Source organism: Kitasatospora sp. NPDC048365, from assembly GCF_043200835.1.
Taxonomy (GTDB): Bacteria; Actinomycetota; Actinomycetes; order Streptomycetales; family Streptomycetaceae; genus Kitasatospora; species Kitasatospora terrestris.
Map to the genome: position 1 here is coordinate 1 of NZ_JBICYJ010000014.1, position 57671 is coordinate 57671.

General features: G+C 72.3%; 46 protein-coding genes and 1 riboswitch (1 of these 47 running past the window's edge). Of the genes, 17 read left to right on the top strand and 29 right to left on the bottom strand.

Annotated features, from left to right (window positions below; all coding sequences use genetic code 11):
- Positions 1 to 167: 167 nt before the first annotated feature.
- The 16 genes from ACGFX4_RS16445 to rsmH form a co-directional block, all read right to left on the bottom strand.
- On the bottom strand, positions 168 to 1472 hold the full coding sequence (locus ACGFX4_RS16445; RefSeq protein ID WP_393074126.1) for a DivIVA domain-containing protein: 1305 nt from the start codon (positions 1470 to 1472) through the stop codon (positions 168 to 170).
- Between the two features lie 50 nt (positions 1473 to 1522).
- Positions 1523 to 1813 carry a YggT family protein gene (locus ACGFX4_RS16450; protein WP_253799182.1) on the bottom strand — a complete coding sequence of 97 codons (291 nt, stop codon included), beginning with the start codon at positions 1811 to 1813 and terminating at the stop codon, positions 1523 to 1525.
- 76 nt (positions 1814 to 1889) lie between these two features.
- On the bottom strand, positions 1890 to 2510 hold the full coding sequence (locus ACGFX4_RS16455; protein WP_345696612.1) for a cell division protein SepF: 621 nt from the start codon (positions 2508 to 2510) through the stop codon (positions 1890 to 1892).
- 143 nt (positions 2511 to 2653) lie between these two features.
- A complete protein-coding gene (locus ACGFX4_RS16460) occupies positions 2654 to 3442 on the bottom strand; it encodes a YggS family pyridoxal phosphate-dependent enzyme (RefSeq protein ID WP_393074130.1) in 789 nt (262 codons plus the stop codon).
- Positions 3439 to 4173 (bottom strand): peptidoglycan editing factor PgeF, encoded by a 735-nt coding sequence (pgeF, locus tag ACGFX4_RS16465; RefSeq protein WP_393074133.1) that lies wholly within the window; start codon positions 4171 to 4173, stop codon positions 3439 to 3441. Before pgeF ends, ACGFX4_RS16460 begins: the two co-directional genes overlap by 4 nt.
- Positions 4174 to 4185: 12 nt before the next feature.
- A complete protein-coding gene (gene ftsZ / locus ACGFX4_RS16470) occupies positions 4186 to 5394 on the bottom strand; it encodes a cell division protein FtsZ (RefSeq protein WP_393074136.1) in 1209 nt (402 codons plus the stop codon).
- A 235-nt stretch (positions 5395 to 5629) separates the two neighbouring features.
- Positions 5630 to 6406 (bottom strand): cell division protein FtsQ/DivIB, encoded by a 777-nt coding sequence (locus ACGFX4_RS16475; protein ID WP_393074139.1) that lies wholly within the window; start codon positions 6404 to 6406, stop codon positions 5630 to 5632.
- A complete protein-coding gene (gene murG, locus ACGFX4_RS16480; RefSeq protein WP_345696617.1) occupies positions 6399 to 7505 on the bottom strand; it encodes an undecaprenyldiphospho-muramoylpentapeptide beta-N-acetylglucosaminyltransferase in 1107 nt (368 codons plus the stop codon). The genes ACGFX4_RS16475 and murG overlap by 8 nt, the downstream gene beginning before the upstream one ends.
- A 5-nt stretch (positions 7506 to 7510) precedes the next feature.
- Positions 7511 to 8848 carry a putative lipid II flippase FtsW gene (gene ftsW / locus ACGFX4_RS16485; RefSeq protein ID WP_393074143.1) on the bottom strand — a complete coding sequence of 446 codons (1338 nt, stop codon included), beginning with the start codon at positions 8846 to 8848 and terminating at the stop codon, positions 7511 to 7513.
- Positions 8849 to 8875: 27 nt separating this feature from the next.
- Positions 8876 to 10309 carry a UDP-N-acetylmuramoyl-L-alanine--D-glutamate ligase gene (murD, locus tag ACGFX4_RS16490; RefSeq protein ID WP_393074145.1) on the bottom strand — a complete coding sequence of 478 codons (1434 nt, stop codon included), beginning with the start codon at positions 10307 to 10309 and terminating at the stop codon, positions 8876 to 8878.
- Positions 10306 to 11367 (bottom strand): phospho-N-acetylmuramoyl-pentapeptide-transferase, encoded by a 1062-nt coding sequence (gene mraY / locus ACGFX4_RS16495; RefSeq protein WP_345696619.1) that lies wholly within the window; start codon positions 11365 to 11367, stop codon positions 10306 to 10308. Before mraY ends, murD begins: the two co-directional genes overlap by 4 nt.
- Complete coding sequence (gene murF, locus ACGFX4_RS16500) at positions 11364 to 12767, bottom strand: UDP-N-acetylmuramoyl-tripeptide--D-alanyl-D-alanine ligase (RefSeq protein ID WP_393074148.1); 1404 nt, start codon at positions 12765 to 12767, stop codon at positions 11364 to 11366. The genes mraY and murF overlap by 4 nt, the downstream gene beginning before the upstream one ends.
- The gene (locus ACGFX4_RS16505; RefSeq protein WP_393074151.1) at positions 12764 to 14434 is read right to left on the bottom strand and encodes a UDP-N-acetylmuramoyl-L-alanyl-D-glutamate--2,6-diaminopimelate ligase; all 1671 of its coding nucleotides are present in this window, start codon (positions 14432 to 14434) and stop codon (positions 12764 to 12766) included. Before ACGFX4_RS16505 ends, murF begins: the two co-directional genes overlap by 4 nt.
- An 11-nt stretch (positions 14435 to 14445) precedes the next feature.
- Positions 14446 to 16563: a peptidoglycan D,D-transpeptidase FtsI family protein gene (locus tag ACGFX4_RS16510; RefSeq protein WP_393074154.1), complete on the bottom strand. Its 2118-nt coding sequence runs from the start codon at positions 16561 to 16563 to the stop codon at positions 14446 to 14448.
- Positions 16560 to 17150 carry a cell division protein FtsL gene (locus tag ACGFX4_RS16515; protein ID WP_393074157.1) on the bottom strand — a complete coding sequence of 197 codons (591 nt, stop codon included), beginning with the start codon at positions 17148 to 17150 and terminating at the stop codon, positions 16560 to 16562. The genes ACGFX4_RS16510 and ACGFX4_RS16515 overlap by 4 nt, the downstream gene beginning before the upstream one ends.
- A 38-nt stretch (positions 17151 to 17188) precedes the next feature.
- Positions 17189 to 18157: a 16S rRNA (cytosine(1402)-N(4))-methyltransferase RsmH gene (gene rsmH, locus ACGFX4_RS16520; protein ID WP_393074160.1), complete on the bottom strand. Its 969-nt coding sequence runs from the start codon at positions 18155 to 18157 to the stop codon at positions 17189 to 17191.
- Positions 18158 to 18524: 367 nt separating this feature from the next.
- Here rsmH and ACGFX4_RS16525 point away from each other — a divergent pair, with 367 nt between their 5' ends.
- The 4 genes from ACGFX4_RS16525 (at position 18525) to ACGFX4_RS16540 (ending at position 23979) form a co-directional block, all read left to right on the top strand.
- Entirely contained in the window at positions 18525 to 19064 is a 540-nt protein-coding gene (locus ACGFX4_RS16525) for a beta-class carbonic anhydrase (protein ID WP_393074163.1), read from the top strand.
- 151 nt (positions 19065 to 19215) lie between these two features.
- On the top strand, positions 19216 to 20223 hold the full coding sequence (locus ACGFX4_RS16530) for an AAA family ATPase (RefSeq protein ID WP_393074166.1): 1008 nt from the start codon (positions 19216 to 19218) through the stop codon (positions 20221 to 20223).
- Between the two features lies 1 nt (position 20224).
- Complete coding sequence (locus tag ACGFX4_RS16535; RefSeq protein WP_393074168.1) at positions 20225 to 21547, top strand: DUF58 domain-containing protein; 1323 nt, start codon at positions 20225 to 20227, stop codon at positions 21545 to 21547.
- Entirely contained in the window at positions 21544 to 23979 is a 2436-nt protein-coding gene (locus tag ACGFX4_RS16540; protein ID WP_393074171.1) for a transglutaminaseTgpA domain-containing protein, read from the top strand. Before ACGFX4_RS16535 ends, ACGFX4_RS16540 begins: the two co-directional genes overlap by 4 nt.
- A gap of 82 nt (positions 23980 to 24061) precedes the next feature.
- On the opposite strand, the gene ACGFX4_RS16545 is transcribed toward ACGFX4_RS16540, so the two are convergent.
- From ACGFX4_RS16545 to ACGFX4_RS16555, 3 genes are all read right to left on the bottom strand, one after another.
- Positions 24062 to 24445: a DUF3040 domain-containing protein gene (locus tag ACGFX4_RS16545; protein WP_345696628.1), complete on the bottom strand. Its 384-nt coding sequence runs from the start codon at positions 24443 to 24445 to the stop codon at positions 24062 to 24064.
- A 222-nt stretch (positions 24446 to 24667) separates the two neighbouring features.
- Positions 24668 to 25420, bottom strand: coding sequence for a methyltransferase domain-containing protein (locus ACGFX4_RS16550; RefSeq protein WP_393074174.1), 753 nt, complete (start codon positions 25418 to 25420; stop codon positions 24668 to 24670).
- Between the two features lie 72 nt (positions 25421 to 25492).
- Positions 25493 to 25948, bottom strand: coding sequence for an SAV_6107 family HEPN domain-containing protein (locus ACGFX4_RS16555; protein WP_393074485.1), 456 nt, complete (start codon positions 25946 to 25948; stop codon positions 25493 to 25495).
- Positions 25949 to 26582: 634 nt separating this feature from the next.
- On the opposite strand from ACGFX4_RS16555, the gene ACGFX4_RS16560 reads away from it, so the two are divergent.
- Positions 26583 to 27191, top strand: coding sequence for a DUF4126 domain-containing protein (locus ACGFX4_RS16560; protein ID WP_393074176.1), 609 nt, complete (start codon positions 26583 to 26585; stop codon positions 27189 to 27191).
- An 11-nt stretch (positions 27192 to 27202) separates the two neighbouring features.
- The gene (locus ACGFX4_RS16565; RefSeq protein ID WP_393074179.1) at positions 27203 to 28579 is read left to right on the top strand and encodes a phytoene desaturase family protein; all 1377 of its coding nucleotides are present in this window, start codon (positions 27203 to 27205) and stop codon (positions 28577 to 28579) included.
- Between the two features lies 1 nt (position 28580).
- Here the strand turns inward: ACGFX4_RS16565 and ACGFX4_RS16570 are convergent, their stop codons facing one another.
- Positions 28581 to 29375, bottom strand: a complete 795-nt coding sequence (locus tag ACGFX4_RS16570) for a hypothetical protein (RefSeq protein ID WP_393074181.1) — start codon at positions 29373 to 29375, stop codon at positions 28581 to 28583.
- 103 nt (positions 29376 to 29478) lie between these two features.
- Entirely contained in the window at positions 29479 to 30393 is a 915-nt protein-coding gene (metF, locus tag ACGFX4_RS16575; RefSeq protein ID WP_393074184.1) for a methylenetetrahydrofolate reductase [NAD(P)H], read from the bottom strand.
- Between the two features lie 158 nt (positions 30394 to 30551).
- Between metF and ACGFX4_RS16580 the strand changes: the two genes are divergently transcribed.
- Complete coding sequence (locus tag ACGFX4_RS16580; protein WP_393074187.1) at positions 30552 to 31646, top strand: polyprenyl synthetase family protein; 1095 nt, start codon at positions 30552 to 30554, stop codon at positions 31644 to 31646.
- Between the two features lie 34 nt (positions 31647 to 31680).
- Here ACGFX4_RS16580 and thiE read toward each other — a convergent pair whose 3' ends face one another.
- From thiE to ACGFX4_RS16595, 3 genes are read right to left on the bottom strand one after another with little or no spacing between them, the layout of a single operon-like run.
- The gene (gene thiE / locus ACGFX4_RS16585) at positions 31681 to 32325 is read right to left on the bottom strand and encodes a thiamine phosphate synthase (protein ID WP_393074190.1); all 645 of its coding nucleotides are present in this window, start codon (positions 32323 to 32325) and stop codon (positions 31681 to 31683) included.
- The gene (locus ACGFX4_RS16590) at positions 32322 to 32687 is read right to left on the bottom strand and encodes an Rv2175c family DNA-binding protein (protein WP_393074193.1); all 366 of its coding nucleotides are present in this window, start codon (positions 32685 to 32687) and stop codon (positions 32322 to 32324) included. Before ACGFX4_RS16590 ends, thiE begins: the two co-directional genes overlap by 4 nt.
- A gap of 28 nt (positions 32688 to 32715) precedes the next feature.
- On the bottom strand, positions 32716 to 33921 hold the full coding sequence (locus ACGFX4_RS16595; RefSeq protein WP_393074195.1) for an NAD(P)/FAD-dependent oxidoreductase: 1206 nt from the start codon (positions 33919 to 33921) through the stop codon (positions 32716 to 32718).
- Between the two features lie 69 nt (positions 33922 to 33990).
- A riboswitch (TPP riboswitch) is annotated at positions 33991 to 34103 on the top strand.
- On the opposite strand from ACGFX4_RS16595, the gene thiO reads away from it, so the two are divergent.
- The 4 genes from thiO to pknB all read left to right on the top strand — a co-directional run bounded on the left by thiO (position 34098) and on the right by pknB (position 38001).
- On the top strand, positions 34098 to 35246 hold the full coding sequence (gene thiO, locus ACGFX4_RS16600; RefSeq protein ID WP_393074197.1) for a glycine oxidase ThiO: 1149 nt from the start codon (positions 34098 to 34100) through the stop codon (positions 35244 to 35246). Its footprint overlaps the riboswitch before it by 6 nt.
- Positions 35243 to 35452: a sulfur carrier protein ThiS gene (gene thiS / locus ACGFX4_RS16605; RefSeq protein ID WP_345696639.1), complete on the top strand. Its 210-nt coding sequence runs from the start codon at positions 35243 to 35245 to the stop codon at positions 35450 to 35452. Before thiO ends, thiS begins: the two co-directional genes overlap by 4 nt.
- 5 nt (positions 35453 to 35457) lie before the next feature.
- A complete protein-coding gene (locus ACGFX4_RS16610; protein ID WP_393074201.1) occupies positions 35458 to 36255 on the top strand; it encodes a thiazole synthase in 798 nt (265 codons plus the stop codon).
- Positions 36256 to 36276: 21 nt separating this feature from the next.
- Positions 36277 to 38001 carry a Stk1 family PASTA domain-containing Ser/Thr kinase gene (pknB, locus tag ACGFX4_RS16615; protein WP_393074487.1) on the top strand — a complete coding sequence of 575 codons (1725 nt, stop codon included), beginning with the start codon at positions 36277 to 36279 and terminating at the stop codon, positions 37999 to 38001.
- A 5-nt stretch (positions 38002 to 38006) separates the two neighbouring features.
- On the opposite strand, the gene ACGFX4_RS16620 is transcribed toward pknB, so the two are convergent.
- Complete coding sequence (locus ACGFX4_RS16620; RefSeq protein WP_345696641.1) at positions 38007 to 38636, bottom strand: sulfite oxidase-like oxidoreductase; 630 nt, start codon at positions 38634 to 38636, stop codon at positions 38007 to 38009.
- Positions 38637 to 38821: 185 nt separating this feature from the next.
- On the opposite strand from ACGFX4_RS16620, the gene bfr reads away from it, so the two are divergent.
- On the top strand, positions 38822 to 39301 hold the full coding sequence (gene bfr / locus ACGFX4_RS16625) for a bacterioferritin (RefSeq protein ID WP_345696642.1): 480 nt from the start codon (positions 38822 to 38824) through the stop codon (positions 39299 to 39301).
- A 9-nt stretch (positions 39302 to 39310) separates the two neighbouring features.
- On the opposite strand, the gene ACGFX4_RS16630 is transcribed toward bfr, so the two are convergent.
- Complete coding sequence (locus ACGFX4_RS16630; protein WP_393074204.1) at positions 39311 to 39544, bottom strand: bacterioferritin-associated ferredoxin; 234 nt, start codon at positions 39542 to 39544, stop codon at positions 39311 to 39313.
- 127 nt (positions 39545 to 39671) lie between these two features.
- Entirely contained in the window at positions 39672 to 41003 is a 1332-nt protein-coding gene (locus tag ACGFX4_RS16635; RefSeq protein WP_393074207.1) for a class II 3-deoxy-7-phosphoheptulonate synthase, read from the bottom strand.
- A 304-nt stretch (positions 41004 to 41307) separates the two neighbouring features.
- Between ACGFX4_RS16635 and ACGFX4_RS16640 the strand changes: the two genes are divergently transcribed.
- From ACGFX4_RS16640 to ACGFX4_RS16660, 5 genes are all read left to right on the top strand, one after another.
- Positions 41308 to 43254, top strand: a complete 1947-nt coding sequence (locus ACGFX4_RS16640; RefSeq protein WP_393074210.1) for an anthranilate synthase family protein — start codon at positions 41308 to 41310, stop codon at positions 43252 to 43254.
- A gap of 328 nt (positions 43255 to 43582) precedes the next feature.
- Positions 43583 to 47941 carry a LamG-like jellyroll fold domain-containing protein gene (locus tag ACGFX4_RS16645; RefSeq protein WP_393074213.1) on the top strand — a complete coding sequence of 1453 codons (4359 nt, stop codon included), beginning with the start codon at positions 43583 to 43585 and terminating at the stop codon, positions 47939 to 47941.
- Positions 47942 to 48151: 210 nt separating this feature from the next.
- Positions 48152 to 54688 carry an RHS repeat domain-containing protein gene (locus tag ACGFX4_RS16650; RefSeq protein WP_393074216.1) on the top strand — a complete coding sequence of 2179 codons (6537 nt, stop codon included), beginning with the start codon at positions 48152 to 48154 and terminating at the stop codon, positions 54686 to 54688.
- A gap of 5 nt (positions 54689 to 54693) precedes the next feature.
- The gene (locus ACGFX4_RS16655; RefSeq protein WP_393074219.1) at positions 54694 to 55350 is read left to right on the top strand and encodes a hypothetical protein; all 657 of its coding nucleotides are present in this window, start codon (positions 54694 to 54696) and stop codon (positions 55348 to 55350) included.
- 477 nt (positions 55351 to 55827) lie between these two features.
- Complete coding sequence (locus ACGFX4_RS16660) at positions 55828 to 56055, top strand: helix-turn-helix domain-containing protein (protein ID WP_393074222.1); 228 nt, start codon at positions 55828 to 55830, stop codon at positions 56053 to 56055.
- 37 nt (positions 56056 to 56092) lie between these two features.
- Here ACGFX4_RS16660 and ACGFX4_RS16665 read toward each other — a convergent pair whose 3' ends face one another.
- Both ACGFX4_RS16665 and macS read right to left on the bottom strand, forming a co-directional pair.
- Entirely contained in the window at positions 56093 to 56767 is a 675-nt protein-coding gene (locus ACGFX4_RS16665; protein ID WP_393074225.1) for a response regulator, read from the bottom strand.
- Positions 56767 to 57671, bottom strand: partial view of a MacS family sensor histidine kinase gene (macS, locus tag ACGFX4_RS16670; RefSeq protein ID WP_393074490.1) — the 3' portion only. The gene runs 217 nt beyond the window's last position; 905 of the gene's 1122 nt are visible here — the last part of the coding sequence; the start codon falls outside the window, past its right edge; its stop codon occupies positions 56767 to 56769. Before macS ends, ACGFX4_RS16665 begins: the two co-directional genes overlap by 1 nt.

Sequence of the window (57671 nt, forward strand, 5' to 3'; positions counted from 1 at the left end):
GGCCGCCCCCCCCCCCCCGCGCCCCCCGCCCGCCCCCCCCCCGGCCCCCGGCCCGCCCGGGGGGGGGGGGGGGCCCCCCCCCCCCCACCCCTTGCCGGATGTCGACACAGACGACAGCGCCCCCGTTGTGACCGAAGTCACGACGGGGGCGCTGTCGTTGGCGGAGCCTAGTTGTCGCCGTCCTCGTCGATGAGGAAGCCCCGCATCGGCGCGGGCGCCTGCTGCATCGGCTGCGGCGGCTGCGGGCGGACCGCGGCCATCGGCTGGGTCATCCCGGCCGGGGCCATCTGCGGGGCACTGTTGCCGGGCTGGCCGCCGAAGCTCGGGGTCGCCCCACCGAAGTTGTTCTGGCCACCGAAGCTCGGGGCGCCGGAACCGAAGGAGTTCTGGCCGCCGAAGCTCGGCGTCGCGGACGACATCGCGCCGGCACCGGCGGGCGCCATCGACGACGCGGCCGGCGGCAGCGAAGCGGTGGCGGGGATCCGCGGCGGGGCGAGCGAGTCGTCGGCCTGCGACTCCAGCTGGCGCAGCTGGGTCTCCAGGTACGACTTCAGGCGCGTGCGGTACTCGCGCTCGAAGGCGCGCAGGTCCTCGACCTTGCGCTCCAGCGTGGCGCGGGCGGACTCCAGGGAGCCCATCGCGACGCGGTGCTTCTCCTGCGCGTCCCGCTCCAGGGCGTCGGCCTTGGCTCGGGCGTCGCGCTCCAGGCCCTCGGCGCGGCTGCGGGCCTCGCCGACGATCTTGTTGGCCTCGGAACGGGCCTCGGAGATCGCCTGGTCGGCGGTCTGCTGGGCGAGCGCGAGGACGCGGGCGGCGCTGTCGCCGCCGGGCTGCTGCTGCGGCTGCGGCTGGCCCATCGGGCCGCCGAGCGGGCCGCCCATCTGCTGCATCGGGGCGCCCATCGGAGCCAGCTGCTGCTGGCCGCCCATGGTCTGGCCCATCTGCGGCTGGCCCATCGGGCCGCCCATCGGCTGCAGCATCTGGCCGCCCATCGGCTGCACCAGCTGCTGCTGGCCGCCCATGGTCTGGCCCATCTGCTGCGGCTGACCGAGCTGCGGCTGGCCCATCTGCTGCGGCTGGCCCATCGGGCCGGCCGGGAGCTGCGGGGCACCGGACGGGAGGCCGAGCGGCTGGTTGCCCATGCCCTGCTGCGGGCCGACCATCTGCTGCGGACCGGGGCCCTGCTGCTGGCCGGGCACCGGGGGGCCGGATATGGCGGCGGGAACCGGCGCGCCGGGGCGCTGCTGGTCCTGCGGAGCCTGCTGCTCCTTGCGCATGTTGGCCTGGTTCTGCGCGGCGGCACGGGTGGCGGCGGCCAGCTTGGCCCGCAGGTCCTCGTTCTCGCGCAGCAGGCGGGTCAGCTCGGCTTCGACCTCGTCGAGGAAGGCATCGACCTCGTCCTCGTCATAGCCTTCGCGAAGCCGGACGGTCGTGAACTGCTTGTTCCGAACGTCCTCGGGGGTCAATGGCATCTCTTCACCTCAACGTGATCGTCGGCACACCGGGGATCCTGTCGTATCGCTCAGAACGACAGGGACCGCACGAGCGAGATCAGGACATACACAATGATCATCAGCACGAAAAAGGACAGGTCGAGCGCCACGCCCCCGAGACGCAACGGCGGAATGAAACGCCGAAGAAGCTTGAGCGGCGGATCCGTGACAGTGTACGTGGCCTCCAGCACCACGACCATGGCCTTGCCGGGCCGCCACGAGCGGGCGAACTGGAAGACCCAGTCCATGACGAGCCTGAAGAGCAGGATCAACAGGAACACGGTCAGTACCCAGTAGAGCACCGATCCGACGATCCCCATTCCGTCTCCCTCTCCCTGGCCGACGCCCCGTCAGTGACACGCTGTCAATGGATCCACACGTAAAGTCGTGGCCGGGTCAGCTCTGGTTGAAGAACCCACCCTCGGCGATCCGAGCCTTGTCCTCCGCCGTGACATCGACGTTAGCAGGCGACAGCAGGAACACCTTCTGTGTCACGCGCTCGATACTGCCGTGCAGACCGAAGACCAGTCCAGCGGCGAAGTCTACGAGTCGCTTGGCGTCCGTGTCGTCCATCTCGGTCAAATTCATGATCACAGGAGTCCCGCCGCGGAACTGTTCCCCGATGGTGCGGGCCTCGTTGTAGGTCCTGGGGTGCAGCGTGGTGATGCGGTAGGGCTCTCGTTCGTTCACTACCTTGGGCATGATCACCGGGGCGCTCTTCTCCACGTTGTGACGGCGGTCGGGTGTGATGGACGACACTGGTGCCATCCGCGGAGCCTCCTGCCGGATCGGCACGGCGGCGGGCACCGGCTGGGGCGCGATGTGCGCGACGGGCGCCGGCTGGGCCGGGGCGGGAGCGGCTGCCGCGGCGGCGCCCCGCAGGTCCTCGGTCCGACCGGTCCGGATCGGCTCGGGGTCCGCGTCGTAGTCGTCGTCGGGGTCGTACCCCTGGCCGTCGTACGTCTCGTCCTCCACGAGGCCGAGGTAGACCGCCATCTTGCGCATTGCGCCGGCCATGCCTTCTCCTCCGTTGCGCCGCCGCCCTCACGGCCCGATCGGCCGACGGCCCGTCAGGCCGGAAGGGTGGTTTACCGGTCAGCTGAAAGCTGCTAGGTTCTGTCCTATTTTGTCTTGCAGTCTGATCTACCTACTCGGTGAATTTACCCGAGCGGTGACCGCACACCGAGCACCGCCGTACCGACGCGTACGTGTGTCGCTCCGGCGGCGATCGCCTGCTCCAGATCCCCGCTCATGCCTGCCGAGACCATCGTGGCAGCCGGATGCGACGCGCGTACGGCGCTTGCGATTTCCGCGAAGCGGGCGAAGGCGGCGGCCGGGTCGCCGGCCAGCGGGCCGGCCAGTGGAGCGACCGTCATCACACCGTCCAGGCGCAGCCCGGGCGTGTCGGCGATCCGGTCGGCGAGCGCGGCGACCTCGGACGGCGCCACGCCCGCGCGGTGCTCGCCCTCCCCGTCCGCCTTGTCGAGCGCGACCTGCACCAGGCAGCCCAGCGGGGCGCGTTCGGCCTTCGCGACGGCGGCGGCAAGCGACTCGACCAGCCGCGCGCGGTCCACCGAGTGCACCAGGTCGGCGTAGCGGACCACCGAGCGCACCTTGTTGGTCTGCAGTTGACCGACGAAGTGCCAGGTCAAGGGGAGTTCAAGGCAGGTCTCGGCCTTGGGGGCGGCGTCCTGGTCGCGGTTCTCGGCGACGTCGGTGACGCCGAGGCCGGCCAGCAGCGCGGTGTCCTCGGCCGGGTAGGTCTTGGTGACCACGACCAGGGTCACGTCCTCCCGCTTCCGCCCGGCGGCGGCGCAGGCGTCGACGATCCGGCGCTCGACCACCTCCAGGTTGGTGCCGAGCTGTTCGTACCGGGAGCGCTGCCGGTCCGTCAGGGCGGCCAGCCAGTCGGGGCCGCCCGGGAACGGACCGTAGATGTCGTTCGTCATGAGTTATCGGAGCCCAACCAGACGTAGCTCGCGAGCCGCCCGGTCCGCTGCTCGCGGCGATAGGAGAAGTGGTCGGTCGACTCAAGGGTGCAGACAGATGATCGCACCAGCTCGGTGACGCCCGCTTCGGCGAGCTGCGCGGCGACGCCGGCGGCCACGTCCAGCGCGGGGGTGCCCCACGAGGTCTCGGCGTACGCGGCCGGGACGACGGCGGCGACCTCGGCGCGCAGTTCGGCCGGCACCTCGTAGCAGCGGCCGCAGACGGCGGGTCCGGTGGCGGCGGTGATCCGGCCCGGCTCGGCGCCGAGCCCGACCATCGCCCGGACCACGGCCGGGACGACCCCGGCGGCGAGGCCGGGCCTTCCGGCGTGCGCGGCGCCGACGATGCCGGCGACCGGGTCGGCCAGCAGCACCGGGGTGCAGTCGGCGGTCAGCACGGCCAGCGCCAGCGGGCGGTCGGTGACCGCGGCGTCCACGGTCGGCGCCTCGCCGTCGGGCTGCCGCGCCGTCACCACCGCGACGTCCGCGCCGTGCACCTGGTTCATCCAGACCACGTCGGCCGGGTCGAGCCCGAGCGAGCGGGCGGCGCGGGAGCGGTTCTCCCGGACGTGCGCCGGGTCGTCGCCGACGGCGCCACCGAGGTTGAGTTCCCCGTACGGCACGGTGCTCACCCCGCCCCACCGGTCGGTGAAGGCGAAGTGAGCACCGTGGGAAGAAAAGCGATCAGTCACTTCAGGCTGTGCTTACTTCAAGAAATCCGGGACGTCGAGCTCCTCGGCGGGGCTCTCCACGAACGGCTGGCGCACCGGCTGCACCTGCGGCGGCACCGGCGGCGCGGTGGTGGCGACCGGGGCCGGGGCGTCGGAGGCGCGGGACGGCTCCTCCGAGCGGGAGGTCACCGAGCCGATCGAGCCGTACGAGGGCCGGCCGGCCGGGCGCTCCGGGGTGGTGGCGGCCGGCGTGCTGCTGGCCTTCACCACCGGCTCGCGGACGATGGCCGGCGGCTGCCCGCCGTCGAAGCCGGCCGCGATCACGGTGACCCGGACCTCGTCGCCGAGGGCGTCGTCGATGACCGCGCCGAAGATGATGTTCGCCTCGGGGTGGGCCGCCTCGGAGACCAGCTGGGCCGCCTCGTTGATCTCGAACAGGCCGAGGTCCGAGCCGCCGGAGATGGAGAGCAGCACGCCGCGGGCGCCGTCGATGGACGCCTCCAGCAGCGGGGAGGAGATCGCCATCACGGCCGCGGCCTTGGCGCGGTCCTCGCCGCGCGCGGAGCCGATGCCCATCAGCGCGGAACCGGCGTCCGACATGACCGACTTCACGTCGGCGAAGTCCAGGTTGATCAGGCCGGGGGTGGTGATCAGGTCGGTGATGCCCTGGACACCGGAGAGCAGCACCTGGTCGGCGGAGCGGAACGCGTCCAGCACCGAGACCTGGCGGTCCGAGATGGAGAGCAGCCGGTCGTTGGGGATCACGATCAGGGTGTCGACCTGCTCGCGCAGCGCGGCGATGCCGTCCTCGGCCTGGTTGGCGCGGCGGCGGCCCTCGAAGGTGAACGGGCGGGTGACCACGCCGATGGTCAGCGCGCCGAGCGAGCGGGCGATGTTGGCCACGACGGGCGCGCCGCCGGTGCCGGTGCCGCCGCCCTCGCCGGCGGTGACGAAGACCATGTCGGCCCCCTTGAGGACCTCCTCGATCTCCTCGCGGTGGTCCTCGGCGGCCTTCCGGCCGACCTCGGGGTTGGCTCCGGCGCCGAGGCCGCGGGTGAGCTCACGGCCGACGTCCAGCTTCACGTCGGCGTCGCTCATCAGGAGGGCCTGCGCATCGGTGTTGATCGCAATGAACTCGACGCCCTTGAGCCCGACCTCGATCATCCGGTTGATGGCGTTGACACCACCGCCGCCGATGCCGACGACCTTGATGACCGCGAGGTAGTTCTGGGGTGCTGCCACGTCGAAGGCCTCTCGCCTCGGATTTCCGGAAAACCCGAACCCTAAACTTGACCTTTAGGGTTTGGGCTGTACGTGTGTCACTTCACTGTCGGACACAGCCTGGTGACACAGGACAGTAGGTCGCAAACGGCGCACGTTCAATGAACAACGCCGAGCTTCCCTTTTTCTTTTGAGCCTATGTGATCATCGCCCCCACGGGAAAACCGGGGGTGACGACCACACAGAACTTACCGGATCATCCCGACACAGCCGGTGCATCCGGCGCACTCACGTCATAATTGGCGGCCTTCCGCCCCAACAGGGCAGTCAGCACCACCGCTTTGCGCCCGGTCCGGTCGGCACTCCCCCAACGCACCGTCGCGCCGTTCGCCAACTGCAGCCGGATGTCGTCGTACGACAGGACCTTGAGCGACCCCGCCTGTTTGGCGACCTCCGGCGGAAGGCCCGCCGCCACCGTGATCGCCGCCCGCACCAGGGCCGGCCGGTCGATCACCGCCAGTGCATCGTTCGCAGGCTGACCGAGCTGCAGTTCCACCACCGGAACACCCTGCGGCGGCTCCGCCTCATTGGCGAACTCCACCCCGCCGGCGTCGACCTGGACGAATTTCCCGTCGGCGCCGCGGATCGCCGCGACCGGTTTGCGCTCGACCACCTTCACCCGCAACGTGTGCGGCCAGCCGCGCCACACCTCCACCTCGGCGACCCGGGGGACGGCGGCGATCCGCTTCTCGGCCTCCTCCAGGTCGACCCGGGCGAGCGGCCCCTCGCGCAGGCCGCCGAGCGCGGCGCTCACCTCGTCCTTCCCGAGCCGCCCGCTGTCCAGGCCCTGGACGGCGACGCCGCGGACGTCGAGCACCGAGGAGAGGAAGACCAGCCACCCGAGCACGCCGACCACCAACGCGGCGAACCCGCCGAGCACCAGCACCCCGCGCCGGGAGAGGCGGAGCCGGGGGGCCCGCTCCTCCCCGTACTCCTCCTCCAGCCGGTCCTCCAGCACCCGGGCCTCAGTCACGCCGGCGGCCGCCCCGGGACTGCTCCACGGCCTGGTACACCATCCGCACCAGCAGGTCGTCGGCGTCCCGGCGGCCGAACTCGGCGGCCGCGCGGGACATCTCCCACAGCCGGGCCGGGTCGGTCAGCACCGGGAGGACGTTCTTCAGCACCCAGTCCGGGGTCAGCTCGGCGTCGTCCACCAGCAGGCCGCCGCCCGCCTTCACCATCGGCTGGGCGTTCAGCCGCTGCTCGCCGTTGCCGATCGGCAGTGGCACGAACGCGGCCGGCAGGCCGACCGCCGCCAGCTCGGCGACGGTCATCGCGCCGGCCCGGCAGAGCATCATGTCGGCGGCGGCGTACGCCAGGTCCATCCGGTCCAGGTACGGCAGCGCCCGGTACGGCGGCATCCCCGGGATGTCGTCGATCTGCGGCAGTTCGTTCTTCGGGCCGACCGCGTGCAGGATCTGCACGCCGTACTGCTGCAGCCGCGGCGCGATCGCCTGCACGGTCTCGTTCAGCCGCCGGGCGCCCTGCGAGCCGCCGGACACCAGCAGGGTGGGTAGCCGCTGGTCGAGGCCGAAGTAGTGCCGGGCCTCCGGGCGGACGCCGCCGCGGTCCAGGGTCGCGATGGTGCGGCGCAACGGGATGCCGATGTACTGCGAGTCGCGCAGCTTGGAGTCGGGCGTGGAGACCGCGACGAAGTCGGTGTAGCGGGCGCCGATCTTGTTGGCCAGGCCCGGGCGGGCGTTCGCCTCGTGCACCACGATCGGGACGCCGGCCCGCTTGGCCGCCAGGTACGCCGGCATCGCCACGTAGCCGCCGAAGCCGACCACCACGTCGGCCTTGACCCGCTCGATGATGTCCTGCGCCGCGCGGACCGTGCCGCGCAGTCGGCCCGGGACGGTGATCAGCTCGGGGGTCGGCTTGCGGGGCAGCGGAACGGCCGGGATCAGGGCCAGTTCGTAGCCGCGCTCGGGCACCAGCCGGGTCTCCAGGCCGCGCTCGGTACCGAGGGCGGTGATCCCGCAGGTCGGATCGTGCCTGCGGAGCGCGTCCGCGAGGGCCATGGCCGGCTCGATGTGACCGGCGGTCCCGCCGCCGGCGAGTACGACATGCACCGAATTCACCGCTCCCTGCGCGTCGGCCGGGCGGCCTTGCGCACTGTGGTTTTACGTCGTGGCAGCACCCGGGCCAGGACGGGCCTGAGCCGGGAGGTCGAGCTCCGGGCAGCGAGCGCTGCCTTGGCCCCCGGGGAACTGCGCGCGAAGCAGAGCAGCACACCGACGGCGCACATGGCCGACAGCATGGCGGACCCGCCGTAGGAGAACAGCGGCAGGGGCACTCCCGCGATGGGGAGGAGCCCGAGCGCCGACCCCAGGTTGACCACGGCCTGGGCCATGATCCACGAGGTGGCGGCGCCCGCTGCGTACCTGACGAAGGGGTCCTTCGTACCGAGGGCCACACGGATACCCGCGTAGCCTAGTGCCGCGAAGAGGGCGAGCACCGACAGCGTCCCCACCAGACCGAGTTCCTCGCCCGTCGCGGCGAAGATGAAGTCGGTGTGCGCCTCCGGCAGCTGGCCCCACTTCTCCACCCCGGCGCCCAGGCCGGAGCCGAACGGGCCGCCCGCGGCGAAGGCGTACAGGCCGTGCAGCGCCTGGAAGCAGTTCAGGTTCGGGTCGGGTTTGGTGACGCCGACGCAGCCCAGCCGGTCGAGCCGGTGCGGCACGGTGATGATCAGTGCGGTGCACGCCACCACCGCGATGCCCAGCGTCGCGCCGAACAGCCGCAGCGGTGCGCCGACCATCCAGAGCAGGGCGAACAGCATCGCGATCAGCACCATGGTGGTGCCCATGTCGCCGCCGACCATGATCAGCATCATCAGCACCACCGTGCCCGGCACCAGCGGCACCAGCAGGTGCTTCCACTGGTCGAGCATGTGGTTCTTCTGCTTGCGGGCCAGCAGGTCGGCGCCCCACAGCAGCAGCGCGAGCTTGGCGAACTCGGACGGCTGGAGCTGGAAGAAGCCCAGGCTCAGCCAGTTCCGGTTGCCGTTGACCTTGTGACCGATCCCCGGGATCGCCACCAGCACCAGCGCCGCCACCACGCCGAACAGCAGCGGGTAGACGGCGGTGCGCAGCACTCTCACCGACATCCGGGCCAGCACCACGGCGATCGCCGCGCCGAGCAGGAACGCCACCAGCTGCTTGCGGAAGAAGAACGTGATCGACAGCCCGAAGTCGTTCACCACGCTCTGCGAGGCCGAGAACACCATCACCAGGCCCAGCACCACCAGCAGCAGGGTGGACCCGAGGATCAGGTAGTACGGCGTCAGCGGCCGGTCCAGCAGGAAGCCGACCCGCTCCCGGAACGCCCGCACCCGCGCGACCGGTCCCGCCGACTTGAACGTGGTCGTGGTCGCCGAGATCAGCCGCAGCTTCTCCCCCGTAGGTGCCGGCACCTTCTCCCCTTCAGCAAGCTGCGGTCGTCAGGGGCGGAGCGCCTGTACGGCCTCCGCGAAGAGGTCCCCTCGCTCGCCGTAGTTGGTGAACATGTCCATCGACGCGCAGGCCGGCGCCAGCAGGACGGTGTCGCCCGGCCGGGCGAGCTTCGCGGCCTCGCCGACCACCTCGGCCATCGCCACCGCGCCAGTCTGGCCCGTGGCGGCCTCGACCACCGGCACATCCGGCGCGTGTCGCGCCAGCGCGTCCTTGATCAGCTCCCGGTCCTGCCCGATCAGCACGGCGGCGCGCAGCCGCCCGGCCGCCCCGGTGACCAGCTCGTCGAAGGTCGCGCCCTTCGCCAGCCCGCCCGCGATCCACACCACCGGTTCGTACGCGGCCAGCGAGGCGGCCGCGGCGTGCGTGTTGGTGGCCTTGGAGTCGTCGATCCAGGTGACGTCGTCGACGACGGCGACCTCGGCGATCCGGTGGGCGTCCGGCCGGAAGGCCCGCAGGCCGTCCCGGACGGCCTTGGCGTCGACGCCGTACGCCCGGGCGAGGGCGGCCGCGGCCAGCGCGTTGGCGATGTTGTGCGGGGCCGGCGGGTTGACGTCGGCGACCGCGCCGATCTCGGCGGCGTTCTTGGCCCGGTCGGCGACGAACGCCCGGTCGACCAGGATCCCGTCGACCACGCCGAGGTTGGAGATGCTGGGCGCGCCGAGCCCGAAGCCGATCGCCCGGCAGCCCTCCTCGACGTCCGCGCCGCGGACCAGCTCCTCGGTCATCGGGTCGGCGAGGTTGTACACGCAGGCGACCTGGTTGCCCTGGAAGATCCGGCCCTTGTCGGCGGCGTACGCCTCCATCGAGCCGTGCCAGTCCAGGTGGTCGGGCGCCAGGTTGAGGACCGCGCCGGAGTGCGGCCGCAGCGAGGGCGCCCAGTGCAGCTGGTAGCTGGAGAGCTCCACCGCGAGGACGTCGTACGGCTCCTCGGCGAGCACCGCGTCGAGCACGGAGACGCCGACGTTGCCGACGGCGGCGGTGCGCTTGCCCGCCGCGGTCAGGATCGACGCCAGCATCTGCACGGTGGTGGTCTTGCCGTTGGTGCCGGTCACCGCCAGCCAGGGCGCCGGCTCGCCGGTGGCGGCGAGCGGCCGGCGCAGCCGCCAGGCGAGCTCGACGTCGCCCCAGATCGGCACGTCGGCGAGCGAGGCCTCGGTGAAGAGCGGGCTCTCGGGCGCCCAGCCGGGCGAGGTGACGACCAGTCGGGTGCCCTCGGGGAGGGTCTCGCCGTCGCCGAGCCGTACCCGTACCCCGACTGCCTCCAGCTCGGCGGCCTTGGCGCGCAGCCCGGGGCCGTCGCCGCCGTCGACCACGGTCACCTCGGCGCCGAGGTCGCGCAGCACGCGCGCGGCGCTGACGCCCGACAGGCCGAGGCCGGCCACCACGACCGGCAGGCCGGTCCAGTCGGGGTTCTCGGTCATCCGGTCACCCATCCCGCGTAGAAGAGTCCGAGTCCGACGGCGACGCACAGGCCCTGGATGATCCAGAAGCGGACCACGATCAGCACCTCGGTCCAGCCCTTGAGCTCGAAGTGGTGCTGCAGCGGCGCCATCTTGAAAACGCGCTTGCCGGTCATCCGGAACGATCCGACCTGGATGATCACCGAAAGGGTGATGATCACGTACAGGCCGCCGAGCAGGGCCAGCAGCAGCTCGGTCTGGGAGCAGATGGCGAGACCGGCCAGGGCGCCGCCGAGGGCGAGCGAACCGGTGTCACCCATGAAGATCTTGGCGGGCGAGGTGTTCCACCACAGGAAGCCGAAGCAGGAGCCCATCAGGGCGGCGGCGACCACGGCCAGGTCCAAGGGATCTCGGACGTCGTAGCAGCCCGCGGTGGCGCTGATGGTGTAGGCGCAGGACTGGCCGTACTCCCACACGCCGATGAAGGTGTAGGCGCCGAAGACCATCACCGAGGCGCCGGTGGCGAGGCCGTCGAGGCCGTCCGTGAGGTTCACGCCGTTCGACATCGCGGCGATCATGAAGTACGCGAAGAGGACGAACAGCACCGGCCCGATCGCCCACTTGAAGTCGCGGACGAAGGACAGGTGGTCGGAGGCCGGGGTGCGGCCCCGGCTGTCCTCGAACTGCAGGGCGAGCACCGCGAAGGCGAGCGCCACGAAGGACTGGCCGAACAGCTTGGCCTTGGCCCGCAGGCCGAGGGAGCGCCGCTTGACCACCTTGATGTAGTCGTCCAGGAAGCCGACCAGGCCCAGACCCACCGTCAGGAACAGCACGAGCAGGCCCGAGGCCGTGGGCGACTCGCCCGTTATCGCCTTGGTGGTGAAGTAGGCGATCAGCGTCGCCAGGATGAAGGCGATGCCGCCCATGGTGGGCGTGCCCTTCTTGCTGTGGTGCGCCTTGGGGCCGTCGTCCCGGATGTACTGGCCGTAGCCGTGCCGGGCGAGCAGCTTGATGAGCGCGGGGGTGCCCAGCAGGGAGAGCACCAGGCCGATCATGCCGGCGAACAGGATCTGCTTCACGAGGCAGCACCGTCCGCAAGCAGGGCCTCGGCGACCCTCTCGAGACCCACCGAACGGGAGGCCTTCACCAGGACCACGTCCCCCGGCCGCACCTGACTGCGCAGCAGCTCGATCGCCGCGTCCGCATCGGACACCAGCACCGACTCCTCACCCCACGAACCTTCGTTCCTCGCGCCCAGTTCCATGCAGGCCGCCTCGCGTCCGCCGACCGCCACCAGCTTGGTGACGTCCAGCCGCACCGCGAGCCGCCCGATGGCGTCGTGCTCGTCGAAGCTGTCCTCGCCGAGCTCCCGCATCTCGCCGAGCACCGCCCAGGTACGGCGGCGCTCCGGGCCGCGGCCGGCCATCGTCGCGAGCGCCCGCAGCGCGGCCCGCATCGAGTCCGGGTTCGCGTTGTAGGCGTCGTTGACGACGGTCACACCGTCGGCCCGTTCGACGACCTCCATGCGCCAGCGGGACAGCGCACCCGCCTCGCTGAGGGCTTCGGCGACGTCGTCGACGGGCATCCCGAGCTCCACCGCCACCGCGGCGGCGGCGAGGGCGTTCGAGACGTGGTGCTCACCGTACAGGCGCAGCTGTACGGCCGCGGAACCGGCTGGGGTGGTGAGCGTGAACGATGGCCGTCCGGTGTCGTCCAGGCGAACTCCGGTGGCCCGGATCCGGGCGTCCGGGCTCTCCCCGAACAGCACCACGCGGGCCTTGGTGCGGGACGCCATCGCCCGCACCAGCGGGTCGTCGGCGTTGAGCACGGCGATGCCGTCGGCGGGCAGCGCCTCGACCAGTTCGCCCTTGGCCTCGGCGATCGCCTCCTTGGAGCCGAACTCGCCGACGTGCGCGGTGCCGACGTTCAGCACCAGGCCGACGGTGGGCGGGGTGATGCCGCTCAGGTACTCGATGTCGCCCTTGTGCCGGGCGCCCATCTCCATCACCAGGTGACGGGTGGTCGGGGCGACCTTGAGCGCGGTCAGCGGGTGGCCGATCTCGTTGTTGAGCGAGCCGGGCGGGAAGACGGTCTCGCCGCGGCGCGTCAGCAGCTGGGCGACCAGGTCCTTGGTGGAGGTCTTGCCGGCCGAGCCGGTCATCGCGACCACCTCGACGCTCTCCGCCCTGGCGACCACCGCGCGGGCGAGCCGGCCGAGCGCGACGACGACGTCGTCGACCAGGATCGCGGGCACGCCGACCGGCCGCGTGGCGAGCACCGCGACGGCGCCGTCGGCGACCGCGCCGGCGGCGAAATCGTGCCCGTCCACCCGCTCGCCGCGGATGCACACGAACAGGCCGCCGGGCTCCAGCTGCCGGTTGTCGGTGACGACCGCGCCGGTGATCACCGCGTCCGGCTCGGCGCCGTCCAGCGTGCCGCCGACGGCGGCGGCGGCCTCGGCCAGGGTCAGTGCGATCACTGCTCCACCTCTCCGGTGCTCGGCGCGTGCGCGATCGCCTCGCGCAGGACCTCGCGGTCGTCGAACGGGCGGACCTCGCCCTTCACGTACTGGCCCAGCTCGTGGCCCTTGCCGGCCACCAGCACGGTGTCCCCGGCGTGCGCGCGGGCCACCGCCAGGGCGATCGCCTCGGCCCGGTCGGGCACCGCGAGCACCTCGCCGCGCTCCTCCTCGGGCACCCCGGCGGCGCCGGTCAGCATGGTGGCGAGGATCGCCAGCGGGTCCTCCGAGCGCGGGTTGTCGCTGGTCAGCACCGCGGTGTCGGCGAGCCGGGCGGCGATGGCGCCCATCGGCCCGCGCTTGTACGGGTCGCGGTCGCCGCCGCAGCCGACCACCACGTGCAGCCGGCCCTTGGTGACCTCGCGCAGCGACTCGCAGACCGCGGCCAGCGCGTCCGGCTTGTGCGCGTAGTCGACCACGGCGACGTACGGCTGCCCGGCGTCGACCTTCTCCAGCCGGCCCGGGACGCCCGGCACCGAGGCGACCCCGGCGACCGCGGCCGCCAGCGGGACGCCCGCGGTGACCAGGGCGGCGATCGCGCCGAGCGCGTTGGAGACGTTGAACGGGCCGGGCAGCGGCACCGCGGCGTCGGCCTCGGCACCGTCCGGGCCGACCACGCGGAAGGTGGAGCCGGCCGGGCCGAGCTGCACGTCCACCGCACGCCAGTCGGCCTCCGGGTCGCCGGCCGCCGAGAAGGTGGTCATCGGGATCGGCGCCTCGGCTGCCAGCCGCCGGCCGTACGCGTCGTCCCGGTTGGTGACGCCCCGGCGGGCCTTGTCGGTCTGGAAGAGCCTGGCCTTGGCCCGGAAGTAGTCCTCCATGTCCGGGTGGAAGTCCAGGTGCTCGGGCGTCAGGTTGTTGAACAGCGCCACGTCGTACACCACGCCGTCGACCCGGCCGTAGACCAGGGCGTGGCTGGAGACCTCCATGACCACCGCGTCCGCGCCGCGCTCGCGCATCACCGCGAGGACGCCGTGCAGGTCGGTGGACTCGGGGGTGGTCCGCTCGCTCTTGATCCGCTCGTCGCCGACCCGCATCTCGACCGTGCCGATCACCCCGGGCACCAGGTCGTGGCCGCGCAGGCCGCCCTCGACCAGGTACGAGGTGGTGGTCTTGCCGTTGGTGCCGGTCAGGCCGATCATCAGCAGCTGCTCGCTCGGCGCGCCGTACACGGCGGCGGCGAGGGTGCCCATCACGGCGCGCGGGCTGGGCACCACCAGCAGCGGGGCGCCGCAGTCGGCGGCCTGCTCGGCGCCGGCCGCGTCGGTCAGCACGGCGACCGCTCCGGCCGCGGCGGCCTGGGCGGCGAACCTGGCGCCGTGCACGTTGGCACCGGGGAAGGCCACGTAGACGTCGCCCGGGCGGACCGCCCGGGAGTCGTGGGTGACACCGGTGACCTGCGGGCCCTCCGCGGCGGGCAGCCCCAGCAGGCGCACCACCTCGGCGAACGGCAGCGCCGGCGCCCGCTCGGGGCGGGGCGGGCTCGCGGAGATTTGATCGGGTTTCGGCACGGCCGGAAGGCTATCGGCCCCGGGCCCCCCAGAGCCAAACCGACCGGAAGCGGACGTGACGCTGCTCACACCGGACGGCGTTCCGGCCTGCTCGGGGTGTTCGGGGGACGTGCTCATGGCCGCTTCTTTCAGGGTTTCCACTCGACGGGCAGGTTGGGCGCCTCGCTGCCGCTCGGCTGGACCCGCAGGGACTTCAGGGCGAACTCCATCACCTGCTTGAACACGGGGCCGCAGAGCTGGCCGCCGAAGTGCCCGTTGACCGGGTCCTGGATGACGCACGAGACCGTCACCCGGGGCTGGTCCGCCGGGGCGAAGCCGATGAAGGAGGCGGTGTACCCGGAGTACTTGCCGGTCTTCGGGTCCACCCGGTTGGCGGTGCCGGTCTTTCCGGCCACCCGGTAACCGGGGATCTGCGCCTTGGTGCCGGTGCCCTGCTCGTCGGTGACGACGGACTCCAGCATCTCGGTCAGCGTCTTCGCGGTCGCTTCCGTCACCACCCGGGTCTGCGCCCCGGCCGGCGCCGGGGTGTACTTCCCGTCCGGGCCGGTGGTGCCGGCCAGCAGGCCGGGCGCCACCCGCACCCCGCCGTTGGCGATGGTGGAGAAGACCGAGGTGGCCTGCAGGGCGTTGACCGACAGGCCCTGGCCGAACGGGATGGTGAACTGCTGCGAGCCGCTCCAGCTCTCCGGCTTCGCCAGGATGCCCCGGGTCTCGCCGGGGAAGCCGAGGCCGGTGGGCTGCCCCATGCCGAACTTCTGCAGGTACCCGCCGAGCACCTGGTTGGACTCCGCCTGGGTGTTGCCCAAGGTCTCGGCGGCCTCGATGGTGCCGATGTTGGAGGACTTGGCGAGGACGCCCGCCAGGGTCAGGTACCAGGTCTCGTGGTCGACGTCGTCGTGGAAGACCCGGTCCGAGCGCTGCAGCGTGTTGGGCACCGTGACGTGGGTGTCCCAGGTGGCCTTGCCGGTGTCCAGCACCGCGGCCATGGTCATCAGCTTGGCGGTGGAGCCCGGCTCGTAGGCGTCCTGCAGGGCGGCGTTGCCGAGCTGCTCGGGCCGGGCCGAGGAGAGCTGGTTGGGGTTGAAGCCGGGCGAGGTCGCCATCGCCAGGACCTGACCGGTCCTCACGTCCTGGACGATCACGTACCCCTTCTCCGCCCCGGCGTTGGAGACCTGGTCGGTGATGGCCCGTTGGGCCGCCCACTGGATGTCCGGATCGATGGTCAGGCGCAGGTCGGTGCCGGGCACCGGGTCCTGCCGGCTGCCGCCGGCGGTGGGCACCCGGCGGCCGCCGGCCGAGGCGTAGGTGGACTTGCCCGCGACGCCGGCCAGCTGCTGCTGGTACTGCAGCTCCAGGCCGCCGGTGCCGACGCCCTCGGAGTTGACGAAGCCGACCAGGTTGGCGGCCAGCCCGCCGGCCGGGTAGCTGCGCCGGGTGGACTCGTCCCAGAAGATCCCGGCCAGCGGGTTGGCGCAGGTGCCGTCGAGGAACTGCCGGCCGCCCTGCTCGGCGGGCTTGCCGAGCATCGCCTTCTGCCCGCGGCAGGCCGCGGAGTCGGTCTGCTTGGTCAGCGTGGAGCGCAGGTCGGCGATCTGCCCCTTGACCTCCGGGGTCTGCCGGGGGGCGAGCAGCGCGTACTGGCTCTTCGGGTTCTTCGGGTTGAGGTGCAGCGCGGCGGCGAGCTTCTCCTTGGGCTGGCCGAGGATGGGCGCGAGCAGCGCCGCCGCCTGCTCGGGGGCGTCCGGCAGGTGGGCCGCCTCGGGGGTGAGCATGGTCGGGTCGGCGGTGACGTCGTAGGCGTCCACGCTGGTGGCCAGCACGGTGCCGTCGGCGGCCGTTATCGAGCCGCGCTCGGCGGGGAGCACCGCCTGGACGTACTTGTTGGCCCCGGCCGCGGCGGCCAGCGCGTCGGAGTCCAGCAGCTGGAGCTGGACCAGCCGGCCGGCGAAGACCGCGAAGACCAGCGCCAGCGAGCCGGTGACCAGCCGCAGCCGGCGGCGCGGGTCGGCCAGCCGGATGGCGCGCTGCTGCGGACGGGCCGCCGGGCGCTGCGGGCGGCGGGCGGCCGGGCGCCGGGGGTCGGTGGTGCGGCGCGGCTCGGCGGCGCGCCGGGCCTCGGCCGCGCGGCGCGGGTCGGGCGTGCGCGGACGCGGGGCGCGGGGCCGCGGCTCCTCGCCCCGCGGGCGGGCGGGCCGGGGCGGGCGGCGGTCGCCGGAACCGCCGGCGGGTCGGCGCGGGGTGCTCATCGGCCGCCTCCCGCCGGGGTCGCCGGGTTGGCCGCGCCGGGGCTCTGGCCCGCGGGGTTCGCGGCGGCCGGGCTGCCCGGCGCCGGGGAGGGGGTGGCGGGCGGGAGCGGGGCCAGCTCCACCCCGAGGTCGCCGGAGGAGGGGGTGGGCGAGGGGCTCGCCCCGGACTGCCACAGGTCGTTGCCGGTGCGCTTGACCGGCGGGCTGTCCTGCGCCTCCTTGGGGGTGCCGAGCACGCTGCCGTCGTCCTTCAGGAAGGCCGGGTCGCCGCCGGGCACCATGCCGAGCTCGCGGGCCCGGCGCTCCAGCGCGTCCGGTGCGGACTGCTGGTCGATCTGGTGCTGCAGGGTCTGCAGCTGGTCGGTCGCCTCGGTGGTCTGCTTGCGCAGCTTGGACAGGGTGAAGGAGCCCTCGTTGATCGCGGTGTTGAGCATCAGCAGGCCGAGCAGTCCGGCCGAGAGCAGCACCACCACCAGGACCGCGAAGGGCGTCCGCCCCCGTACCTGCCGGGCGCCCGGCCGTACCGTGATGCGTGCCCTGCCCGCCTGCCCGGGGAGCACTCCGCTGCCCCGCACCCCGCCCGCCACCGTGCTTCTCCCTCTGGCTCGCCCTCCCCCAGGCCGGTTCAGCCCCGGGTCTCCCTGATCCTCTCCGCCACACGCAACCGCACGGGCGCGGCGCGCCGGTTCTCCTCGATCTCCTCCTCGGTGGCCAGCTCGGCACCTCGGGTGAGCAGCTTCAACCAGGGCTGGTGCTCCTCCGGGACGATCGGCAGCCCGGGCGGGGCGGTGTTGGTGGCACCGGCCTGGAAGTACTGCTTGACCAGGCGGTCCTCCAGCGACTGGTAGGACATCACCACGATCCGCCCGCCGAGCGCGAGCCGCTGCAGTGCCCCGGGGATGGCCCGGTCGAGCACCTCCAGCTCGCCGTTGACCTCGATCCGCAGCGCCTGGAAGGTGCGCTTGGCCGGGTTCCCTCCGGTGCGCCGGGTGGCGGCCGGGATGGCGTTGCGTACCAACTCGACCAGACGCGCGCTGTTGGTGAACGGTTCCTTCTCGCGTTCCCGCAGGATCACCGAGGCGATCTTCCCGGCGAACCGCTCCTCGCCGTAGACCTTGAGGATCCGGGCCAGGTCGCCGTGGCTGTAGGTGTTCAGCACCTCGGCGGCGCTCAGGCCGCGGGTCTGGTCCATCCGCATGTCCAGCGGCGCGTCCTGGGCGTAGGCGAAGCCGCGGTCGGCCTCGTCCAGCTGCATCGAGGAGACGCCGAGGTCGAAGAGCACGCCCTGGACCCGGGCGATGCCCAGGTCGTCCAGCACCTGCGGGATCTCGTCGTAGACGGCGTGCACCAGGGTGGCCCGGTCGCCGAAGCGGGCCAGCCGCTCGCCGGAGAGCTTCAGGGCGGACGGGTCTCGGTCGACGGCGACCAGCCGGGCCTCGGGGAACTGGGTGAGGATCGCCTCGCTGTGCCCGCCGAGGCCGAGGGTGGCGTCGACCACCACCGCGCCGGGCTCCGCGAGCGCCGGGGCGAGCGCGTCCATACAGCGCTGCAGCATCACGGGGATGTGCTTGGGGGCCGGAGTTTCGCTGCTCATGGGGTCCACGGCCCTTCCTCGGTGCAGTTGTGGCGGGTCCATTCTCGCGCACCGCCCCCGCAGGTCCGTACGCCACCCGTGGTCCCCGCCCGCTCGCCCGGGGAAGGAAGTGACCGCCCGGCACCGGGGAAGGTGCGCCAGGTGGGCACTGGAGCGGGAGGAGGCCGCGGGCCGCGTACGGACCGGGGCGGCCAGCCTATCGCGCACCCCGGACCAGTCAACGCACCTCGTCGGCGCACCACCCGGGCGGAGGTACCGGGGCAAACCGGTCAGTGCGCTGGAGCCTCGCTATGGGCTCGGTCACAGCCGGCGACCAGGCGGTGGCGGCCCCCTCCACGGCAGCGGAAATCCGATTACCGTCGTCCCCATGACCGTGACCCCCGACCGGCCCGCGCCGTCCGCCGCTGCCAGCTCCGAGCCCACGATCACCGACCGGTTCGTCGAAGCCAACCGGGTCTACGCGCAGACCTTCCGCGACGGCGGCATGGACGCCCGCCCGGTGCAGAAGGTCACCGTGGTGGCCTGCATGGACGCCCGGCTCGACCTGTTCGCCGCGCTCGGCCTGGACCTCGGCGACGCCCACATCATCCGCAACGCGGGCGGTGTCGTCACCGACGACACGATCCGCTCGCTCACCATCAGCCAGCGCGCCCTGGGCACCCGCTCGGTCGTGCTGATCCACCACACCGGCTGCGGCCTGCTCGGCCTGACCGAGGACTTCCGCCGCGAGCTGGAGCTCGAGGTCGGCCAGCGCCCGCAGTGGGCGGTGGAGTCCTTCGTGGACCTGGACGGCGACGTCCGCCAGTCCATGACGCGCGTCCGCACCTCGCCGTTCCTGCTCCACAAGGACGACGTCCGCGGCTTCGTCTTCGACGTCCACACCGGCCTGCTCCGCGAGATCGCCTGACCCCCGGCGTCTCCGGGGCCCACTGTCGTGCTCCCGGAGCCGCCCAAATTGGGACAGTGCACGCATTGTCGCCCACCTGAGTGACTTCTGGCCTCCTGACAGGGAAGAATGCGCCTGGTTCTTCGGGGAAACACGCATTGGGAGCGGACGGGTGACGACCTACAACGGACAGGGCGCAACGGCGGGGGCCTCGCAGCGGGAGCCGGTCGATCTGGCGGAGCTGGCGGCGGTCGTCGACCGGGTCCGGGCATCGGTCGAGAGCGTCATCGAGGGCAAGCCCGAGGCGGTGCGGATCGCACTGACCGTGCTGCTCGCCGAGGGCCACCTGCTGCTGGAGGACGTCCCCGGCGTCGGCAAGACGATGCTGGCCAAGGCCCTGGCCCGCTCGCTGGACTGCAGCGTCCGCCGGATCCAGTTCACCCCGGACCTGCTGCCGTCCGACGTGACCGGCACCAACGTCTTCGACCAGCACCAGCGCGACTTCGAGTTCCGGCCGGGCGCGATCTTCGCGCAGATCGTGGTCGGCGACGAGATCAACCGGGCCTCGCCGAAGACCCAGTCCGCCCTCCTGGAGTCGATGGAGGAGCGCCAGGTCACCATCGACGGCACCAGCTACGAGCTGCCGTCGCCGTTCATGGTGATCGCCACCCAGAACCCGGTCGAGATGGAGGGCACCTACTCCCTCCCGGAGGCCCAGCGGGACCGCTTCATGGCCCGGGTCTCGATCGGCTACCCCAGCCCCGAGGCCGAGTACGCGATGCTCGACCTGCACTCGGCGGCCAACCCGCTGGAGGACCTCCAGCCGGTCGCCCACGCGCACGACCTGCTGAAGCTGATCGACCTGGTCAAGACGGTGTACGTGTCCGACCCGGTGCGCCGCTACGCGGTCGACCTGGTGGGCGCCACCCGCACCTCGCCGGAGCTGCGCCTGGGCGCCTCGCCGCGCGCCACCCTGCACCTGGTCCGCGCCGCGAGAGCGCACGCCGCCCTGGACGGCCGCGACTACGTGCTGCCGGACGACATCCAGGCGCTGGCCGTGCCGGTCCTCGCGCACCGCCTGCTGCCGACCTCCGAGACCCAACTGAGCCGCCGCACCTCCGAGCAGGTGGTGCTCGACCTGGTGGCCCGACTGCCGATCCCGCGTCCGCAGGGCCGCTGACATGGCGCGCTCCGACAACCCCGCCGGTTTCCGGGCGGGGCTGCGCGGGCTGACCACCCGGGGCCGCTCCTTCCTGGCCGCCGGCCTGACCGCGGCGGTCTGCGCGTACGTCTTCGGCCAGGACGCGCTGTTCCGGGTCGGCGTGCTGCTGGCCACCCTGCCGCTGGCCTCCTCGCTGCTGCTGATGCGCACCCGCTACCGGGTGGCCGGCGGGCGCCGGCTCTCCCCGCACCGCGCGGCGGCCGGCCAGGAGGCCCGGGTCCACCTGCGCCTGGACAACGTCTCCCGGGTGCCCACCGGCCTGCTGCTGCTGGAGGACCGGGTGCCGTACGTGCTCGGTCCGCGCCCGCGCTTCGTGCTGGACCGGGTCGAGCAGCACGGCTACCGCGAGGTCTCCTACCGGGTCCGCTCCGACCTGCGCGGCCGCTACCAGCTCGGCCCGCTGCAGCTGCGGCTCTCCGACCCGTTCGGGATGTGCGAGCTGACCCGTTCCTTCGCCGCCTCCGACCTGCTCACCGTGGTGCCGCAGGTCCAGGACCTGCCGGCGGTCACCCTGCCCGGCGAGTGGGGCGGCCAGGGCGACTCCAACACCCACGCGCTGGCGCTGGCCGGCGACGACGACGTGATCCCGCGCGAGTACCGACACGGCGACGACCTGCGCCGGGTGCACTGGAAGTCCACCGCGCGGTACGGCGAGCTGATGGTGCGCCGCGAGGAGCAGCCGCTGAAGGCCCGCGCCACCGTGCTGCTGGACACCCGGGAGATCGCCCACCGCGGCAGCGGGCCGGCCTCCTCCTTCGAGTGGGCGGTCTCCTGCGCCGCCTCGATCGGCGTCCACCTGGTCGAGCGCGGCTACCAGACCCGGCTGCTCACCGACACCGGCGTCTCGGTGCCCGAGCCGGGCACCAGTGCTCCGAGCATCGCCGAGGCCGCCGGCCTGCTGCTGGACACCCTCGCGGTGGTCGAGCACTCCGACGGCGGCGGCCTGGCCCGCGCCGAGGACGCGCTCCGGGCGCACGGCGAGGGCCTGCTGGTGGCGGTCCTCGGCTCGCTCGACGAGGAGCAGGCGGTCCGTCTCGGCCGGCTGCGCCGCCGGGCCGGCGGCGCGGTCGCCCTGCTGCTGGACACCGCCAGCTGGACCGGCCTCGGCACGGTGCTGCCCGGCTTCGGCGAGGACACCGCCCACGAGGACAACGTGGCCCGGCTGCGCCAGGCCGGCTGGACGGTGCTCCCGGTCAAGGCCGGCGACTCGCTGCCCCGGCTGTGGCGGGCCGCCGACCGCACCCAGAACTCGACGGCCTATCGAAACGAGGTGGGGGCGTGACGACGAGGGCCAAGCTGACCTTCTGCGCGGCGCTGGCCACGGCGCTGGCCGCGCTCAGCCTGATGCCGCTCTTCAACGAGTCGATCCGGCTGATCCCGCACGGGCTGCTGATGATCGTCGCCACCGCCGGCATCGGCGCGACCCTGCGGGTGCTGCCGCTGCCGCGGATGCTGGTGGTCCCGCTCCAGCTGCTCGCCGTGCTGTACCTGCTGCTGCTGACCTTCGTGCAGCCCTCGATGGCCTACGGCGTGCTGCCCGGCCCGAAGGCCCTGGACGCGGTCGGCGCGCTGCTGAACTCCGGCGGCAACGACATCGGCCAGTACGCCATCCCGGCACCCGCCACCGACGGCCTGCGGCTGATCGTGATCGGCGCGGTGTCGCTGGTCGCCGTCGCGGTGGACGGCCTCGCGGTGACCTTCCGCCGGGCCGCGGCCGCCGGCCTGCCGCTGCTCGCCCTGTACTCGGTCGGCACCGGCCTGGCCGGCAGCGCCGGCGCCGCCTGGCTGTGGTTCACCACCGCCTCGATCGGCTACCTGGTGCTGCTCTTCACCGAGGGCCAGGACCGGCTCTCCCGCTGGGGCCGGGTCTTCACCGGCGCCGGCCGCACCAGCGGCGGCCTGTCGCACAGCGGCCAGCGGGTCGGCGTGATCGCGCTGCTCGCCGCGATGCTGCTGCCCGCCTTCCTGCCGAACGCCGGCACCGGCCTGATCGGCGGCTTCGGCAACGGCACCGGCACCGGCACGGGCCCCGGCGTCGGCGGCGAGCGCTCGCTCAACCTGGTGGTCGCGCTCACCGCCAACCTGCGCAGCTCCGACGACACCGAGCTGCTGCGGTACACCACCGACCCGGGCGCCGCCGAGCAGATGTACCTGCGGGTCGCCGCACTCAGCGACTTCAACGGCGAGGAGTGGAAGATCGGCGACCAGAACCTGGAGAACGTGCCGCCCGGCCCCCTCCCGTCGCCGGAGGGCCTCTCCTCGTCCATCGCCACCGGCTCGGTGCGCACCACCGTGAAGATCTCCGACAAGCTCTCCACCACCTGGCTGCCGATGCCGTACCCGGCCGCCTGGGTCGAGGTCGGCCCGACCACCAACTGGCGCTTCGACCGGGGCGCCCGGACGCTGTCCACGGTCGGCAGCCAGAAGCTCAACAACCTGCAGTACGCGGTCGGCTCGACCTCCGTCCAGCCGACCGCCGCACAGCTGCGCGCCGCCGGAACGGCCCCGACCGCGATCACCAACCGGTACCTGTCACTGCCGCCCAACCTCCCGCCGGTGGTCGCCGCCACCGCCGCCGAGGTCACCCGCGGCAAGCGCACCGCGTACGACCAGGCCGTGGCGCTGCAGCAGTACTTCACCAGCGGCGCCTTCACGTACAGCACCAAGGTGGAGCCGCGCACCGGCCCGGAGGCGATCGCCAAGTTCCTCCAGGAGAAGGACGGCTTCTGCGTGCACTACGCCGCCACCATGGCGGCGATGGCCCGCTCGCTGAAGATCCCGGCCCGGGTCGCGATCGGCTTCACCGCCGGCACTGGCAACGACACCAACCGGATCGTCCGCAGCTCGAACTTCCACGCCTGGCCCGAGCTGTACTTCCAGGGCATCGGCTGGCTGCGCTTCGAGCCCACCCCCAACCGGGGCGTGGTGCCGGACTACACCCGTGAGCAGGTCGCCCCGGCGCCCAGCGCCACCGCCCAGCAGCCCACCGCCGCGCCCACCGACTCCGCCGCGCCCGCGCCGTCCGCCAGCAGCAAGTGCAGCGCCGAGCAGCGCAAGGCCGGCGCCTGCGAGGACGAGAGCCAGGTCGCCGAGCAGAAGAAGACCGCTCCGGCCTGGTGGCAGAACTGGACGGTGCTGGTCGCCGTCCTGGGCGGCCTGGTGGTGCTCGCGCTGCTCGCCACGCCGATGCTGTGGCGGGCCCGGCAGCGCCGACGCCGGCTCGGCGCCGGCCGGCACGGACCCGGCGGCGGACGGAGCGAGCTCAGCGACGCGCAGGTGCTCGCCGCCTGGGCCGAGCTGATCGACTCCGCCTGGGACCTCGGCATCCCGCCGGACGACGCCCGCACCCCGCGGCACACCGTCCGCCGGCTCACCGAGCAGGCCGAGCTCGGCCCCGAGGCCGCCGCCGCGGCCGGACGCGTGGCACTTGCGACCGAACGGGTGATGTACGCCCGCTCGACCGAGGCCCCGACGCAGCTCGCCACCGACGTCCGCACCGCCCGGGACGGTCTGCGGGCCCGGGTCGGCCGGGCCGGACGGATCCGCGCCGTGCTGCTGCCGGCCTCCGCCGTCCGCCTCCGGTGGACGATCACCGACCGGGTCGCGGCCGTCCGCGACCGGGTCACCGGCACCCTCGGCCGGGTCTCCGCCGCGGTGACCGGCACGGTCGCCCGGCCGCTGCGGCGCCTGCGGCGCCGGAAGAAGGACGCGTAAGCGCAGCGAGAGGGCGGGCAGTCGACCGACTGCCCGCCCTCTCGCGTCTTCCTCTTGCCTCTGCGCCTTGCCTCCGCGGCTCCTAGAGACCGTCGTGCTCGTCGCGACGGCGCTGCCACCGCTGTTCCATTCGGTCCATCACTCCGGCCTTGCGGCGCGGTGCCGAGGCTGGCCTCGGACCCGCTCCCGACCCGGCCGGGCCGCGCCGCCACGAGGCGACGGCGAGGACCGCGCAACCCAGCATCACCAGGAACCCGACCACGCTCACCCAGATGATCTGGGCGACCATGCCCCCCATCAGGAGAGCGATGCCCGCGACGAACCCCGCGACGGCCAGGTAGACCCGCCGACGGGTGTAGGTGCGCAGGCCGGTTCCCTCAAGCGCTGACGCGAACTTGGGATCTTCGGCGTACAGCGCTCGCTCCATCTGCTCGAGCAGTCGCTGCTCGTGCTCCGAGAGCGGCACGGAGTCCTCCTACTCGTCGGTCGCGGGGCGACCGGTCCGCCACCCCTGGCTCGGCCCTGTGTGGTCCATATGCCCCATGGGTCTGGGTGTCATGCTTACCGGCTTTACCCAGATCATACGGTCCAGCGCGCGAGTTCGGCGTGGTCAATCCAGCGTGGCTCGGGCCGCGTCCACCGCGGCCCGCACGCATCCCAACGCCGCAGGAGCGGAACTAGTGCCCGACTACGCGAGTTCCGCGAGCACGTGCAGCTGCGTCGCGACCGCGTGGAACGCGGGCAGCTCGGCCGCCGCCAGCTCCAGCCGCAGCAGCGCGTCGGTCGCGCCCGGCTCGGTGTCCACCAGCACCCCGGGCACCAGGTCGGCGAAGACCCGCACGCCGTGCACCGAGACCACCCGCAGTCCGGCGCCGGAGGCCAGCTCCGCGAGCTCGTCGCCGGTGAAGCGGCGCGGCATCGGGTCGCCGGTGCCCCAGCGGCCGTCGGGGCCGTCCAGCACGGCCTGCGCCTCGGTGAAGTGGCCCGCCAGAGCCCGGGCCAGCACGGCGCCGGTCCGGTTCGCCGCCAGCAGGCTGACCAGGCCGCCCTTGCGCAGCGCCCCGGTCAGGCTGCCCAGCGCCTCGGCCGGGTCGTCCACGACCTCCAGCACGCCGTGGCACAGCACCGCGTCCACCGACCCCGCCGGAACCACCTCCGGCAGGGTCTGGGTGTCGCCCTGGACCGCCCGCACCAGGTCGGTGACGCCGGCCTCGGCGGCCCGCCGCTCCAGCGCGAACAGCGCGTCCGGGCTCGGGTCCACCACGGTCACCCGGTGGCCCAGCTTGGCCACCGGGACGGCGAAGTTGCCGGTGCCGCCGCCGGTGTCCACCACGTCCAGGACCGGGCGCTCCAACTCCGCGGACCGCCGCTCCAGGGCCGCCCGCACCACCTCCCACACCACAGCGGTACGCAGGGCACTGCGGGGACGCGTCGGGTACAAGGCGGAGCTCCTCTGGCAAGCCGATTCAGCCGGACGGACACCACGCTACAACGCGCCGTGGCCGCCCCTTCGTCAGCGAGCCAGCAGCCGGTCCACGATGCGCAGGAACAGCGCCGTGTTGCGGATCAGGTCGTCCGCGTCCCGGGCGCTGGCCGAGCCCGCGATGCCGGCCTCCGCGGCCGCGCGGCGGCGGGCGCCCGCCGCGAAGTAGGCGGCCCACTCGGCGAGCTCGGGCGCGACCTCGGGCAGCAGCTCCCACGCGCTGCGGATCGCCTGCCGGCGCCGCGGGTTGCGCTCCGGGCGCCCCCGCACCGCCAGCACCGCGGCGGTGGTCCGCAGCGCGGCGAGGTGCGCGGTCGCGTAGCGCTCCAGCGGATCCTCGCAGCCGCGGGCCCGGATCAGCGTGCGGTGCGCCTGCCGCAGCAGGTCGACGGCGGCGGGTGGGGCCCCGGCCCGGCGCAGCACGGGATGGACGTCCGAACCGCGCTCCCGCGCGACGGGCAACGGCAGCGGGCCGGCGGGCGGCAGGTGGACGGGCAGTTGCGGGTCGTCGGGACGGTCTGCGGCGCTGCGGGCGGTGACGAACTCAGGACGGCTGACGTGCACGGTCTCCTCCGTTCCGAGGCGGGCGCCCGGACCGGACGGTCCGTGCCATTCCATCGTGAACGGTGGCACTGACACTCGAACCCGCCCTAACGCCGCGAGGGCGGCCCCCGTGTCCGCCGGAGTGTTCGCACACCCCGGACGTCCACGGCGGACCGCCCCGCACGTCGACCGGTGACGCTGCCGCACAGCGCACCGATTGCCCCCGGTTTCCCCCCGGTTTCCCCCGTACAGCCGGCCCCCTCGGCCCCCGCTCCGCCGCCCCGTGTCGGCGGTGCGCGGGCCCGTTCCGGCTGACAGCGCCCCGGCCGCTGCATCGGCCGCCGATCCCCCACAGGCGGCGGCCGGCACGGGGCGCCCCGGGTCGGCGGGGGCTTGTCGTCCCCGCCCTCCCGGTAACCCCAACTCTGCCCGTCCGCACTGGTCAGCGGGTATCCGCTCGGCTACTCAACCGGTGGACTGAGTACGGGTACTCAGGCCGCCCCCGCCGGTCGGCCGGGTACCCTGAACGGTCGGCCGTCGCGCATCACGGCGGCCGCGGAGAAGGGGGAACCAGGGGTTGAACGCCATCCCATTGATCTTCACCAGCGGCTGGGCCAGCGGCGTCAACGCCTACGCCGTGGTGCTGCTGCTCGGCCTGCTCGGCCGCTTCGGCGACGCCGGGTCGGTGCCGCCGGTGCTGGAGCGCACCGACGTGCTGGTCGCCGCCGGCGTGCTCTTCCTGTGCGAGGCGGTCTTCGACAAGATCCCGTACGTGGACTCGGTCTGGGACGCGATCCACACCGTGATCCGGCCGATCGCCGGTGCCACCGTCGGCGCGCTGCTCGCCTCGCACGACCCGGGCTCGCTCGGCGAGGTCGCCGCCGGAGCGGTCGGCGGCACCACCGCGCTGGTCAGCCACGGCATCAAGGCCTCGCTGCGGATGGCGATCAACACCTCGCCGGAGCCGGCCTCCAACATCGCGGTCAGCCTGCTGGAAGACCTCTCCGTGGCGGGCCTGGTGGTGCTGGCCGTCTTCCACCCGTGGATCGCCGCCACCGGCGCCGCGGTCCTGCTGGTGCTGGGCGGCCTGCTGGTCTGGTTCGCGGTCACCCGGATCCGCCGCTTCCTCCAGCGCCGCAGGGAGCGCCGGGCCGCCCGCGCCGGCGTGCCGGTCGCGGCTGGCTAGGATCGTTGGCCATGGCACGGATCGTCATCATCGGCGCAGGAATGAGCGGGCTCGCCGCCGCCTCGCGGCTGGGCACGCTCGGCCACCGGGTGACGGTCTGCGAGGCCTCGCCGACGTACGGCGGGATGGTGGGCCGGTACGAGCGCGACGGGTTCGCGTTCGACACCGGCCCGGGCCTGCTCGCGCTGCCCGCCGTCTACCGCGACCTCGCGCTGAAGACCGGCCGGGAGCCGCTGGAGGAGCTGGTCGAGCTGGCCCCGGTCGACCCGGAGAGCCGCCACCTGTTCCCCGACGGCACCGGGCTGCTGCTGCCCAACGCCTCCCGCGGCGGGGTCGGGCAGGCGCTGGACGCCGCCTTCGGCGCCGGCTCCGGCGGACGCTGGGGCGAGGTGGTCAACCGCGGCCGGGCGGTCTGGGAGGCCACCCGCCGACCCCTGCTGGAGGAGCCCCGCCCCGAGCGGCGGCCCGACGACCCGTACCCCGTGCCGCCCCGCCGGGGCTTCGGCCGCTGGCTGCCGCGCGGCCGGTACACCCTGGCCGACGTGGCCCGCCACGAGCTGGGCGGGCACCCGGGGCTGACCGCGCTGCTCACCGAGTACGCGCTGCGCCACGGTCTCGGCAGCGACAGCCCGGCCTCCGCGACCGTGCTGCCGTACATGGAGCAGACCTTCGGCGTCTGGTACGTCCGGGGCGGGATGCGGGCGCTGGCCGACGCGGTGTTCCGGCGCTGCGAGCAGCGCCGGGTGGAGTTCCGCTTCGACACCCCCGCCGAGCCGCTGGTCGAGGACGGCGCTCTCGTCGGGGTGCGCACCGCCGGGGGCGAGCGGATCCCCGCCGACATCGTGCTCAGCTCGGTGCCGTCCGGCTCGCGGGCGCTCGGCCGGTTCACCGTGCTGCTGGCACTGCGCGGCGCCCGGCCCGGGGGGACCGTCCACCGCACGGTGGTGCACGCCGCCGACCCGGAGCAGGAGTTCGACCGGCTGTTCCACCACGAGGACCTGCCGGAGCACCCGACCGTCCAGCTGCTGCGCCCGGACGACCCGGCGCTCGTCCCGGACGCGGACCACGAGTCGGCGACGCTCACCGTGACGGTGCCGAACGGCGGGGACCTCGACGAGATCGGACCCGACCGGGACGCGTACGCCGCGCACCTGCTGGACCACCTCGCGAAGGCCGGCGTGGACCTGCGCGACCGGGTGCTGTGGCACGAGACCCGGGTGACCGCGGAGGTACCGGAGCCGTCACTGGCCGGGGCGCCGCTCGCCGCCGACAACCGGACCGACGTACCCGGCCTCTACCGGATCGGCGGCACCGCCCACCCGGGCGGCGGGCTGCCCCGGGTCGGGATGTCCGCCTCGATCACCGCGGGGCTGATCGGCCCGGCGTGAGTCACACCTGCTGCTGGTAGTCCCAGTTCTGCTGCTGCGGCTGCGCCTGGGGCTGGGGCTGCGTCTGGTACCCGTAGCCCGGCTGCTGCGGGATGCCGGGGTACGCCTGCTGCTGGTCCCAGCCCTGCGGCTGGCCGCCGTAGGGGTCCTGGTACTGCTGTTGCTCTTGCTGTTGCTGCTGCTGCGCGTACGGGTCCTGGTACTGCTGCTGCGGGAAGGCGTACGCCTGCTGCTGCTGGTAGCCCTGCTGGTAGTAGCCCCACTGCTGCTGGTCGTACCCGGTCTGCGGGTAGTACGCCTGCTGCTGGTCGGGGTAGTAGCCGACCGCCGTCGGCTCCGCGGCGTACACGCCGTCGTCGGCGAGCTCCTGGTACTGCTCGTACGCGACGGGCTCGACGGCCACCGGCTCGTCCTCGATCGGGCCGACCTCCCCGACCACCGGGACGTCCTCCACCTCGTCGGCCGCCGCGACGGCACCGCCGGTCGCGGCCGCCAGCAGCGGCACCTTGGCGAGCGGACCGGGCAGGGCGCCGTCGGCACGGCGCAGCGACCAGCCGACCACGCGGCCGCGCTTCACGGAGAGGGTGACGAAGGTCTGACCGACGGCGAATCCGGCCGCGCCGGCCCCTATCACCAGCACGGAGCTCAGCTGCATGCCCGCGACCACCAGCAGGAAACCGCCGAGCGCGACCGCCCGCCAGACCAGCGGGGCGCGGTTCTGCAACAGCAGCTCGGCGATCAGCCAGAGCGCGACCACCGCCAACGCGCCGTCGAGCAGCAGGTTTCCGATGCCCATCCCGCTACCTCCAGATGCACGCGCCGCGGTTGCGGGCGACTGTACCGCCTCCGGGCGAACAGCACCGCATCCGTGGACGCCGGCCGCCGCCGTACGACCGCGGTCAGCGGCGGTGCAGACCCAGGTTCTGGTAGATCTCCAGGGTCGAGGTGGAGTGGTTGAGCGTGATGAAGTGCAGACCGGGCGCGCCCTCGGCCAGCAGCCGCTCGGCCATCGCGGTGGCGTGCTCGATGCCCACCGCGCGGACCGCCGCCGGGTCGTCGGCGACCGCCTCGAAGCGGCGCACCAGCTCCGGCGGGAAGTCCGAGCCGGACAGCTGCGGGAAGCGGACCAGCTGGCGGATGTTGGTGACCGGCATGATCTCCGGGATGATCGGCGTCTCGCAGCCCGCCGCGGACACCCGGTCCCGCAGCCGCAGGTAGTCCTCCGGCTCGAAGAACATCTGGGTGATCGCGTAGTCCGCGCCGGCCCGGCACTTGGCGACGAAGTGGCGGATGTCGTCGTCCCAGTTCTCCGAGCGCGGGTGCATCTGCGGGAAGGCCGCGACGCCCACGCAGAAGTCGCCGATGCCCTTGATCAGCTCGACCAGCTCGTACGCGTAGGTGACGCCCTCCGGGTGGCGGACCCACTCGCCCATCGGGTCGCCGGGCGGGTCGCCGCGCACGGCGAGGACGTTGCGCACGCCCTCGTCCGCGTACTGGCCGATGATGTTGCGCAGCTCGGCGATCGAGTGGTCGACGGCGGTGAGGTGCGCGACCGGGGTCAGCGTGGTCTCGGTGGCGATCCGGCCGACCAGGTTGACCGTGCGGCCGCGCGAGGAGCCGCCGGCGCCGTACGTCATGCAGACGAAGTTCGGGTCGAGCGCCTCGACCCGGCGGATCGCGTCCCAGAGCTTGCGCTCGGCCTCCTCGCTGCGCGGAGGCATGAACTCGAACGAGAAGGAGCGGTCGCCTGCCGCCAGCAGATCACGCACGGTCTGTGCGCGATCGCTTCTGGTGGAGGGAATGCCGAGTGCCATGCTGGCAGGTTATCCGTGGGTGAAGGGGGGCGAACAAACGCGTTCCACGGGGTGAGACAGCTGCCGAGACGGCGGGCGGGGGCGGCGAGGGCGCGATTCCGGGACGGCGGGCCCGCCCGGTTAGTCTGACTGTCAGCCGATAGATACCGGAGTCCCGCGTGCCCTCGCCCACCAGCCTGACCGCCAACCCCGTCGACGCGGAGGCCGTCCGCGAGCGGGTCAACGCCGCGCTCGCCGCGTTCATGGACGACCGGCAGGCACTGCTCTCCACCATCTCCCCCCAGCTCGGCCCGGTCGCCGACGCCCTGCGCGACTTCCTGCTCGACGGCGGCAAGCGGCTGCGGCCCGCCTTCTGCTACTGGGGCTGGCGGGCGGCCGGCGGCCCCGAGCGGAGCGCGGGCATCGAGCGGGCCGCGGCGGCCCTCGAACTGCTGCAGGCCAGCGCGCTCGTCCACGACGACCTGATGGACCGCAGCGACACCCGCCGCGGCCTGCCGTCCGTCCACCGCCGCTTCGAGGCGATGCACCGCGACAGCGGCTGGCGCGGCGACCGCGAGCAGTACGGCGCCTCCGCGGCGGTGCTGCTCGGCGACCTGCTGCTGATCTGGTGCGACGAACTGTTCCAGGCCTGCGGGCTGGACGACGCCGCCGTCAGGGCCGGAAAGCCGATGTTCGACCTGATGCGCACCGAGGTGATGCTCGGGCAGTACCTCGACGTGCTGGAGCCGGTGGCCGGCGACTCCACGGACGCCGGGTCGCTGGAGCGCACCCGGACCGTACTGCACTACAAGTCGGCGAAGTACACGGTGGAGCGGCCGCTGCAGGTCGGCGCGCTGCTCGCCGGCGGGTCGGCGGAGCTGATCGACGCGCTCGGGGCGTTCGGCCTGCCACTCGGGGAGGCGTTCCAGCTGCGGGACGACCTGCTCGGCGTGTTCGGCGACCCGTCCGTGACCGGGAAGCCCGCCGGCGACGACCTGCGCGAGGGGAAGCGGACGCTGCTGATCGCGCACGCGATGCGAGGCCTGCCGGCCGGGGACGCCGCGTACCTGGACGCCCAGCTCGGCGTCGCGGAGGACGTCGACGGGATGCGGGCCCTGATCGAGAAGAGCGGCGCGGCCGACCTCGTCGAGCACCGCATCGACGAACTGATGGACCAGTCGCTCGCCGCACTCGACGCCGCCCCCCTCGCCGACGGCCCCGCCCGCGCCACCCTCCGGGCCCTCGCCGAGGCAGCAACCGCACGCAAGTACTGAGACCCGTCAGGGGCTCGGTTCCCCGAGCCCCTGATTACCGAAGCCTGCGCACGAACTCCGCGGCTGCCGCCGCCGGGTCGTCGGCCTGGGTCAGGGCGCGGACGACGACCACGCGGGTGGCGCCGGCGGCGAGGACCTGGTCGAGGTTGGTGAGGTCGATGCCGCCGATGGCGAACCAGGGGCGGTCGGTGACCGCCTTCGCGGCGTAGGCCACCAGGTCGAGGCCGGGTGCGTGCCGGCCGGGCTTGGTGGGGGTGGGCCAGACGGGCCCGGTGCAGAAGTAGTCGATGCCGGGTTCGACGATCGCGGTGTCGACCTCGGACTCGGCGTGGCAGGAGCGGCCGATCACCACGTCCTCGCCGAGGATCGCGCGGGCGGCGGGCACCGGCAGGTCGTCCTGCCCGAGGTGCAGCACGTGCGGCTTCGCGGCGTGGGCGACGTCCGCCCGGTCGTTGACCGAGAAGAGCTTGCCGTGCCGGCGGGCGGCGTCGGCGAGGATCTCCAGGTGCTCCAGCTCCTGCTTGGCCTCCAGGCCCTTGTCGCGGAGCTGCACGATGTCCACGCCGCCGCGGTAGACCGCGTCGACGAACTCGGCGAAGTCGCCGCGCTCGCGGCGGGCGTCGGTGCAGAGGTAGAGCCGGGCGTCGGCGAGCGCGGCCCGCGGGGAGGGCGCGGTCACAGGGACATGGCCTGGGCGCGGCGCTTGACCTCGGTACCGCGGTTCTCGCGCAGCGCCTGGATCGGGGTGCCGGGCAGCGACGGGTCCTCGGTGAACAGCCACTCGAGGATCTCCTCGTCGGTGAACCTGCCGTCGCGCAGCACGGTCAGGGTGCCGACCAGGTGCTTGACCGGGCCGTCGGCGTCGATGAAGTCCGCCGGGACCTGAAGCGACTTGTTCTCGCCGCGCCGGACGGCCAACAGGGTGCCGGACTTCACCATCTCCCGGACCTGGGTGACCACGACACCCCACTGTTCGGAGATGTCGGGGAGGTACATCCACGCGGGGACCAGGGCGTCAATCTTGGGATCGATCTCACTCACGGGACCCAGCCTACCCACGTGGAGCCCGTCAACCGGCCGTGGCCGCCTTGAGCTGCACGCCCGGGTCGGCGGCGAGCGCCCGGTCGAGGACCGCGCCGCGGTCGATCAGCCTGCGGGCCTGGTTGAGGTCGCGCGGCCGGTCGACGGCCAGCATCCCGACCAGCGCGCCGCCGCGCAGCCACAGCACCGCCCAGGCGGGGTCGGCCGCCGAGCCGCGCCAGAGCAGTTCGTCGGCGTCCGCGTGCCGCCCGGCGTACTGCACCATCCGCCCGAACTGCTCGGACCAGAAGTACGGCACCGGGTCGTACGGGGCGTCGGAGCCCAGCAGCGAGGCGGCGACCGCGCCGCCGGACTGCAGCGCGTGGTCCCAGTGCTGCACGCCGAGCCGGGTGGCGGACCGCGCCGACGGGTACGCGACGCAGTCGCCGGCCGCCCAGACGCCGTCCACCGAGGTGCGCAGCCGCTCGTCGACCAGGATCGCGCCGCCGGCGTCGAGTTCGACGCCGCTGCCGGCGAGCCAGCCGGTGGCGGGGCGGGCGCCGATGCCGACGACCACCTCGTCGGCGGCCAGCCGGGTGCCGTCGGTGAGCAGCACCGCGCCGGGTTCGACGGACGCGACGCCGACCCCGCAGCGCAGTTCGGCCCCGGCGGCGGCGTACCAGTCGGCCATCAGCGCGCCGAGTTCGGCGGGCAGCGCGCCGGGCAGCGGTGCCGGGCCGGCCTCGACCACGGTGACCTCGCAGCCGAGCTGCCGGGCGACGGTCGCCGTCTCGGCGCCGATCCAGCCCGCGCCGACGAGCACGATCCGGCGGCCGGGGGTGAGCAGGGCGCGCAGGGCGAGCGCGTCGTCGACGGTCCGCAGGATGTGCGTCCCGGTGGCGCCGGGCAAGTCGCGGGCCTCGGCGCCGGTGGCGATCACCAGGCCGTCGTAGGGGACGTCCCCGGCGTCGGTGCGCAGCACGCCCGGGTCCAGGCCGACCGCCCGGCGGTCGGTGAGCAGCTCGATGCCGAGGTGCTCCCAGTCGATGTCGAAGGTGGTGGCGTCGGCCTTGCCGAGCAGCACGTCCTTGGAGAGCGGCGGCCGGTCGTAGGGGCGGTGCGGTTCGTCCCCGACCAGGGAGATCCGGCCCTGCCAGCCGCCCTGCCGCAGGCCGAGCGCGGCCTGCGCGCCCGCCATTCCGGCGCCGACGACGACCACCCTGTCCGTTCGGTTCAGCTCTGCCACGCCGCTCACCCTACCGAGCCGGTGTCCACCCCTCGTACGCGCCTTCAGCACGCCCTCGGCCCGGCGTTATGGTGGGAGCCACAACTCCACGGGAGCCCGGTGCACCGGGCTGAGAGGCGGGCTGGAGCGGCCCGCGACCGTCCGAACCTGATCCGGGTCATACCGGCGAAGGGAGCTGAAGAGCCTTGGCACGGACCGACACCGACGTCCTGGTGGTCGGCGGCGGCATCATCGGCCTCGCGGTCGCGTGGCGCACCGCGCAGCGCGGCCTCGCCGTCACCGTGGTCGACCCGCACCCGGGCGGCGGCGCCGCACAGGTCGCGGCGGGCATGCTGGCCCCGGTCACCGAGCTGCAGTACGGCGAGGAGCCGCTGCTGCACCTGGGCATGGCGTCCAACGCCCGGTACGCCGACTTCGCCGCCGAGCTGACCGCGCTGACCGGCGTGGACACCGGCTACCGGCGGACCGGCACGCTGGCCGTCGCGCTCGACGCGGACGACCGCGAGGAGCTGCGCGAGCTGCACGCCTTCCACCAGCGGCTGGGCCTGGACTCGCACTGGCTGACCGGCCGCGAGTGCCGGAAGCTGGAGCCGATGCTCGCCCCCGGCGTCCGGGGCGGCCTGCACGTCAAGGACGACCACCAGGTGGACGGCCGCCGGCTGGCCCGCGCCCTGGTGGCGGCCTGCGAGCGGACGGGCGTGCGGCTGCTGGCCGCCGAGGCCGCCGAGCTGCTGGTCGACGGCGGCCGGGCGACCGGCGTCCGGCTGGCCGACGGCGGCGCCGTGCACGCGGCGCAGCTGGTGCTCGCGGCCGGCTCCCGCAGCCACCTGCTGCCCGGCCTGCCGGACGGGGTGCTGCCGGCGATCCGCCCGGTCAAGGGCCAGGTGCTGCGGCTGCGCATCCCGGAGATGTACGCGCCGTTCCTGTCCCGCAACGTCCGGGCGGTGGTGCGCGGGCAGCACATCTACCTGGTGCCGCGCGCCGACGGCGAGCTGGTGATCGGCGCGACCAGCGAGGAGCAGGGGTACGACACCCAGGTGACCGCCGGCGGGGTGTACGAGCTGCTCCGCGACGCCCACGAACTGGTGCCGGGCATCACCGAGTTGCCGCTCGCCGAGACCAACGCGGGCCTGCGGCCCGGCTCCCCCGACAACGCGCCGCTGCTCGGCCCGACCGCGCTGCCCGGCCTGGCCGCCGCCACCGGCCACTACCGCAACGGGGTGCTGCTCACCCCGGCCACCGGCGACCTGCTCGCCGACTACCTGGCCACCGGCACCGTCCCCGACCTGGCCGCCGCCTTCTCCCCCGACCGCTTCTCAAAGGCCCTGGCATGAACGAGATCTCACTGACCGTCAACGGCGAACGGCGCACGCTGTCCGCCGCGGCCACCCTCGCCGAGGTGGTGGCCGAACTGAGCGGCGCCAACACCGGGGTGGCGGCGGCGCTCAACGAGGCCGTGGTGCCCCGCGGTTCGTGGCCGGCCACGGCGCTGGCCGAGGGCGACCGGATCGAGATCCTGACCGCAGTCCAGGGAGGCTGACCCCGATGGCCGACGACCTTCTCACCATCGCCGACACCACCTTCGCCTCCCGGCTGATCATGGGCACCGGCGGCGCCCCCAGCCTGGAGGTGCTGGAGCAGGCCCTGCAGGTGTCCGGGACGGAGCTGACCACCGTGGCGATGCGCCGGGTGAACGCCTCCACCCAGGGCTCGGTCCTGGACGTGCTGTCCCGCAACGCGATCCGGGTGCTGCCGAACACGGCCGGCTGCTACACCGCCGGCGAGGCGGTGCTGACCGCCCGCCTCGCCCGCGAGGCGCTGGGCACGGACTGGGTCAAGCTGGAGGTGATCGCCGACGAGCGCACCCTGCTGCCCGACCCGATCGAGCTGCTCGACGCCGCCGAGACCCTGGTCGACGACGGCTTCACGGTCCTCCCGTACACCAACGACGACCCGGTGCTGGCCCGCAAGCTGGAGGACGTCGGCTGTGCGGCGATCATGCCGCTGGGCTCGCCGATCGGCTCGGGCCTGGGCATCCGCAACCCGCACAACTTCCAGCTGATCGTCGAGGCCGCGGGCGTCCCGGTGATCCTGGACGCGGGCGCCGGCACCGCCTCCGACGTGGCCCTCGCCATGGAGCTCGGCTGCTCCGCCGTGATGCTGGCGTCCGCCGTCACCCGCGCCCAGGAGCCGGTGCTGATGGCCGACGCGATGCGCCGCGCCGTCGAGGCGGGCCGCCTCGCCCACCGCGCCGGCCGCATCCCCCGCCGCTTCCACGCCGAGGCCTCCTCCACCATGGCCGGCCGCGCCGACCTCGACACCAGGGAACGCCCGGCCTTCTAGCCCTAGACTCCTCAGGTGGACATGACCGTGGACGACCCGCTGATCGGTGCGCTGCTGGACGGGCGGTACCGGGTGGAGCAGCGCATCGCCGTGGGCGGCATGTCCACCGTGTACCGGGGCACCGACCTGCGGCTGGACCGCGTGGTGGCGCTCAAGGTGATGCACCCCTCGCTGGCCGGCGACCCGGGCTTCACCGAGCGGTTCATCCGCGAGGCGAAGGCCGTCGCCCGGCTCGCCCACCCGAACGTGGTCAACGTCCTCGACCAGGGCGCGGACGGCCGGGCGGTGTTCATGGCCATGGAGTTCGTGCCGGGCCGCACCCTGCGCGACGTGCTGATCGACCGGGGCGCGCTGTCGGTGCGGGCCGCGCTGGACGTCGTGGAGCCGGTGCTGGCCGCGCTCGGCGCCGCGCACCGCGCGGGCCTGGTGCACCGGGACGTGAAGCCGGAGAACGTGCTGATCACCGACGGCGGCCTGGTGAAGGTCGCCGACTTCGGCCTGGTCCGGCTGCTGTCGGGCGCCGACACCTCGGTGACCTCCAGCACCGGCCCGCTGCTCGGCTCCGTCTCGTACCTGGCCCCGGAGCAGATCAGCCAGGACGCCCCGACCGACCAGCGGGTGGACGTCTACGCGTCCGGCATCCTGCTGTACGAGACGCTGACCGGCGCCAAGCCGCACACCGGGGAGAACCCGGCCCAGGTGATGTACCGGCACCTGCACGAGGACGTCCCGCCGCCGTCGGCGACCGCGCCCGCGGTCGGCCCGGAGCTGGACGCGATAGTGGCCGCCGCGACGGCCCGCGACCCGCAGGCCCGGCCGTGGGACGCGGTGGAGCTGCTGGCGGCCCTGCAGCGGGCCCGCCGGGCGCTCTCCCCCGCGCAGCTGGACGCCGAGCCGCCCGCCTCCACCCGGCCGAGCCCGCAGTTCCCGACCGGCGAGGCGACCGCCGTGGTCGACCGCCCGGTGGAGCGCACCAGCGTCCTCGACCTCCCGCCGGACCTGCTGCCGCCGCCCCGCCCGGTGCAGGACCCGCTGCCCCCGCGGGCCGGGCGCCGCGCCCCGGGCCGCTCGCGCAAGCCGCTGATCTGGTCGGCGATCGGGCTGGCCGTGCTGCTGCTGATCGGCGGCGTGACGTACACGCTCTCCAGCGCGGTGTACGCGACGGTGCCGAGCGTGCTGGGGCAGTCCCGGCAGCAGGCGGTGGCGACGCTGGACGGGCGGGACCTGCAGGGCGCGTTCAGCGAGCAGTTCAGCGAGACGGTGCCGGCCGGCCAGGTGATCTCCACCGATCCCGGGATCGGCGCGCGGGTCCGCAAGAGCGACACCGTCCGGGTGGTGCTGTCCAAGGGCCCGGAGCAGGTGGCCGTCCCGCTGCTGGCCGGGCGGACGCTGGCCGACGCACGGAAGGCGCTGGGCGACGCCCGGCTGGCCCCGGGCACGGTCACCGAGGTGTTCGACGACACCGTCCCCAAGGGCTCGGTGATCTCCTCCGCCCCCGCCGCCGGCGGGCAGCTCCGCCCGAACAGCCCGGTCGCGCTGACGGTCTCCAAGGGCCAGACACCGGTCCCGAACGTGGTCGGGATGACCAAGGACCAGGCCACCAAGGCGCTCACCGACGCCGGGTTCCGGGTGGAGACCTCGGGCCTCAACCTGTTCGGCACCGGGAAGGTCGTCGCGCAGACCCCGTCGGCCGGCCAGACGCGCCCGCAGACCGCGGTGGTCACCATCACCTTCGGGCTGTTCTAGCCGGGCTACCGCAGCGGGCCGTCGCCCGGCTCCTCCTGGTAGGAGTAGCGCTGCTCGGACCAGGGGTCGGCGAGGTTGTGGTAGCCGCGCTCCTCCCAGAAGCCGCGCCGGTCGGCCCGCATGTACTCGACCGCGCGGACCCACTTGGGGCCCTTCCAGGCGTACAGGTGCGGCACCACCAGGCGGACCGGGAAGCCGTGCTCCAGGGTGAGCGGTTCGCCGTTGTGGTGGGTGGCGAAGACGGTCGACGGGTCGGCGAAGTCGGCGAGCCGGAGGTTGGCGCTGTAGCCGTACTCGGCCCAGACCATCACGTGGGTGACCTCGGGCGCGGGCGGCACCAGGTCGAGGACGGTCTTGGCGGCCACCCCGCTCCACTCGTTGCCGAGCATCGAGAAGCGGGTCACGCAGTGGAAGTCGCCGCGCACGGTGACCCGGGGCAGGGCGTGGAAGGCGGGGAAGTCCCAGACCGCCTTCTCGGCGTCGACGGTGGCGCCGAACACCTGGAAGTCCCAGCTCTGCGGCTTGAAGCGGGGCACCGGCCCGTAGTGCAGCACCGGCCATCCGCGCTGGAGACGCTGGCCCGGAGGGAGCCTCGGGTCAGACGGCTGAGGCTGTTCCTGTTCGTGCTGACCCATGTCTCCATGGTGACAGACGGCGGGCGCCGCGCAGCGCGCGCCCCTCGCGCGCACCCGGAAATCCCTTGAGGAATCCCTTAATCGGACAATCCGACACATGTACGGGTAAGTGTGAACTTACTGGAAGTCACCGCCCGACCGGTGCAACGATTCCCCCAAGCGACGCAACGGCAGGAAGGCACCCCATGCAGGGCGACCCCGAGGTCATCGAGTTCCTCAACGAGCAGCTCACCGCCGAGCTCACGGCCATCAACCAGTACTTCCTGCACGCGAAGATGCAGGAGAACTTCGGCTGGACCAAGCTCGCCAAGTACACCCGGCACGAGTCCTTCGACGAGATGAAGCACGCCGAGACGCTGACCGACCGGATCCTGTTCCTGGACGGCCTGCCCAACTACCAGCGGCTGTTCCACGTCCGGATCGGGCAGACGGTCAAGGAGATGTTCGAGGCGGACCGACAGATCGAGGTCGAGGCGATCGACCGGCTGAAGCGGGGCATCGTGGTCATGCGCGCCAAGAACGACGTGACGTCGGCCAACATCTTCGAGGCCATCCTCGAGGACGAGGAGCACCACATCGACTACCTGGACACCCAGCTGGAACTGCTGGAGAAGCTCGGCGAGGCGCTCTACCTGGCGCAGCTCATCGAGCAGCCCGAGTCCTGATCCGGGTCACTACGCCGCCTGTGCTTCCTCCGGCTCAGCCAGCCCGAGTTTGGCGGCCAGCCGAGCCGTGGGACAAGGGCGGGCGCCGTGCTCCCCGAGCAGCGCCTGGATCCGTCGCACGCACGACCCGCAGTCGGTGCCGGCCTTGCAGCCCTTGGCTATCTGGCGCGGGGTGACGGCGCCGCCGTCGATCTCGCGCTTGACCTGCTCCTCGGTGACCGCATGGCACATGCAGACGAACATCGCGGCCGCTCCCGGGGGTCGTGCGGGTTTACTGAGCCTTACCTTACCCGCCTGTACACGCAGCGAAAAGGCCCCTCCGCCAACCGGCGGAGGGGCCTTCGTCACACTGCCCGGGCTCGGACGACGCTCAGTGGCTGCGGTACATCTCCGCGACCAGGAACGCCAGGTCCAGCGACTGGCTGCGGTTGAGCCGCGGGTCGCAGGCCGTCTCGTAGCGCTGGTGCAGGTCGTCGACCAGCACCTCGTCGCCACCGCCGACGCACTCGGTGACGTCGTCACCGGTCAGCTCGACGTGGATGCCGCCCGGGTGGGTGCCGAGCGCGTTGTGCACCTCGAAGAAGCCCTTGACCTCGTCGAGCACGTCGTCGAAGCTCCGGGTCTTGTGACCGCTGGAGGCCTCGTAGGTGTTGCCGTGCATCGGGTCGGAGATCCACACGACCTGGGCGCCGGAGGCGGTGACCTTCTCCACCAGGGTGGGCAGGTGGTCGCGGATCTTGCCCGCGCCCATCCGGGTGATGAAGGTGAGCCGGCCGGGCTCGCGCTCCGGGTCCAGGCGGTCGATCAGGGTGAGCGCCTCGTCGACCGTGGTGGTCGGGCCGAGCTTCACACCGATCGGGTTGCGGATCTTGGACGCGAACTCGATGTGCGCGTGGTCCAGCTGCCGGGTGCGCTCACCGATCCACACCATGTGGCCGGAGACGTCGTACAGGTCGCCGGTGCGCGAGTCGGTGCGGGTCAGCGCCGTCTCGTAGTCCAGGATCAGCGCCTCGTGCGAGGAGAAGAACTCGACCGTCTTGAACTCCTCCGGGGCCACCCCGCAGGCGTTCATGAAGGCCAGCGCCTGGTCGATCTCGCGGGCCAGCTGCTCGTAGCGCTGGCCGGCCGGCGAGTTGCGCACGAAGTCCTGGTTCCAGGCGTGCACCTGGCGCAGGTCGGCGTAGCCACCGGTGGTGAAGGCGCGGACCAGGTTGAGCGTCGCCGCGGAGGCGTTGTACATCCGCTTCAGGCGCTCCGGGTCCGGGATCCGGGACTCCGGGGTGAACTCGAAGCCGTTCACCGAGTCGCCGCGGTACACCGGGAGCGTCACGCCGTCCCGGGTCTCGGTCGACTTCGAGCGCGGCTTGGAGTACTGGCCGGCGATCCGGCCGACCTTCACGACCGGCACCGAGGCGGCGTACGTCAGCACGGCCGCCATCTGGAGCAGGGTCTTCAGCTTGTTGCGGATGTGGTCGGCCGAGACGGCGTCGAACGCCTCGGCGCAGTCGCCGCCCTGCAGCAGGAACGCCTCACCACGGGCCACGGCACCGAGCCGGGCGCGCAGCTGGTCGCACTCGCCGGCGAAGACGAGCGGCGGATACGAGGCGAGGTCCGCAAGGGTCTTGCGCAGAGCCTCTTGGTCCGGCCATTCAGGCTGCTGCGCCGCGGGCAGGGACTGCCAGGAGTGGTTTGTCACGGTCACAGGCCCAAGGCTACGGGGTGTGACAAGCGAATTGGCGCCGCCGCTCGGTGGGTGAGACGCGCCGTGGACATTCCGGTGATCGGCTTCACACCGTCGGGGGATCGGCTACGGTGGTCCCGTGAACGCGCCGCACACCTTCTCCTGGTGGTGGGCCGACCCCATGGGTGGCCCACAGCTCGCGCGTCCCTAGACGACACGACGGCCGCCCCTCGGGGCGGCCGTCGGCGTATCGAAAGCCGAAAGCCCTCCCGGGAAGTGTGGTCCAGCACCCGCCACATCCACTCCTGGAAGGAACGCAGCAGCCGTGACCAGCTCCGCCGACCTGCTCGCCCGCCTCACCGCACCCGGCGCCCCCGCCTTCGCCCTGCTGCACCGCCGCGCCCCGCGCCTGGCCCCCGACACCGTCGAGGTCCTGCTCGGCACCGTCGCCGTCCACGACTCGCTCGCCGACCTGCCGGTCCGGCACGGCGTCCCCGCCGACGGCCCCCGGCACGACCTGCTCGCCCTGGTCCCGTACGCGCAGATCCGCGAACGCGGCTTCGACGCCCACCAGGACGGCACCCCGCTGCAGGCCCTCGCCGTCGAGGAGCAGCACACCCTCCCCCTCGGCGAGCTGCTCGCGGCCCTGCCGGACACCCCGATCGAGCTGCGCGGCGGCACCTTCGACATCGACGACGAGGAGTACGCGGACATCGTCCGCCGGGTCATCCAGGACGAGATCGGCCGCGGCGAGGGCGCCAACTTCGTCATCCGGCGCGACTTCCGGGCCACCCTGGACGGCTTCTCCACCGCGACCGCGCTCTCGCTGTTCCGCCGGCTGCTGGAGCAGGAGCGCGGCGCGTACTGGACCTTCCTGGTGCACACCGGCGAGCGCGTGCTGGTCGGCGCCTCGCCCGAGGTCCACGTCCGCCAGTCCGGCGGCACCGTGGTGATGAACCCGATCTCCGGCACCTACCGCTACCCCGCCGGCGGCCCCACCGTGGAGTCGCTGCTCGACTTCCTGCACGACCCCAAGGAGCTCGAGGAGCTCACCATGGTGGTCGACGAGGAACTCAAGATGATGTGCACCGTCGGCGACCTCGGCGGGCAGGTGCTCGGCCCCCGGCTCAAGGAGATGTCGCACCTCGCCCACACCGAGTACGAGCTGCGCGGCCGCACCTCGCTCGACGTCCGCGACGTGCTCCGCGAGACCATGTTCGCCGCCACCGTCACCGGCAGCCCGGTCCAGAACGCCACCCGCGTCATCAAGCGGTACGAGTCCGCCGGGCGCGGCTACTACTCCGGCGCGCTCGCCCTGATCGGCCGCTCCGCCAGCGGCGGGCAGCAGCTCGACTCCCCCATCTGCATCCGCGCCGTCGACATCGCCCCCACCGACGGCTCACTGGTCGTCCGGGTCGGCGCCACCCTGGTACGCCACTCCGACCCGCACTCCGAGGTCGCCGAGACCCACGCCAAGGCCGCCGGCGTGCTCGCCGCGATCGGCGCCCGGCCCGCCGCCGCGCTCCGCCCCGGCCGCTCCGGCGACTCGGACGGCCCGCGGCTCGCCGACGACCACCGCGTCCAGGCCGCGCTCGACGCCCGCCGCGCGAACCTCGCCCCGTTCTGGCTCCGGATGCAGCAGCCGGTCCCGCACCGGGAAGGCCTCGACACCCTCGTCGTCGACGGCGAGGACACCTTCACCTCGATGCTCGCCCACCTGCTGACCTCACTCGGCCACCGGGTGTCCGTCCTGCGCTACGACACGCCGTCGCTCGCCGCCCTCGTCGCCGCCCACACCGGCCCGCTCGTCCTCGGCCCCGGCCCCGGCGACCCCGCCGACCCCGCCGACCCGAAGATGGCCGTCCTGCGCCCGATCGTCGCCGACGCCCTCGCCGCCGTCCGCTCCGGCCGGCGCACCGCCCCGCTCCTCGCCGTCTGCCTCAGCCACCAGCTGGTCTCCGCCCGGCTCGGCCTCCCGCTCTCCCGCAAGGCCGTCCCCTACCAGGGCGCCCAGGAGACCGTCGACCTCTTCGGCACCCGGCGCACCGTCGGCTTCTACAACACCTTCACCGCCAAGTGCGACGACACCGACGCCGCCCGCCTGGCCGCCGACGGCATCGAGGTCTCCCGCGACCCCCGCACCCACGACGTCCACGCCCTCCGCGGCCCGGGCTTCGCCACCCTCCAGTTCCACCCCGAGTCCGTCCTCACCCGCGACGGCGTCCACATCGTCGCCGACCTCCTCAAGACCCGCACCGCATCGGCCATCTGACACCATTTCCGAACTTCGGACCAATCCCGGCAACCGGGCCAATTCTCAGGAATTCCCCCGAACCCCCACGTCGAGAAAGCTCTGATAAACCTCAGCACGCAATGTGATCCCGACCACACGGGAACCCGATGTGATGTCCGGTTTGCACTCGGTGATGCCGCTTACGAACGACTACCGGCCGGTAGGGAGGAGGCCGCCGCCGTGACGGGACGTTGACGCCCCGTCACGGCGCCGCCAGGATCCACCCCGAACTTTTGAACTTCCTTTACGACTTCAAAGGGTGGGGACAGTGGTCGGCACAAGAAGGAGACGCTCCGTACGCGTCTGGTTGGTCGCCGCACTGGCCGCCTCCGCGGTCGTCGGGTCGACGGTGACGCCGTCGCTGACGACCCCGGCGGCGGCTGCGGCGGGTGCCAACGGGACGAAGGCGGCGGGCGCGGCCCAGGACTCGGACTCCCCCGAGAGCCTCGCGGTCAAGGAGGCCCGGCGAACCGGCAAGCCGGTCGACGTCGCGGTGATGCGCAGCGAGTCCAGCGACACCGTGGCGCAGCCGGACGGCAAGCTGGTCACGACGACGTACGTCCAGCCCAAGCGTGTCCGCAAGGGCGGCACGTGGATCGACATCGACCCGGCACTTCACACCCTGCCGAACGGCGCGGTGGCGCCCAAGGCAGCCACCGCCGATGTCGAGTTCTCGGGCGGCGGCAGCGCGCAGCCGCTGGTGAGGATCTCCAACGCCGGCAAGGAGCTGAAGCTCTCCTGGCCGAAGCCGCTGCCCAAGCCGGTGGTGGACGGCAGCACCGCCGAGTACCGGGGCATCCTCCCGGACGTCGACCTGAAGCTCACCGCGACCCGGACCGGCTTCAGCCAGGTCCTCGTGGTGCACTCGGCCGTCGCGGCGAAGAACCCGGAGCTCGACCAGCTCCGCCTCGGTCTGAAGAGCGACGACCTGTCGGTCCAGCAGGCCGCCGACGGCTCGCTCAAGGCCGTCGACAGGGGCGCCGGCGGCACTGTCTTCGAGGCCCCCGTCCCGGTCATGTGGGACTCCTCGACCCCCGCCACCGACCAGGCCGCCGCGGCTGCCGAGGCCGCGATCTCGGCCGGGGCGGCCAAGGGCGCCAAGAGTCCGAAGCCCGGCACCTCCGGCGCTGCCGCCGCGCAGGGCCGGTCCGCGACCGAGTCCTCTGCACCTGCGGAGTCCGCCGCGAACGGGCCGCTCGCGGGCCTGGTTCCGGGGGACGGCGCGAAGGTCGCCAAGCTCAAGGTCGAGCTGCCGAAGGACACCATGGTCCTGACGCCCGACCGGTCCATGCTGGACGACCCCGCCACGGTCTTCCCGGTCATGATCGACCCGGCCTGGAACACCCCCCACGCCAACGACTGGGCCGGCGTCTCGCGCTACTACGCCTCGCAGACGTACTGGCACTTCACCTACAACGCCAACGTCGTGCACGACTGGGGTGTCGGCTACTGCGGTGACACCAGCAAGTGCGCTCCCACGGACGTCAAGCGGGCGTTCTTCCAGCTGCCGAACAACTTCATCGGCAAGCAGATCATCACCGCCCAGTTCTCCACCTGGGAGAGCCACGCCTACACGTGCGGCGGCCGCGACGTCGAGCTGTGGAACACCGGCTACATCTCGCCGAACCTGACCTGGAACAGCCAGAACGCCGCCGGGTTCTGGAGCCGCAAGCTGCAGACCATCAGCTCGGACAAGGGCGGCAGCGGCTGCACCCCCGCCGGCTGGCTGGAGTTCGGCGACTCCGGCGTCCGCAACCTCGTCCAGGACGCCGCCAACTGGGGCTGGCCGACCATCAGCTTCGGCCTCAAGGCCCGGGACGAGACCGACCTCAATGCCTGGAAGCGCTTCACCGACGACGCCTACATGCAGGTCTACTACAACGTCCCGCCCCGCCAGATGCCGATGAGCGACATGACGATGTCGCCCGGCGGCCAGTGCCAGTACCCGGCGGTCGGGATCAACAAGATGCCGAGCATCACGACCCGCGCCACCGATCCGGACGGCGAGGCCGTCGGCGTCCAGTTCTCCGTGGGCTGGGACGCGGGCGACGGCGCCGGTGTCCAGCGGCGCTGGTGGTCGACCGGTGCCGACGGCAACGTGCCGGCCTCCAACACCTTCAAGGGTGACGGTTCGTACTTCTCCATGACCCTGCCCGACTCCTTCCCCCACGGCATCCCGCTCGCCTGGGACGCCCGTGCCTGGGACGGCGCCAGCTGGGGCCCGTGGAGCTCCGACGGCTCACCGACCGCCTGCTACTTCACCGTCGACACGTCGGCGCCCGACGGACCGGCGGTGACCTCCGCCGCGTACCCGATCTCCAAGACGCAGAGCGACACCATCCCGTGGGTCGACGGCGTCGGCAGGTACGGGACCTTCACGGTCGACTCGGCGGCCACCGACGTGACCGAGTACCAGTGGTCGCTGGACGACGCGCCTTACAAGCCCGTCACCACCAGCGGAGGCGCTCCGCAGAACATCCAGGTGCTCCCGGAGACCGAGGGCCTGCACACGCTCTCCGTCAAGTCGCTCGACGGCGCGCGCAACGCGTCGCAGCCCGAGGTGTACTACTTCAAGGTCCTCAAGGGTCAGCCGCAGCGGGCCGGCTGGTCCGCGGACGAGACCGGCGGCACCACGCTCGCCGGCACCGGCGGCACCTTCCCGGCCACCCTCGGCTCCACCACCACCGTCACCCCGACCGGCCACCTCGGCCAGGCGATCAGCCTGGACGGCAGCGCCAACGCCTACGCGGAGACCGCGGGCGCGGTCGTCGACACCACAGCGAGCTTCACCGTCTCCGCCTGGGTCAATCTGACCAGTTCGCAGTACAACGTGTCCGCGGTCAGCCAGGCCGGAAGCGTGATGTCGGCCTTCGACCTGGGTATGCGCAACGGCAAGTGGGGCTTCTCCCTCCTGACCAAGGACGCCAACCCCGGGTACAGCTACCAGGAAGCCATCTCGGCCGTGCCGGTGTCGCTCGGCCAGTGGACGCATCTTGTCGGCGTCTACGACGCGAATGCCAAGACCGCGACGCTGTACGTCAACGGGGCCTCGCCGGTCACCGCTTCGGCACCGTCCGCCTGGGGAGCCCGTGGGCCTCTCGAGCTCGGCAGGATGCGCTGGCGGGGCATCTTCACCGACAACTGGTCCGGCTCGCTCGACGAGGTCAAGGTCTGGGACCGGACGCTGTCGGCCGCCGAGGCCGGTGAGGTCGCCGCCGACCACGCGCTGACCACCGGCCGACCGGCGAAGGCCGTCTGGCACCTCGACGGCACCACCGCGACCGCCGGCACCGGCACCAGCGAGAGCGACAACCTGACCGTGGCCGGTGGCGCCGGCGTCGGCGCGGCGGGCATCCACGGCAAGGCCGTCCACTTCGACGGCGTGGATGACAACGCCCTCGGCACGCGTCCGCTGATCGACGGCACCCGGGACTTCTCGGTTGCGGCCTGGGTCCGGGTCGCCAAGCCCAGTGCGGGCGACACCATCGCCAAGGTCGCGGTGGTCCAGAACGGTCAGCACGTGAGCGAGTTCGCGCTCTACTACTCGGCTTATGCCAAGCGGTGGATGTTCAGCCGCTACCGGGAGGACACCTCCGTCGACACGCTGGTCCGCGCGAGCCAGGCCGACTGCGCCCCCGGTTCGACGGTGAACAACGCCCCGTGCTTCGCCGAGACCACCGACCAGTGGATGCATCTGGTCGGCGTGTCCGACTCCACGGCCAAGAAGATCCGCCTGTACATCAACGGGTACCCCGTCGGCGAGACCGACTACACCCAGATCAGCCCTTGGGCCAGTCCCGGCCCGATCCAGCTCGGTGCCATCACCCGCGAGGGCCAGAACAGCGAGTTCTTCAACGGCGACATCGACGACGTCCAGGTGTACGACCGGATCGTGACGGCCGCGGAGGCCCGCAAGATGGTCCAGCAGCGTCCGGTGGTGGCCGGGCGTTGGAAGCTCAACACCGCGACCGGCTCGGTCACTCCGGACGAGGGCCCGCTCCACAGCGGCGCGCAGCTCGGCGGCGCCGCGTCGATCCTCCCCGGCGGCGGTCTGCTCCCCACCACCGGCACCCTGAAGCTCGACGGCACCGCCGATTACGCGGCGGCACCGACCACCCCGCTGCACACCGGACAGAGCTTCACTGTGTCGAGCTGGGCAAGCACGGCCGGCACACCAACCCGCGACATGACCGTGCTGTCCCTGCCCGGGGCCAACAACAGTTCGGTGACGCTGCGCTGGCACTCGCTGAGCCCGTCGACCGGCGAGTGGCAGGCGGAGGTGCAGACCTCCGACGCCGCCGGATCGATCAGCACCAAGGTGGCCCACACACCGGGCGTCGCCATGGAGAACTGGACACACCTGGCGGTCACCTACGACGCCTTCTCCGACCGCTTGGTCCTGTACGTCAACGGCCAGCCGGAGAACGCGGTGTGCGCCGACGGCCAGGCGTCCTGCACCCCGCATGTGTCCTCGACGGGTGCCCCGCAGCCGTTCGAGGCGGCGGGCGGGCTCCAGCTCGGCCGCAACCGCAGCGCGGGCGCCTGGACCGAGTACTTCTCCGGTGAGCTGGACGACGTCTGGCTCTTCCAGGGGGTGCTCGGCACCGAGCAGATCGGCGACCTCGCCAACTACAACACCGAGGTGCAGACCTCCTTCCTCACCTGATTCCCCGGGGTGGGGGGGGGGGGGGGGGGGGGGGGGGGGGGGGGGGGCGCGCCCCCCCGGCCCCCCCCCCGGCGCCCCCGCCCGCCCCCCCCCCCCCCCCCCGCCCCCGCGGGGGGGGGCGCCGGCCCGCCCCCCCCCCCCCCCCCCCCACCCCGCGGTCGTCCACGCCTTCGAGCACGTCATCCCACGAATCCCAGAGGAGTTCCACGCGTGAACAGGCAACGGGCCGCCGCGCAGCGGACCCGAGGCAGAGTCTCCGCCCTGGTGGCGGCGGCTCTGATCGGGTCACTGCTGCCGACGCTGCCGCTGGCCGCCGTCGCGGCCGCCGACCAGTACACCCCACCGGGCTCGCCGTCCGCCGAGAAGCCGGTGAAGGTCTCGAACGCCAAGGCGAAGGCACGCAAGGCCGACACCACGGTCAGCTCGCCGGCTGCCAAGCAGACCGCGTGGCCCGGTGCGGGCAGCGCCGTCGTCGGTCTGCCGAGCGCCGGTGGCAAGGCCGCGAAGGCGGGCAAGCTCCCGGTCACCCTCGAACCCGCCACCGGACCGGCCGCGAAGTCCCAGGCCCAGCAGGCTCCGGCCGCCGGGGCCTCCCGGGACGCCAAGGTGGAGGTGCTGGGCCAGGACCTCGCCCGCAAGGCGGGTCTCACCGGGGTCCTGCTGAGCGTCACCGCCCCGCAGGGTTCAACCGGCGGCGAGACCCGGGTCAGCGTCGACTACAGCGGCTTCGCCCAGGCCGCGGGCTCCGGGTTCGGTGCCCGCCTGCACCTGGTCCAGCTGCCGGCCTGTGTGCTGACCACGCCCGAGAAGGCCGAGTGCCGCACCCAGACGCCGCTGGCGGGCTCCAACGACCCCGAGAAGCAGACGGTTTCGGCCGATGCGGTCACCGTGGCCGGCGATCCCGCCGCCGCGGCCCCGGCCGGTGCGACCCGGATCCAGGCCGTCGCCGCGCCGACCGTCCTGGCGGCGACCGCCGGCACCGCCGGTCCGAGCGGCGACTACAAGGCTTCGCCGCTGTCCTCGGCGTCCTCGTGGTCGACCTCGCTGAACAGCGGTTCGTTCAGCTGGTCGTACGACATGCCGCTGACCGGGATGCCCGGCGGCCTGACCCCGAAGGTCGGGCTGAGCTACAACTCCGCCGGCATCGACGGCCGGACCGCCAGCAGCAACAACCAGGCGGCCTGGACGGGTGACGGCTTCGACCTCTCCCCCGGGTTCGTCGAGCGCAGCTACAAGCCGTGCGCCGACGACGGCGCGCCGAAGACCAACGGGGTCAGCCCCGGCGACCTCTGCTGGGCCACCGACAACGCGACCATCAGCTTCGCCGGGCACTCCGGTGAGCTGATCTCCGTCGGCGCCGACGAGTGGCGGATCAAGGGCGACGACAACACGAAGATCACCCGCGTCCGCGACGCCGCCCGCGGCAACGGCGACAACGACGGCGAGTACTTCGTCGCCACCACGCCGGACGGCACCCGCTACCACTTCGGCTACAACCGCCTGCCCAACTGGGCCTCCGGGAAGCCGACCACCAACTCGGTGTACACCGTGCCGGTGTACGGCAACACCGCGGGCGAGCCGTGCAACGGCGCGGACTTCGCCTCGTCCTGGTGCCAGCAGGGCTGGCGGTGGAACCTCGACCTGGTCACCGACACCCACGGCAACGACATCACGTACTGGTACACCCAGGAGACCAACAACTACGGCCGCAACCTCAAGCCCACCGACCGCACCCCGTACGTGCGCGGCGGCCGGCTGGAGCACATCGAGTACGGCCAACAGCAGTCCGACGTCTACTCGGCGACCGTGAAGCCCATGGGCCGGGTGGAGTTCGGCACCGCGGAGCGCTGCCTGGAGACCACGGCGGGCCTGTGCGACCCGGCGAACATCGACGCCAACCGCCAGTACTGGTACGACACCCCGTGGGACCAGAACTGCAACAACGGCACCGACTGCACGCAGTCCGCGCCGGCCTTCTTCACCCGCACCCGCCTCACCCAGGTGGTCGCCAAGACCCTCAAGGCCGACGGCACGTACGCCGCCGTCGACACCTGGGACCTGAAGCACAAGTGGGGCACCGCGGACTACGACTACCAGCTGCTGCTGGACTCCGTTCAGCACACCGGCTCGTCCGCCAGCCCGTCGGTCGCGCTGCCGAAGACCACCTTCGCGTACAAGCAGATGGTCAACCGGCTCGACACCATCGGTGACGGCCGCGCCCCGTTCGTCAAGCAGCGCCTGGGCACCATCACCGACGAGCTCGGCGGCCAGCTCGACGTCAACTACTCGGCCGCCGTCTGCGACTCGGCGCACCTGCCCACCCCGCAGACCAACACCACCCGCTGCTTCCCGCAGATGTACCAGGCCTCCGACACCTCGCCGATGACCACCGAGTGGTTCAACAAGTACGTCGTCGAGGCCGTGATCGCCACCGACCGGACCGGCCACGCGCCCGACATGGTCACCCACTACACCTACCTCGACGACGCCGCCTGGCACTTCGACGACGAGGACGGGCTGACCAAGGAGAAGTTCAAGACCTGGTCGCAGTGGCGCGGCTACGCGCACGTCCGGGTCGAGACCGGCGGCGCCTCCGCCATGTCCACCCAGGCCGACCACTACTACCTGCGCGGCATGGACGGCGACCGCAACAACCCCGCCGACAAGACCAGCAAGCGCAGCGTCACCGTCAACGATGGCCACGGCACCGTCCTCACCGACGACCAGGCGTGGGCCGGCTTCGAGTACCGCACCGAGCAGTACGACAAGCCCGGCGGCGTGATCCTCGGCAAGACGGTCAGCACCCCGTGGAAGAAGCAGACCGCCACCCGCACCAACGACTGGGGCACCACCACCGCCAACCTCACCGGCACGACGGTCAGCCGCTCCTTCACCTCGCTCGACAAGGGCGCCGGCACCTCCTGGCGCGAGACCCGCACCAACACCTCCTTCGACGCCAACGGCCGCGCGAGCCAGGTCGAGGACCTCGGCGACGTCGCCGTCGGCACCGACAACAAGTGCACCCGCACCACGCACGCCGACAACACCACGGCGTGGATCCTCACCGGCATCATCCGGACCGAGACCGTCGCCGCCGACTGCGCTACCAACGTCAGCCGCATCACCCAGGCCGACGGCACCTCCGCCGTCCTGTCCGACGTGCGCACCCGCTACGACGGACAGGCGTACGGCGCCGCCCCCACCAAGGGCGACGCCACCCTCACCGAGACCCTCAAGTCGCAGACCGGTACCAACGCGACCTACCTGGACAACTCGGCGACCTACGACCTGTACGGCCGTCCGCTGACCGGCACGGCCCTGGTCTCCACCACGGTGTTCGACACCACCGGCGGGACCGGCCCGGTCACCACCGCGTCCACCGACGCCCGCACCACCACCACGGCCTACACCCCGGCCACCGGCCGCCCGACCTCCTCGACGGTCACCACGCCGCCCGCCAAGGTGGGCGACTCGACCACCGCGCAGACCACCACGTCCGAGTACGACCTGGCACGCGGTCTGACCACGGGCTCCGTCGACGCCAACGGACGACGCACCGACCTCACCTACGACGCCCTCGGGCGCTCGCTCCAGGTCTGGCTGCCCAACCGGTCCAAGTCGAGCGACCCGACACCGAACCACGAGTTCGCGTACGCGATCGCGGACGGGGTCGTCACCGCCGTCACCGCCAAGACCCTCAACGCCGACGGCTCCCAGCAGGCCGGCTACACCCTGTACGACGGGTTCGGCCGCGTCCGGCAGACCCAGGCGACCGGCGTCAGCGGCGGCCGGATCATCACCGACACCTTCTACGACGAGCGCGGCCAGGCCGCCCTCGCCTACGCCCCGTACTACGCCAACGGCGCACCCTCGGGCACTCTCTCCAAGGTCGAGGACGCCACCAACCTGGAGACCCAGACCGCCACCACCTACGACGGCCTCGGCCGCGTGGTGAAGTCGACGACCCTCTCCGGCAACGGCGTCGGACAGCCGCTGTACAGCACCCTCACGGACTACGCCGGCGACCGCACCACGGTCACCCCGCCGACCGGTGGCACACCCACCACCACCCTCACCGACGCCGCCGGGCACACCACCGAGCTGCGCCAGTACAAGTCCGCCACCCCGACCGGGGCCTACGACGCCACCACTTACGGCTACGACCCGGCCGGTCACCTCAACAAGCTGACCGACCCGTCCGGCACCGTGTGGACGTGGCTCTACAACCAGCTCGGCCAGCAGACCAAGGCCGTCGACCCCGACAGCGGCACCGCGACCAAGGCGTACAACAACCGCGGCGAGCTGAGCACCGCAACCGACGGCCGCGGCAAGACCGTCGCCACCGTCTACGACAACCTCGGCCGCCTGACCGAGACCCACGAGACCTCGGCCACCGGCCCGCTGCTCACCTCACAGACCTGGGACCCGTCGGGCCGCAAGGGCCAGCTCTCCACCACCTCGCGGTTCAGTACTGTCGGCGCGACCACCTACGAGTACAAGACCACCTACTCCTTCTTCGACGCTCTGGACCGGCCGACCCGGACCACCGTCACCGTCCCGTCCGTCCCCGGTCAGGAGGCGCTCGCCGGCAGCTACATCAGCGGCACCACCTACCGCCTCGACGGCCTTCCGAACAACGCGTCGTACCCCGCGGCCGGAAACCTCATCGGCGAGTCCATCACCTTCACCTACGACTCGCTCCGTCGGCTCGCCGCAGAAGGCGGCAGCCTCGGCACCTACCTGACCGGCCAGAGCTACAGCCTCACCGGCAAGCCGATCCAGTCAACGCTGAGCAACGGCACCGCCAACAAGGAAACGTACGTCACCCTCGGCTACGAGTGGGGCACCCAGCGACTGGCCTCCAGCCGCACCGACCAGTACGGCATCACCGGCGCGGCCCGCGCCACCGCCTACACCTACGACCAGGCAGGCAACGTCACCTCGGTCACCGACACCTCACGCACCGGCACCGACCGGCAGTGCTTCCAGTACGACTACCTGGCCCGCCTCACCGAGGCGTACACCCCGACCGCGAGCACCTGCCCGGCCACGCCGACCGGCGCCACCCTCGGCGGCCCGGCCCCGTACTGGACCAGCTGGACCTACAACACCAACGGCACCCGGGCCACCGAAACCCGCCACGACCCGGCGGGCAACACCGCCCAGAACGCCACCACCACCTACACCTACCCGGCCGCCACGGCCGCCCAGCCCCACACCCTGAGCAGCACCAGCACCGTCACCGGCGGCACCGGCGCCCCCGTCGTCCAGAGCTACAAGTACGACACCGCCGGCAACACCACCGAGCGCCACCTCAAGCCCAGCGGCACCCAGACCAACGACCAGCTCCTGACCTGGGACAACGAGAACCGCCTCGCCAAGGTCGCCGACACCGTCAAGAACGGCTCGACCACGACCACCAGGACCACCGACTACCTCTACGACGCCTCGGGCAACCGCCTGATCGGCCACACCCTCGACACCGCCACCCCGGCGGCCGAGAACTGGACGCTCTACCTCGGCACCACGGAGCTCAACCTCGTCAAGGGCGCAGCCAAGCCGACTGCCACCCGCTACTATCCGCTGGGTGCCGCCGCAACCGCCGTCCGCACCGACGACAACAAGGTCATCTTCCAGGTCAACGACCACCACGGCACCGCCGAACTCAACATCGACGCCACCACGGGCACCCTCAACCAGCGCCGCACCACCCCGTTCGGCGACACCCGCGGCACCGCCCCGACCACCTGGGCCGGCACCCACGGCTTCCTCGGCGGCGTCACCGAGACCACCGGCCTCACCCACCTCGGAGCCCGCGACTACGACCGCTCCACCGGCCGCTTCATCTCCGCCGACCCCCTCCTCGTCACCGCCGACCCCCAGTCGCTGGCGGCCTACACCTACAGCAACAACAACCCCCTCACCGGCTCCGACCCGACGGGCCTCATGTACGAGCCCGACCGCTACGGCGAGACCAGCGAGACGCCGTGTGCCAAGAACTGCCAGGGCAGCGACCCGGGACGCTCCGGTTCTACCTGGCAGGGCCCACCGACCAACTCGGAGCCGGACAACGGACCTCAGTGCCCGCCCGCTTGCAGCCCCGGAAACGGGATGCATGGACCAACGACCCCGAAGGGGAAGCTCGGCTCGACCCGCTGCACCCCTGAACCGTGCATCTATGGATTCTGGGGGGAGACGTACGAAAACCTCTCCGGCGTTGAGGTCGTCAAGCTGTGCTTGGCCATGATGGACCCGACGTGCTCACCTCTCGGAATTCGCGAAGATACCTATGGCGAGGATCCATACCTGGACTATTCGGTGGGTGCAACACTAGTGGCAGAGGCAGTCCCCGGAACCGGATACACCACCATGGCGAGCGACAAGGTCGAAACGGCCATCGCACAAAAGGTATCAGCCAACATGGGAATAAAGATCTCACTTTCCGAAAAGGTGGACTGGAACGGCGGCGCGCAATACGAGTACGGGAAAACCGAAACTCGCGGATCAGCCAACCAGGTCAACGGCGCAATGGCGCCCATCCCGGCCGAACGGGCTGGACAGATGTTGATAGGGGTGCCCAAGGTCCGGAAGATCACCACCACGCAGACATTGACCTTCACAAGCTTCCAGGTCATAAACAAGTCGACACGCATCATGTACCAGGGGCTTGCACCACGGTGGTACAGGGACAGCGAAGTCCCGGCCGGGATGTTCACTTATGTGCTCAGCCTGCCAACGGAGAGGTGACCCACTTGAGCACAAATCCCAGTGGCCGGTGGCGGGCTCTCAGGGCGACAGTCATTTCAGGCTCAATCCTCATTTCTTCCGCCATCTCAGGGTGCACACAGAACCCCACTCAAAACGCAAGCCGTCCACGCCCGGAGAGCTCCTCGCCATCGTTCAACCAGGCCTTCAACGCACAGATCAAGAAAGACGATGAGATACTCCTGAAGTTCCCTCCATCATCTCCGATCGAGGTAATCTCATCAGCCGGTGACATCTGGCACTTCGGCTGGTTCACAAAGGATTCTTACTACTGCGCCGGATGGGTGACCGAGGACGCCCATCAGATCGGCTGCGCCGAACGAGGATACCGATCAGGCGATGGAAAAACGTCGATAGTCTACGGCGCAATTTTTTCTGCCGTCGGATGGGGATATGCCGGATACGGGTACATTCGCGATGGGGCGGTCGACGTAAAGCTGTCCGGCACTACCGGGGTTCGGATCCTGCTCGCCCCGGAAACCTCAGCCGACGGCCAGAAGGGACGGTTCTTCGTTCTGCTGACATCGCGTGAATCATCCATCAACGGCGGCCGGCTGGACGTCCTCGACGGCAACAACGTCCGCACGGACGAGGTTGCCTTGTGGGAGCCAGGCCCAAAGCTCGGCGAGCCAGTGAAGTCCTGATGAGGGATTAAACAGCACAGAAATCTGTAGGCGGCGGGACTTCGCTCCGGGAACTCGAGTTCTTCGAACATCGAGCATCCTGTAGCAGAGTCCCGCCGCCTCCCGCATTTCCTGGGCGATCCGCCCGGAAGAGTTTCGAGGAGGAAGACCTCGCCGCGATGGAGAAGCGCATCGCTGCCACCGCACCGGCACCCTGGTTTCCTTGGATGGAAACCCGCCACGCTACTGGCGGTGAGAGCTTGAGATTCCGTTGCTCGCCGACGGCGAGTTTGCCTTCGGAAGCGCCGGCACAGGTGAACTCCTCTCTCGCAACCACAGGAGCACCCGCCTACTCCGCCCAGGACACGCCCGACCATCTCCGGTGGCAGCCACCAAAGCACCACGCCGTACTCGGATGAATCGGCAGTGTTGTGGGGGTCGCGAATCGGGGCACAGTGCCGCCCAGCATGAATGCGAGGAGACCAAGGCGGAGATCCCGTGAACCACTCGCAGTGGAAGCCCCTCCGGACCGGACGTCTGCTTGGGGAGGAAGGCGAGGAGTCGCTGGCGTTTCTGGAGGCCGGGTACGCGTTCGCATCGGCCAAAGCGGTCTACGACCGGCGCACCGAGCTGGGTCTCTCGCAGGCCGAGCTGACGCGGTGCGCAGGCATGGCCCAGCCGCAGATCTCCGACATCGAAGGCGCAGCTCGAACGCCTGTGGGTTGAACGCCTGCCACCTGCAACCCCGCCGGCTTCACCGGTGTCAGGAGAGGTCGTCGTCGAGGCCCTGTTCGATGGCGTAGCGGACGAGTTCGACGCGGTTGTGGAGCTGGAGCTTGCCGAGGGTGTTCTGGACGTGGTTCTGCACGGTGCGGTGCGAGAGGACCAGGCGGTCGGCGATCTGGCGGTAGGAGAGGCCCTTGGCGACGAGGCGGAGGACTTCGGTCTCGCGGGGGGTGAGCTGGGGGGCGGCGCCGGTGGCCGCGGCGGGGGGTTCGGTGGCGAGGCGGCGGAACTCGCCGAGGACCAGGCCGGCCAGGCCGGGGGTGAAGACGGGGTCGCCGACGGCGGTGCGGCGGACGGCGTCGATGAGTTCGTCGCGGCCGGCGGACTTGACCAGGTAGCCGGTGGCGCCGGACTTGACGGCTTCGAGGACGTCGGCGTGTTCGCCGCTCGCGGAGAGGACGAGGACCCGGACGGTCGGGTCGGCGGTGACGATCTGGCGGCAGACCTCGACGCCGGGCAGCGCGGGCAGGTTGAGGTCGAGCACGACGACCTGCGGCGAGGAGGCGCGGGCGCGGCGGACGGCTTCTTCGCCGTCCCCCGCGGTGGCGACGATCGCGAAGCCGGCTTCGCCGAGGTCGCGGGAGACGCCGTCGCGCCACATCGGGTGGTCGTCGACGACCATGACCCGGACCTGCGCAGCGTGATCGGTCATCAGGTGGAGCTCCTCGGTATGCGCAGTTCGACCTCGACGCCTTCGCCGGGCACCGAGTACAGCTCGGCGGTGCCGCCGAGGTCCAGCAGGCGGCCGCGGATGGACTGGGAGACGCCGAGGCGGCCGGCGGCTTCGGCTTCGCCGAGGCGACCGGCGGGGAAGCCGGGGCCGTCGTCGCGGACGGAGACGGTGACGGCGTCGGGCTCGTCCTCGATCAGGATCCAGGCGCGGGCCTCGGCCCCGGCGTGCTTGCGGACGTTGTCGACGGCGGCGCCGACGGCGGCGGCGAGTTCGCCGGCGACCTGGCCGGGCAGCAGGACGGGCGTGCCGGGGGCGGAGACGGTGATCCGCTCGCTCTCGTGCCGGGCGATGAGCCGGCGCAGGTCCTGGGCGGCGGCCGGGTCGGTGCCCGAAGAAGCGGGGTCGCCGGGCAGCGGGCCGCCGGCCATCAGGGCGCGCAGGGCGCGTTCCTGTTCGCCGGCCAGGCGGCCGAGTTCGCGGGCGTCGCCCTCCTGACGCTGGACCAGGGCGAGGACCTGGAGCACGCCGTCGTGGATGTCGCGGGAGAGCCGTTCGCGTTCGCGGGTGGCGGCTTCGACCTGGAGGGCGCGGGTGAGCACGGCCTCGCTGGCGCGGGCGAGTTCGATGACGTATCCGATGGCGCAGCCGGCGACCATCAGCAGCACGATGTTGTGGATGTTGTCGGGCGAGATGCCGCCGTGGCCGAGGATGTTGGCGGCGCCGATCACGGTCGCGGCGAACGCGGCGGGCTTCCAGCCGCCCTTGCCGGCGAAGCCGAGGACGGTGCCGGCCGCCCAGATGGTCGGCAGGGTCGGGGCGCCGGCGTGGACGCGGGCCGGGTGGTCGATGATGCCGCTCATCACGATGCCGAAGACCGCGAAGG

Bases quoted from the DNA above. Each gene is read 5' to 3' on its own strand.
- ACGFX4_RS16525 (WP_393074163.1), top strand. From the start codon at position 18,525: ATGACCGTGACCCCCGACCGGCCCGCGCCGTCCGCCGCTGCCAGCTCC.
- ACGFX4_RS16665 (WP_393074225.1), bottom strand. From the start codon at position 56,767: ATGACCGATCACGCTGCGCAGGTCCGGGTCATGGTCGTCGACGACCAC.
- thiS (WP_345696639.1), top strand. From the start codon at position 35,243: ATGAACGAGATCTCACTGACCGTCAACGGCGAACGGCGCACGCTGTCC.
- ACGFX4_RS16455 (WP_345696612.1), bottom strand. From the start codon at position 2,510: ATGGCCGGCGCAATGCGCAAGATGGCGGTCTACCTCGGCCTCGTGGAG.
- ACGFX4_RS16510 (WP_393074154.1), bottom strand. From the start codon at position 16,563: ATGAGCACCCCGCGCCGACCCGCCGGCGGTTCCGGCGACCGCCGCCCG.
- ACGFX4_RS16505 (WP_393074151.1), bottom strand. From the start codon at position 14,434: ATGAGCACGTCCCCCGAACACCCCGAGCAGGCCGGAACGCCGTCCGGT.
- ACGFX4_RS16610 (WP_393074201.1), top strand. From the start codon at position 35,458: ATGGCCGACGACCTTCTCACCATCGCCGACACCACCTTCGCCTCCCGG.
- ACGFX4_RS16620 (WP_345696641.1), bottom strand. From the start codon at position 38,636: ATGGGTCAGCACGAACAGGAACAGCCTCAGCCGTCTGACCCGAGGCTC.
- murD (WP_393074145.1), bottom strand. From the start codon at position 10,309: ATGACCGAGAACCCCGACTGGACCGGCCTGCCGGTCGTGGTGGCCGGC.
- bfr (WP_345696642.1), top strand. From the start codon at position 38,822: ATGCAGGGCGACCCCGAGGTCATCGAGTTCCTCAACGAGCAGCTCACC.
- ACGFX4_RS16445 (WP_393074126.1), bottom strand. From the start codon at position 1,472: ATGCCATTGACCCCCGAGGACGTTCGGAACAAGCAGTTCACGACCGTC.
- ACGFX4_RS16535 (WP_393074168.1), top strand. From the start codon at position 20,225: ATGGCGCGCTCCGACAACCCCGCCGGTTTCCGGGCGGGGCTGCGCGGG.
- pknB (WP_393074487.1), top strand. From the start codon at position 36,277: ATGACCGTGGACGACCCGCTGATCGGTGCGCTGCTGGACGGGCGGTAC.
- ACGFX4_RS16565 (WP_393074179.1), top strand. From the start codon at position 27,203: ATGGCACGGATCGTCATCATCGGCGCAGGAATGAGCGGGCTCGCCGCC.
- ACGFX4_RS16460 (WP_393074130.1), bottom strand. From the start codon at position 3,442: ATGACGAACGACATCTACGGTCCGTTCCCGGGCGGCCCCGACTGGCTG.
- metF (WP_393074184.1), bottom strand. From the start codon at position 30,393: ATGGCACTCGGCATTCCCTCCACCAGAAGCGATCGCGCACAGACCGTG.
- ACGFX4_RS16450 (WP_253799182.1), bottom strand. From the start codon at position 1,813: ATGGGGATCGTCGGATCGGTGCTCTACTGGGTACTGACCGTGTTCCTG.
- rsmH (WP_393074160.1), bottom strand. From the start codon at position 18,157: ATGAGCAGCGAAACTCCGGCCCCCAAGCACATCCCCGTGATGCTGCAG.
- ACGFX4_RS16630 (WP_393074204.1), bottom strand. From the start codon at position 39,544: ATGTTCGTCTGCATGTGCCATGCGGTCACCGAGGAGCAGGTCAAGCGC.
- ACGFX4_RS16570 (WP_393074181.1), bottom strand. From the start codon at position 29,375: ATGGGCATCGGAAACCTGCTGCTCGACGGCGCGTTGGCGGTGGTCGCG.